The organism is Xanthomonas citri pv. mangiferaeindicae, assembly GCA_002240395.1.
GTDB classification, from domain to species: domain Bacteria; phylum Pseudomonadota; class Gammaproteobacteria; order Xanthomonadales; family Xanthomonadaceae; genus Luteimonas; species Luteimonas citri_A.
This window is the reverse complement of sequence record CP016836.1, coordinates 962,672-1,018,322: the sequence shown is the minus strand read 5'-3', so window position 1 is coordinate 1,018,322 and position 55,651 is coordinate 962,672. Positions and strand designations below refer to the sequence as shown.

Below are 55,651 nucleotides of genomic sequence, written 5' to 3'. Positions count from 1 at the left end.
GCCTGCCTCACGACGCCGGGCGGCGACGTGCGTCGGGCACCCGCGACCGCCCGGCACGCGATGCGCGCGGACGCCAGCGGGCTCAGGCGGCGATCGGGGGACGCAGCAGGCGTTCGTGCCGGCGGGTCGGGGCGTCGCCGGGGTGCGGATAGGCGGGCCGGACCAGGACCAGTGGCGCCAGTGCCGGCAGCACCGGCGGCAGCGCCGGGGTGTGCGCGCCGCAGCCGGCGCAGTGGGCGACCGCATGCAGCAGGTCGCCATCGTCGGCGTGCGCATGCGCCGTCGCGTCGTGCTCGGCGGCAGTCTCGCCGCGAACGAGTTCGTAGGTGTTGCCCATCGCCACCAGCACCGGCGCGATCGCCAGGCCCAGTACCAGCAGCGCCAGCAGCAGCTGGCGCGACCAGGACAGGCGGGTGGGGGAGACGTGCATCCGCGCAGCCTAGAGGCAAGGCGCGGCGTTACACAATTCCAGACTCAGCGCGCCCCGCGCAGCCGTTCGAGCACGCCGTCGAGCGCTTCGAGGTTACCGTAGTGGATCACCAGCCGGCCCTTGTTGCCGCGACCATTGGCGATCGAGACCCGCGTGCCCAGGGTCTCCGACAGTTCGTTTTCCAGCGAGACGATGTCGGCCTGCGGGCGGACCTTGCTGCGCGCGGCGCTGCGGCCGTTGCCGCCTGGCACCCGGCCGGCCGCGAACTGTTGCGCGCGGTGTTCGACCTCGCGCACCGACCAGCCGTGCTCGACCGCGTCGCTGGCGAGCTTGCTGGCCAGCTCGGGCGAGAGTGTGAGCAGCGCGCGCGCATGCCCCATCTCCAGTTGCTTGGACTCGACCAGGATGCGGATCGCCGGCGGCAGTTCGAGCAGACGCAGCAGATTGGACACTGCCGCACGCGAGCGGCCCACGGCCTCGGCGGCCTGGGCGTGGGTGAGGTCGAACTCGTCGATCAGCCGCTGCAGCGCCTGGGCTTCCTCCAGCGGGTTGAGGTCCTCGCGCTGGATGTTCTCGATCAGCGCCATCGCCACGACCGTGCGGTCTTCGACGTTGCGCACGACCACCGGCACGTCGGCCAGGCCAGCCTGCTTGGAGGCGCGCCAGCGGCGTTCGCCGGCGATGATCTCGTAGGTGCGGTCGGGCAACTCGCGCACGACGATGGGCTGGATCACGCCCTGGGCGCGGATCGACTCGGCCAGCTCGGTGAGCTTGTCGGGGTCCCAATGCTTGCGCGGCTGGTAGCGGCCCGCGGTCAGCGCATCGATCGGCAGCGTGCGCAGGGTGTCGGCCTCGGTGGCCTCCAGGCTCGGCGCCTCGGCGGCGGCCTTGGGGCCGAGCAGTGCTTCGAGGCCGCGTCCCAGGCCGCGCTTCTTGGCGGGCGTCTTGGCCGTACTCATGCCGGGGTCTCCGTGGCGGTGGCGTCCTGGTGGGGCGGTGTCCGCGCGCGCTCGCGGCGGAGGATCTCGCTGGCCAGGCCCAGGTAGGCGACGGCGCCGCGCGAGGCGCGGTCGTAGCCGACGATGCTCTGGCCGTGGCTGGGGGCCTCGGCGACGCGCACGTTGCGCGGCACGATGGTCCGAAACACCTGGTCGCCGAAGTGGGCGGTCAGTTCGGCCGAGACCGCATTGGCCAGGTTGTTGCGCACGTCGAACATGGTGCGCAGCACGCCTTCGATCTCGAGCGCGGGGTTGAGGTTCTGCTTGAGGGCGTCGATCGTCTGCAGCAGCGCCGACAGGCCCTCGAGCGCGTAGTACTCGCATTGCATCGGCACCAGCACCGAGTCGGCGGCGGTGAGCGCGTTGAGCGTGAGCAGCGACAACGCCGGCGGGCAGTCGATGATGATGAAGTCGTAGCGGTCGCGCAGCGGCGCGAGCGCGCGCTTGAGGCGCTGCTCGCGGTCCTCGGCGTTCATCAGCTCGACCTCGGCCGCCGTCAGGTCGGTGTTGCCGGGAATCAGGTCGACCTCTTCCTCGGTCTGCACGATCGCGTCCATCGCCTCGACCTCGGCCAGCAGCACGTCGCAGGTCGAGACCGGCACGATCGACTTGTCGATGCCGCAGCCCATCGTCGCGTTGCCCTGCGAATCGAGGTCGACCAGCAGCACGCGCTTGGGCGTACGCGCCAGCGCCGCGGCCAGATTGACCGCTGTGGTCGTCTTTCCGACGCCGCCTTTCTGGTTGGCGATGGCGATGATGCGGGCCATGGGCTCCGGGCGCGGTTGAGGACGGGAGCCGGGCGCCATGCGGCGTCCGGAGGGGGATTATGCCCTAAGGCGGGCAGGGGTTCGGGCGCACCGGCCGGCGCCGATGCGGTTCAGGCGCCGTCGCCGTCCGATGCGCGCGCGATGACGACCAGATGGCGGTCGGCCTCCAGGCCCGGCACCCGCAGCGGGTGCACCGCCTCCAGCCGCCAGGCGTCCGGCAACGCGGCGATCTCGTCGTCGGGCCGCTGGCCCTTCATCGCCAGCAGCCGGCCGTCATCGGCCAGCAGGTGGCCGCCGGCGACGAGGATGTCGGGCAGGGTGGCGAGCGCGCGCGCGGTGATCGCGGCGAACGCGCCGGGCCGGTCGACCGCCTCGATCCGGGACTCGGCCACTTCGGCGTTGCGAAGGCGCAACTGGCGTACAGCCTCGCGCAGGAAGCGTGCCTTCTTGCCGTTGGACTCGACCAGGGTCACCCGCAGCTCAGGCAGCGCGATCGCCAGCGGAATGCCGGGCAGCCCGGGACCGGTGCCCAGATCGGCGAGCGTTGCCAGCCCGGCCGCATGGGGCGTCATCGCCAGCGAGTCGAGCAGGTGGCGCACGACCATCTCGCGCGGCTCGCGGATCGCGGTGAGGTTATAGGTGCGGTTCCAGCGCGCGAGCAGCGCGAGGTAGTCGAGCAGCGGCGCGGCCAGGGCCGGGTCGAGGGCGAGGGCGCGCAGGCCAGCGTCGAGGTCGGCGCGCAGCGCGGGGTCGTGGGGGTCGGTCATGGCGGGCATTGTAGAAGCCGCGGCCGCCAGGCCAGCGTCGCTAGGTAGCCGGGCAGCGGCGAGAACGCCTCGATGCGCCAGTCCTCGGGGCGGCCGAGTGCGGGATCGCAGGCCACCAGCGACCAGTGCGCGTCCCGGGCGGCGAAGGTCAGCCGCTCCAGACCGAACGACAGCCCGTGGCCGTGGGCCTTGAGCACCGCTTCCTTGGCGCACCACAGCTGGACGAACGCGGTCTCGGCCTCGGCTGCCGGCAGCCGGGCAAGCGCGTCGGCCTCCTCGGGGGCGAAGAACCGCCGCGCCAGCGCCATCGCCTGCGGCCGTGGACGCAGCCATTCGATGTCGATGCCGACATCGACGCCGTCGCCGAGCGCGACCGCCAGTGCCTCGCCGCTGTGGCTCCAGTTGATGTCGAAGCGGGTCGGGGCCTCGCCAGGCGCCTCGGCAGCGAGGCGCAGCCGCGGCCGGCCGCGGGCATCGCGGGCCAGGTCGATCCGGGCATCGTCGGTCGCCAGCTCGGCGGCCAGCCAGGGGCGGATCAGGGTTTCGGCCGACTGGCCACGTCGGTAGTCGCGCCAGGCGCAGCGGACCGGGCCTGTACGCAGGCTGCTATATGGGCTGAACATCCGCACTTGGCATGCCGCGGGGCGTCCAGCGTAAGCTAAAACGTCGGATACGCGATGCCGCCGGGGCGCGCGGGCCAGGTCACGAGGAGCGCAGTGCGGATGTCGGCAGTCGTGTGGGAACAGGGGGGCGTGGGGGAAGCGCAAGATGCCGGGCGGCTGCCGCTGGCCGCGGGCGAAGGCGCGCGCGCGGTCGCGTTCGGTGCGCAGGGCCCGGTGCCACTGGCGACGTTCCTGGCGCATGTGCGCGGTGTGGCCGCGATGCTGCCCGACGCGCCATGCGCGCTGAACCTGTGCGAGGACCGCTACCGCTTCCTGGTCGCGTTCTGCGCGGTTGCGCTGCGCGGGCAGACGACGCTGCTGCCGCCCTCGCGGACGCGCGGGGCGATCGACGACGTGCGGGCGCGCCACCCCGACAGTTACTGCGTCGGCGATCGCGGCGACTGCGGCTGCGAGGCCGGGGCCCCCGCATCGGGTGCGATGCCGCCGCATTATCTGCGCCTGCCCGAGGTCCTGCCCCTGGCGTTCGCCGACGATATGCCCACGCTTGCCGCCGATGCGGTGGTCGCGATCGGCTTCACCTCCGGCAGCACCGGCGTGCCGACCGCCAACGCCAAGACCTGGGGCAGCTTCCACGCCAGCACTGCGCAGAACCTGGCGGCGCTGGCCGATCTGCACGCTGGGGCGACGTTGCCGGTGGTGGCGACGGTGCCGCCGCAGCACATGTACGGCATGGAGATGTCGGTCCTGCTGCCTTTGCTGGGCAACGTGGCGGTGCATGACGCGCGACCGTTCTTCCCCGAAGACATCGCCGCGGCGCTGCGCGACGCAGCGGCGCCGGCCCTGCTGGTGACCACACCGGTGCACCTGCGCACGCTGGTCGAATCAGGCGTGGCACTGCCGCCGCTGGCCGCGATCGCGACCGCGACCGCGCCGCTGCCGCAGACGCTGGCCGCGCAGGCCGAGGCGCGCTTTGGGTGCGAGGTGCGCGAGCTGTTCGGCTCGACCGAGACCTGCATCTTTGCCCGCCGCCGGACCGCCTGCGAGACCGCCTGGACGCCGTTCGCGGGCGTGCGCCTGCAGCCTGTGCCCGACGGTACGCTGGTGACTGCGCCGCACCTGCCCGAGCCGCGGATGCTGGCCGACATCGTCGAGCTCGACGCCGACGGGCATTTCGTACTGCGCGGTCGCCAGGCCGACATGATCGAGATTGCGGGCAAGCGTGCGTCGCTGGCCGACCTCACCCGCCGGCTGTTGGCGATCGAGGGCGTGCGCGATGGCGTGATCTGCCAGGCGACGACCGCCGATGCCTACGGGGTGCGGCGGATCGCGGCCGTCGTGGTCGCCGATCCTGCGCTCGACGACGCGACGCTGCTGGCCGCGCTGCGCGAGAGCACCGATCCGGTGTTCCTGCCGCGGCGGCTGCGCCGGGTGGACGCGCTGCCGCGCAACGAGACCGGCAAGCTGCCGCGCGCCGCGCTGGACGCTCTGCTCGGCGACGCGGTGGTCTGAGCGCGTCGTCTGTGTGCTGACGGCCGCCGGCGTGCCCGGCGGTTCCTTTTCGCAGTTGGAGGTGGGCGGGTATGGAACCGACGTCGTTCTGGTCCTGGGTGTTCTATCTGTTCGTCGGCGGCATCGCCGGCTGGTTGGCGAGCCTGCTGATGCGCAGCCGCGGCCAGGGCATCGTGCTCAATATCGTGATCGGCGTCGTCGGCGGCTTCATCGGCGGCTGGCTGTTGCCCAGGATCGGGCTGAGCGTGGGCGGCGGTTGGCTCGGCTTCCTGGTCACTGCCTTCCTGGGCGCGGTCATCCTGCTGGCGATCGTCAACCTGTTCCGCCGCTGACCCCAAAACCGGGGTCAGAGTCGATTTTTAAAACCGGGGTCAGAGTGCAATTTTTGCGAGGCGAAATTGCACTCTGACCCCGGTTTTTGGAGCCGTGTCGGTGCGGCGCGTGTGTCTGCGTGTTCGCGCGGCTACCGGTCCAGCCGCAGTTCGACCCAGGCCGGTGCGTGGTCGCTGGGCCGGTCCCAGGTGCGCGGCTCGCGGTCGATGCCCGAAGCCAGCGCGCGGTCGCGCAGGGCATCGGAGACCAGGGTCAGATCGATGCGCAGGCCGAGGTCGCGGCGGAACGCGGCCTGTCGGTAGTCCCACCAGCTGAACATTCCGCCCTGCTCGTGGTGCAGACGGAACGCGTCGTGCAGGCCCAGTGCCTGCAGCCGGCGCAGCGCGTCGCGCTCGGCGCTCGAGGTGAGGATGTGGCTGTCGTTCCAGACCTCGGGGTCGTGCACGTCGCGCGCATCGGGCGCGATGTTGAAGTCGCCCAGCACCACCAGCTGCGGATGAGCCGCCAGTTCGCGCGCGACCCAGTCGTGCACCGCCTCGAGCCAGCGCAGCTTGTAGGCGTACTTCTCGGTGCCCACGTCCTGGCCGTTGACGACGTACAGGTCGATCACGCGCACGCCGTCGATCGTCGCCGCGATCACGCGCTTCTGGTCATCCTCGAAGCCGGGAATGCCGATCTGCACATCGGCGATCGCGCGCTCGCGCGCGAGCAACGCGACGCCGTTGTAGGTCTTCTGGCCGGAGAACACGCTGCGGTAGCCGAGTGCGGCAAGCGCCGAGTCGGGGAACTTCGCATCCTCGAGCTTGGTTTCCTGCAATCCGACGATGTCCGGCTGCGCTTCCCGCAGCCACTGCTCGAGGTGCGGCAGGCGCACATTGAGCGAATTGACGTTCCAACTGGCGATCTTCATTCAGTGGGTCACTTGTTGATGTCTTGGAGAGGCCGGGGGGCGGTCGGGTGTACCGACGCACGTGGTGGCCCTTACAGCCACGATCGCGGTGCTCGAGGCCGCAACGGTGCGCATTTCATCACACGCGTCCAGGCCGGCCTTCGTACGGCCTCGCGGCGTGCGGGCAATCAGCCGCATTCTATGCGGCAGAGACGATAAGTACCGGTGATCGGAATTGGCTAATAAATGGGAAATATGTGCTGACTCCGATATGGCATCGACTTGTCCAATAGCGTTGACAACGCAGTGCTAATGCCTGCGCCTGCGCCTGCGCCTGCTCCGTCGCCGCGGCCTGCCGGCGCCCACGCGCAGATCGCGACCGTAGAACAGACCAAGGCGCTGATCGTCCAGCGCTGCATCCGTCAGTCCGGGCCGGCGAGCGGCGCTTGTGCTGCGGCAGGTCTGAAGACCTGAGGGGGCGCGACGCGCCGCACTAGGCTGCGCGCATGCCGTTCAACGCGCGCTGCCGGATGCGTGCATGCGCAGCGTGGCGGTGGTGCCGCCGCCCGGCGCCGATTCGATCTCCAGCGCCCAGCCCAGGTGTTCGCAGACGCGCGCGATCAGTTCCAGGCCGATGCCGTCGCCCACAGGGGCCGCGCTGCGCGCCATGCGCGAGTAGATCGTGCTGATCTGCTCGGGCGACATGCCGTGGCCAGGGTCGCGGATGACGACGGTCGCGTCGGCATGCAGGGCGATCTCGATCCGGCCGTCGTCGCTGTGTTCGATCGCGTTGCGCAGCAGGTTGCCCACCGTCGCGCGGACCACGCCGGGCGGGGCGAGGATCGTGCACGGTTGCGGTGCGTGCAGGACGATCTCCAGCGCCTTGTCGCGGGTGAGGTGGCGGTGGTCGTCGATGATCGCCGGCAGCAACGCCGACAGTTCGATCGGGTGGCCGGCCTGCAGCAGACGCGCCGGATCCTTGGCCAGTGCCAGCAGCAGTGCGATCAGGCGGTCCATGTCGTTGGCGGTGTGGCGGATGCGCCGCAACTGGTGCGCGGTCGTGGCCGGCACGTCCGGGGTGGCGAGTGCGAGCTCGGCGGCGCCCGACATCACCGCCACCGGTGTGCGCAGTTCGTGGCTGGCAGTGCGGATGAACGCCCGCTCGCGTTCGACGAAGCGCTCGTTGCGTTGCAGGTAGTCGTTGAGCGCCGCGGCGATGACCTCCAGTTCCGAGCTGGCCTGCGGCCCGGGCACGACGCGTTGCCCGGCGCGGTCGGGCGAGAGCGCGGCGATGTCGCGCGCCAGCGTCGTCAGCGGACGCAGGGCGCGTCCAAGGCCCACCGCCATCACCGCACCCATCAGCAGCACCAGCAGGATCGACGAGCCGAGGATGAACAGCGTCAGCCGGTCTTCCTCGCGTTCCATCTCGGTGATGTCCAACGTCAGCACGTGGCGCAGGCCATCGACATGCGCCACCAGCACCAGCAGCTCGGTGCCGTCGGCCAGTTCGACCTCGTCGTGGATGCCGTCCGGCAGGCGGCGGGTCTCAGGTGGCGCGCCGGCCTGCCCGACGTACAGGCGCAGACTGTCCGAATCGCTCCAGCAGTACTGCGGGTCGCTGGCGCGCCGCTCGAGGTGGCGGGCGAACTCGGTGCGGAGCATCGAATCCCACAACCTGCGTTCGGCGTACTCGTTGACCAGGAAGCCGTGCAGTGACACGGCGGTCGTCAGCAGCAGCGCGTAGGCTGCCAGCCAGTAAAGGATGCGGGTGCGCAGACTGCGGGTCCGACTCATTCGGGCGGGCACGCGTCCGGGGGCGCAACGAGCCGGTAGCCGTAGCGCGGAAGGGTGCGGATCAGCTTGACCGCGAACGGGCCGTCGACGCTGCGGCGCAGGTCGTAGACATGCGAGCGGAGCATGTCGCCATCGGGCGGGGCGTCGCCCCACAGCGCGTGTTCGAGCTGCCGGCGTTCGACCGCAGCGGGGCTGGCTTGCATCAGCGTCTCGAGCAGTTTGCGCCCGGCCGGGTACAGGTGCAGGACCTGGCCGGCACGCGTGGCTTCCAGCGTGTCCAGATCCAGGCGCAGATCGTGGATCTGCAGCGCGCGCGGACTGCGCCGGCCGCGCGCGCGCGCGAGCACCGCATCGAGCCGGACCTCGAGCTCGGGCAGGGCGAAGGGTTTGGTCAGGTAGTCGTCGGCACCGGCGCGGAAGCCGACGAGCTTGTCGTGCAGGTCGTCGCGCGCGGTGAGCATGATCACCGGCGTATCGATCGCATGCTCGCGCAGCCGTTGCAGCAGCGTGCAGCCGTCCAGCCGCGGCAGCATCCAGTCCAGGATGATCGCGTCGTAGCGCTGGGTCACCGCCAGATGCAGGCCGACGATGCCGTCCGGCGCGGCGTCCATCTCATGGCCACGCGGTTCGAAGTATTCGAACAGGTTGCCGACAAGGTTGCGGTTGTCCTCGACCACGAGCAGTCGCATCGGTCCTTCCCACAGGGTCGTGCCCGGTATCTGCGTCCGATGATACGGGCGGCGGTCGCGGCGTTACGACAGATTTCCGACATCTTTCCCATGCGCTTCCGACAGGCCGCTGGCGATCCTGTCGCCACCGCCCCCTGCCGGCGGATGGAATCGGCGATGACCAGGCTGCACGGGACGCTCGCCCGGCTCCGCCCTGTACTGGGGATCTGCGCGCTTGGCCTGCTGCTGCTGAGCCTCTCGCGGCTGGGCCTGGCGGCCTGGCACCACACCCGGGTCACCGCAGTCGACGGCTGGGCGCAGGTGCTGTTGCAGGGCCTGCGGGTGGACATCGCCAGCGTCTGCCTGCTGTTCGGCCCGCTCGCCGCGCTCCTGATACTGCTGCCCGCGCGCGTGCTCGCCTGGCGCGCGGTGCGCGGCGCGGTGATCGCGTGGTTGGTCGCAGGCGCCACGCTGCTGGCCGGCCTGGAGCTCGCCACCCCTGGCTTCATGCAGGAGTACGGGTTGCGTCCCAACCGCCTGTTCGTCGAGTACCTGGCCTATCCGCGCGAAGTGCTGTCGATGCTGGCCGGCGGCCGCCTGTTGGAATGCGTCGTGGTGCTGGGGCTCACCGGTGTCGTGATCTGGGGCAGCGCCCGCCTCGTGCGCCGTTGGTGGCCGCGGGACGATGTGCCCCTGCCTGGATTGCCGGTGCGCGCGGCGCTGGCGCTGCTGGTGCTCGCGCTGGCGGCGCTAGGGGTGCGCTCGACCCTGGGGCATCGGCCGATGAACCCCGCGATGCTGGCCTTCAGCAGCGACCCCACAGTCAACACGTTGCCGTTGAACTCGTTCTACTCGCTGGGCGACGCCGTGCGTGGGTGGCTGCGCCACGAGGACAGCGCGCAGGCGCTGTACGGCGAGTTGCCCGATGCGGAGGTGCTCGCGACGGTGCGCCGCGACACCGGCCTGCCGGCGGCCGCGTTCGCCGATCCGGCGATCCCCACGCTCGCTGCGCGCACGCCCAGTTGGCAGGGGCGGCCGAAGAACCTGGTCATCGTGCTCGAGGAGAGCCTCGGGGCGCAGTTCATCGGCAGCCTGGGCGGGCGCCCGCTGTCGCCGCACTACGATGCACTTTCGCGCCAGGGCTGGGCGTTCACCCGCCTCTATGCGACCGGCACGCGTTCGGTGCGGGGCATCGAGGCAGTCGTCGCCGGGTTCGCGCCGACCCCGGCGCAGGCTGTGGTCAAGCGGCAGGGCAGCCAGCATGGCTTCTTCACGCTGGCCGAAGTGCTGCGCCGGCGCGGTTACGACACCACGTTCTACTACGGCGGCGAGAGTCACTTCGACAACATGCGCGGGTTCTTCCTGGGCAATGGCTTCGGTCGCGTGATCGAGCAGCGCGACTACCGCAACCCGACCTTCGTCGGCGCCTGGGGCGTGTCGGACGAGGATCTGTTCGCGCGCGCCGACAGCGAGTTCGCGCGCCTGCACGCCGAGGGCAAGCCGTTCTTCGGCTTTGTGTTCACTTCCAGCAATCACGACCCCTTCGAGTTCCCGGAAGGGCGCATCGCACCCTACGAGCAGCCGCTGCACACGCGCGACAACGCCGCCAAGTACGCCGACCATGCGCTGGGCGGGTTCTTCGCGCGCGCGATGGCCAGCGACTACTGGCAGGACACCGTCTTCCTGGTCGTGGCCGACCACGACTCGCGGGTGTTCGGCCGCGACCTGGTGCCGATCGACAACTTCCACATTCCGGGCCTGATCCTCGGCCAGGGCATCGCGCCGCGCCGCGACGACCGCATCGCCAGCCAGATCGATCTCGGACCGACGCTGCTGTCGCTGATCGGCATCGGTGATGCCACGCCGATGACCGGTCGCGATCTCTCCGATCCGCACATCAGCCTGCCGGGACGGGCGCTGATGCAGTACGACCGCAACTTCGCGTGGCTGCAGGGCGAGGACGTGGTCGTGTTCCAGCCGGACAAGCCGCCGAGCCAGTACCGCTACACGCCCGGGACCGGGGTGCTGCGCCCGGCCGCGCTGTCGCCGACGCTGGCCCGGCAGGCGCATGCCCAGGCACTGTGGGGCTCGCTCGCCTACGACCGCGGCTGGTACCGGCTGCCGTCCGCGCGCTGAGTCCTCGCGCAGGCGCCGGTCCCGGCGCAGGAGCGGATCGCAGCGCCGCGGCCTCTGCGCGAGGGGGCAAAGCCGTGCCCGGGCAGGCATACTCGCGCGATGAACCTGCGCCCTTATCGCAACATCGCTCCGCAGCTCGGCGCCCGCGTCTATGTCGATCCGGCCGCGACCGTGATCGGCGACGTGCATCTGGGCGACGACGTCTCGGTCTGGCCCGGCACGGTGATCCGCGGCGACGTCAACCACGTGCGCATCGGCGCGCGTACCAGCGTGCAGGACGGCACGGTGATCCACGTCAGCCACGCCGGCCCGCATGCCAAGCTCGGCGGCTTTGCGACGATCGTCGGCAGCGACGTCACGGTCGGCCACAAGGCGATCCTGCATGCCTGCACGATCGGCGACGCGGTGCTGGTGGGCATGGGCGCGATCGTGCTCGACGGCGTCGTGGTCGGCCGTCACGCGATGATTGGCGCCGGCGCGGTGGTGCCGCCGGGCCGGGAGATCGGCGAGGGCGAGCTGTGGGTCGGCAATCCGGCGCGCTGCGTGCGCCGGCTCACCGAGGCGCAGATCGAGGGGCTGCGCTACAGCGCGGCACACTACGTCCGGCTCAAGGACGAGTATCTGGCCGCAATGGCGGCCTGAGCGGGACGACGTACGACGCATGAGCGATACGGAGCAGGGGCGCAGGGAGGCCGCGACCGCAGCGCGCACGCAGGCGCCCATGGCCCTGCTCGACACCGTGCGCGAGGTGCACACGCCCGAGGGCGTGGCGCTGCAACTGCCGGCGGCCGGCCCGGTGCCGCGCGCGGTCGCCTGGCTGATCGACCTGGGCATCCGCGGCGTCCTGCTGCTGGCCGCGGCGATCGTGCTCGGTCTGCTGGGCCGGGTCGGCTCGGGCGTCTACATGGTCACGCTATTCGTGATCTTCTGGGGCTACCCGGTGCTGTTCGAGGCCCTGGCCGGCGGCCGGACTCCGGGAAAGCGCGCGTTGTCATTGCGCGTGGTCTCGGCCGACGGCGCACCGATCGGCTGGATGGCCAGCTTCGTGCGCAACCTGATGCGGACCGTCGACATGCTGCCGATGGGCTACGGCGCGGGTCTGGTGGCCTGCCTGGCCGATCCCTGGAGTCGGCGGCTGGGCGACATGGTCGCCGGCACACTGGTGATCCATGCCCCCGCGACCGGACCTTGCCGACCGCGCTGGAGCTGCAGCCGCAGGCCCCGGCCGTGCCGCTGCAGGCGCATGAGCAGATCGCGGTGATCGCGTTCGCCGAACGCGCGGGCACGCTCACGCCCGGACGGCAGCAGGAACTGGCCGACGTGGTCGCGCCGGTGACCGGCGCGCGTGGCGAGATGGGCGTGCTGCGCCTGCTGGGCATCGCGAACTGGCTGCTGGGGCGCCGCGCATGAGGCAGGACAGCTTCGTCGCTCGGCACGCGGCCGAATGGGATGCCTTCGAGCGCTGGCTCGATGCCCGCGCGGCCAGCCCTTGGCGCGCACGCCGCCACCGCAGCGACTGGGACGGCCTGAGCGACGAGGAGATCCCGTCGCGCTACCGCCGGCTGTGTCAGCAACAGGCGCTCGCGCGCCGGCGCGGCTACAGCCCGCAGCTCACCGCCCGGCTGCAGGCGCTGATGCAGCGCGGCCACGCGGTGATGTACCGCCCGCCGCCGCCGCCCTGGCGGCGCGCGTTGCTGTTCCTGCTGGCCGAGTTCCCGCGCCTGGTGCGTGCCCAGCGTGGTTGTCTGTGGGCGTCGCTGGCCTTGTTCGCGTTGCCGATGGCGCTGTTGTTCGCGCTGGTGCTGCGATGGCCGGAGCTGGCCTATACGGTGCTCTCGCCGTCGCAGCTGGCGCAGATGGAATCGATGTACGACCCGGCGGGGGCGGACATGGCCTTCCAGCGTTCGGGCCAGACCGATGTGCAGATGTTCGGCTTTTACATCTGGAACAACGTCAGCATCGGATTCCGCACCTTCGCCAGTGGGCTGCTGGCGGGCGTCGGCACGATATTCGTGCTGCTGTTCAACGGCGTGTTCTTCGGCGTGGTCGCCGGCCATTTGCAGGCGATCGGTCACGGCGGCCCGTTCTGGCGCTTCGTGGCCGGCCACTCGGCGCCCGAGCTCACCGCGATCGTGATCGCCGGTGCCGGCGGCCTGCGGTTGGGCCTGGCGCTGGTCGCGCCGGGCCCGTTGCGGCGGCTCGATGCGCTGGTGCAGGCCGGACGCGATGGCGGCCGGTTGTGCATCGGCATCCTGGTGATGCTGGTGTTCGCGGCGTTCGTCGAGGCGTTCTGGTCGTCGACCGGGGCGATTCCCGATCCCGTGCGCTTCGGCGTCGGCGGCGGGCTGTGGCTGCTGGTGTTGCTGTGGCTGTGGCGCGGCGGACGTGGGGGCGTGGATGCGCGTTGAGTCGGTCCAGGTCGAGCTGCGCCCGCGCACCGGCTGGGAAGCAATGGAGCTGGGCAACGCGCTGGTGCGCCGGCATGCGGCTGCGATCTGGGGGCCGTGGCTGGCGTGCGCGCTGCCGCTGTTTGTCGCGGTCAACGCCGCGGCCTGGGCGATCGACCGCCTGTGGCTGGCGACGCTGGCGCTGTGGTGGCTGGCGCCGCTGCTCGACCGGATTCCGTTGTTCGTGCTTTCGCGCGCGGTGTTCGGCGCCGCGCCGCGGCCGCGGCAGACGCTCGCCGCGCAGCTGCGCTGGGGCTGGCGTCCGATCCTCGCCTACCTGACTTGGCGGCGGTTCAGTCCGTGGCGGACGGTGGCGCTGCCGGTCGCACTGCTCGAAGGCCTGACCGGGCCGGCGCTGGCGCAGCGCCGGCGGCTGCTGATCGACGGCGTTGGCGGGCATGCGCTGCTGCTGGCCATCGTCGGTCAGCTGTTCGTCGGCGTGCTGGTGCTGTCGCTGGTCTCGCTGGTGCTGCTGTTCGTGCCCGCCGAGCTGCTGTCGGAGTCGGCGCGCGCGATGTGGGCGCTGATCACCCAGCAGCCCCCACGCTGGGCGCAGGTGCTGGGCAATCTGGCGCTGTGGCTGGCGATCGGCCTGGTCGCGCCGTTCCAGGTCGGCGCCGGGTTCGGGCTGTACCTCAACCGGCGCACGCAGCTGGAGGCCTGGGATCTGGAGATCGCGTTCCGGCGGCTGCGCGCGCGGATCGCGCCGACGGCCTCGACCTTCACGGTCGCGCTGTTGGCGGGTCTGCTGCTGGCCGCCGGCCCGTCGCAGGCGCAACAGGCCCCGGCCGACGACCCGCTGGCGCCGACCAAGACCTGGACGCCCGAGGACCGGGATCGGGACCGAAACCGGGACCACGAGACGGACGCGGCGGCGGTCTCGTTGCAGGACGTGTTCGACGACCAGCTCGCGCAGGATGCGGATTTCGGCCAGTCCGTCGAGCGCGCGTATACCGATCCCCTGCTCGACAACCGGCGGATCGAACGGCGTTGGCAGCCCAAAACGCGCGAGGACAAGGCGCGCAATCGCAGCAGCACGCTCGATCCGGGGGTGTTCGCGGCGATTGCACAGGTGCTCGCGCTGATCGCCGAGTACGGGCTGTGGATCGTGTTCGGCCTGATCGTGCTGGCCTTGGTGCTGACCGCACGCCGCTGGTGGCCGTGGATGCGCGACGGGCTCGCCGCAACGGACGCGCCCAGCGAAATCGTCGTCGATGCGGCGCCACCGCTGCCCGAGGCCTTGCCCGACGATCTGGTGACGACTGCGCGGACGCTGTGGCGTGAGGGCCAGCGGCGGCGCGCACTTGCGCTGCTCTACCGCGGCAGCGTCGAGGCGATGGCCGAACGGGCCGGGGTGACCCTGGTCCCGGGCGCGACCGAGGCGCAGTGCCTGCGGGCGTCGCGGCGTCTGCCCGAGGCCAGCGACCGTGATGCGTTTGCGGGCATGGTGCGGGTCTGGCAGCGCGCCGCGTACGGTGGGCGGCTGCCCGACGACGAGGGCTTCGAGGCGCTCGTTGCCGCGTTGGCGCCGCGTTTCGGGTGGGCGTCCTGATGGGCTGGCCGACGCGCATCGGACTGGGGGTGCTGGCGGCGCTCGTGCTCGCGTTGAGCGTGGCGTGGTTCCTGCACACCCACGAGCGCGTGGACGAGGAGCGCACGCTGCCGCCGCGCGGCGAGGCGGCCTACAACCCGCTGTACGCGTTGCGCCAGACGCTGCGTGAGGCCGGGGTGCCGGCGCAGTCGCGCCAGCGCCTGCGCCTGGACACGATCGCGCTGGGGCCGCGCGACACGCTGCTGATCTACGGCGATCCGGGGACAATGACGCCGGCTGAGATCGCGACCGTGGTCGACTGGGTCGACGGCGGCGGTCATCTGGTGGTGCGCACGCCGCCGCCGCGGCTGCGCGACGGGGCGACGCGGCCGCGGACCTTGCTCGGCGAACTGGGCGTGCGGCTGATCGACGGCGCCGGGGTCTGCGAACACCTGCGCATCGAAGGCCAGCCGCCGCATACCGAGTTCTGCGGGGGCGCCGCTTCGAGCTCGACGGGGGCGAGCCGTGGCTGGCCTGGGGCGACCCGGACGGCCATCTGGCCTATGCCCGTTTTGCCCACGGCGAGGGCTGGGTCGATGTACTCGCCGACATGGATTTCCTCGCCAACGATGCGCTGCGCGAGGGCCCGCACTGGATGCTCGCGCGCCAAGTGCTGGCGCCGAACTGGGGCGAGGGGACGGTCCACCTCGTCTACGCGGCCAGCGTGCCGCCGCTGTGGTACCTGCTGCTGACGCGCGGCTGGATGGCCTGGGGGCCGCTGCTGCTGGCACTGGCCGCCTGGCTGTGGATGCGCACGCAGCGGTTGGGCCCGTTGCGGCCGTCTCCGCCGGCCGCACGGCGCGCGCTGCTCGAACACGTGCGCGCCAGTGGCGAGCACCTGGTGCGCTACGGCCGTGCGCCGTTGCTTTACGAGGCAGTCCGCGAGGCGTTCCTGGCGCGCCTGCGCCGGCGTGACCCACTGGCCGCCTCGCTCGAGGGCGAGGCCCGCGACCAGGCCATTGCCGCGCGCACCGGCCTGTCCCCGCGCGAGGTCCGCCAGGCCCTGCTCGCGCCCCGTCCCGACGATGCGAAGGCGTTGCGCCAGCGCATCGCCCGCCTGATCCAGATGCGATCGAACCTCACGAGACTCCGACCATGAGCGAACTGCCTGTGTCCCCGCCCGCGCCGATCACCGGCGATGCCCTCGCCGAACGCGTCGCCGCCGTCCGCGACGAGGTCGCCAAGGCCTTCATCGGCCAGCCCGAGGTGCTCGACCAGATCCTGGTCGCCCTGCTGGCCGGCGGCCACGTGCTGCTCGAAGGCGTGCCGGGCCTGGGCAAGACGCTGCTGGTGCGTGCGCTGGCGACCGCGCTGGGCTGCAACTTCGCGCGTGTGCAGTTCACGCCCGACCTGATGCCCAGCGATGTCAGCGGCCATGCCGTGTGGGACACCAAGAGCGAGACCTTCGTCGTGCGCCGCGGGCCGATCTTCACCAACCTGCTGCTGGCCGACGAGATCAACCGTGCACCGGCCAAGACCCAGTCTGCGCTGCTGGAGGCGATGCAGGAACAGCAGGTCACGATCGAAGGCCACAGCTTCGAACTGCCGCCGCCGTTCATGACCCTGGCCACGCAGAACCCTGTGGAGCAGGAAGGCACGTACCCGTTGCCCGAGGCGCAGCTCGATCGCTTCCTGCTCAAGGTGCTGATCGACTACCCCGAGCACGAGGACGAGGTCGCGATGGTGACCGCGATCAGCGGCGGCAAGGTCGCGGCCGATTTCGACCTGTCGCAGCTGGCGACGGTGCTGGCGCCGGGCGAGATCGTCGCGCTGCAGCAGGGCACCGCGGCGACCGTCGTCGATGCCGCGGTCGTCGACTACGCCGTGCGTATCGCCGGCGCGACCCGCCGTTGGCCGGGCATCGCGCTGGGCGCCGGTCCCCGTGGCAGCTTGGCGCTGATCCGCACCGGGCGCGCGCAGGCGGTGCTGGCCGGACGCGATTTCGTGACCCCCGACGACATCCGCGAGATCGCCACGCCCGCGCTGCGCCATCGCATCGCGCTTGCGCCGGAACTGCAGATCGAAGGTCAGGATGCCGACCAGGTGCTGCAGGCGGTGCTGGCCAAGGTCGACGCGCCGCGCCGATGACCTCGGGCGTTCGCCAACGCGGAATGCAGACATGAGGCCGGCGCCGGTCCTGATCGGGCTGCTCGTGGTCTGGGGCCTGGCCGGGGTGGCGGCCTCGCTGTGGCCGCCTGCGGTGCTGCCATGGCAGGCGATCGGTGCGCTCTTGCTGGCGCTGTCGATCGGTGACCTCGCATTGCTGGCGCGCCGACCCACGCCGGATGTCGTGCGCACGGTACCCGAGGCTTGGCCGATCGGTGTGACCCGCCCGGCGGTGCTGCAGATCGAGGGCGGCGCACGCGTGCAGCATCTGGATGTGCACGACCTGCATCCGCCGGACTGGGAGGTCACGGGCCTGCCGCGGCGGCTGCGACTCGCGCCGGGCACCGTCGCCCGGGTCGAATACCGGCTGCGCCCGATCCGGCGCGGCGAGGCCGCATTCGACGGCGTGCAACTGCGTCTGCGCTCGCCGCTGGGCCTGTGGCGGCAGCGGCGCGATGCCGGTACGCGGCAGCGCGTGCGCGTGTTCCCGAACTTCGCCCCGTTGACCCGGCTTGCGCTGCTCAGCGCCGACCAGGCCTCGCGGCTGGTCGGCGCGCACATCAAGCGGCGACGCGGCGAAGGCACCGATTTCCACCAGATGCGCGAGTATCGCATCGGCGACAGCCTGCGCCAGATCGATTGGAAGGCCAGTTCGCGCGCACGCAAGCTGATCTCGCGCGAGTATCAGGACGAGAAGAACCAGCAACTGATCGTCGTGCTCGACACCGGGCGACGGATGCTCGCCCAGGACGGTGCGCTGTCGCACTTCGACCACGCACTCGATGCTGCGCTCGTCGTGTCCTATCTCGCGTTGCGCCAGGGCGATGCGGTCGGCCTGCTGGCAACCGGCGGCGACGCGCGCTGGATGGCGCCGCAGCGCGGCATGGGCGCGGTCGACACGCTGCTGCGGGTGAGCTACGACCTGCAACCGCAGGCGGTGGCGACCGACTACCTGGCCGCGGCGACCGAGCTGTCGCTGCGTCAGCGTCGGCGCGGCCTGCTGATGCTGGTGACCAACCTGCGCGACGAGGACATCGAGGATGTGCTGGCAGCCGTGCGCATGTTGCAGAAGCGGCACCTGGTCGTCGTCGCCTCGCTGCGCGAGCGCGCGCTCGACGAGGTGCTCGATGCCGAAGTGCGCGATCACGACGACGCCGTGCGCGCCGGTGCCACCGCGCGCTATCTGGCCCAGCGCAAGGCCGCGCACGATGCGTTGCGCAACCATCGCGTGACCGTGCTCGACGTCACCGGCGAGCAGCTGCCGTCCGCGCTCGTCGAACGCTATCTGGCGATCAAGCGCGACGGCATGTTGTGAGGCGGGCGGTTAGTTCACGCGATGCGCATGCGACCGCGCTAGGCTGCCCACGCGCGCCAGGACGCCGCGCAGGGGGAGGGTCCGGCCGCGATGCCCGCCATCGGAGGAATCGCCATGCTTACCGTTTGTCCCCAAATCCCATCCGCGGCCGATCGCCGTGTGTGCGCGCTGCGTCTTGTCGTGGCCACTGCACTGCTCGCCCTGCTGTCGGCCTGCGCGGCCACGGTGCAGCGGCCGGCCGGCGTGCCGGAGGAACCGGTCGTGTTCGGGGGCGATGTGCGTCAGGTTGTGCTGGTGGTCGAGGGCAGCGATACCGCACGTGCGTCCGACGACTGGTCGCAGTTCCGTGCGCTGTGGGACGAGGCGATCCGCAATGCGACGTCGGCCGCCGGGATGCAGGGCAGCGTGCGCGACAGCCGGCCGGCCACGCTTGATCCGCCCGGGGTCGTGGTGGTGCTGCGCGTGGACAGCTACCGCTATGTGTCGACCGGCGCCCGCATCGGCCTGGGCGTGATGACCGGCAACGCGCATATCAAGGCCAGCGCGCAATTCGTGAAGCAACCCGGGGGACAGGTCGTCGCCACGCGCAGCTACGACACGACGTCGAGCGCCTGGCAGGGCATCTTCGCGCCGATGACCACCAAGCAGGTGCAGGCGATCGCCGACCGCATCGTGGCCGAGGTCCGCGCCGGCAGTTGATCGGCCGGCGTGGTGCCCAGTCGGGTCAGCCGCCGAGGTGGAAGTAGGGCTCGACCGTGCCCTTGAGCTTGACCGTCAGCGGCTGGCCGCGGCGGTCGAGTGCACGGCCGGCCGCGACCCGGATCCAGCCTTCGCTGACGCAGTATTCCTCGACGTCGCGGCGCTCGTTGCCGTTGAACCGGATGCCGATACCGCGGTTCATCGCGTCCGCATCGTAGTACGGGCTGCGCGGGTCGTTGGACAGGCGGTCGGGTGGGGTGTCGGTCATGATGGTCGAAAATCGTGATCGGAAAGGGCGGAAGGATACCGCCGCCGAACGTCGGCTTCATCCGTGGCGCTGCGCTCAGGGCGCCAGGCCGCGTCCCTGGCGCCGCGCGTTGTCGATCACCGCGCGGACCAGCGCACGGTCATTGTGGCGCGAGATCGGCATCGCCCCCAGCGCGATCGCGCGGTCGCGCAATGCGGCGGTGACGTCGTAGTGCGCACCGCTGGTGCGGTTCTGGAACGCGCGGCGCGGGATACCGAGCTGCGCGGCGAAGGCATGCAGCTCGTCGAGCGTGTCCGCCAGCAGGTGCGCCCAGCGTTCGCCGCGCCACAGGTGCACGGCATCGTCGACGTAGACGGTCATGCGAGATCTGCACATCGGCATCATTGCCGGTTGTCCATGATAGCGCCCGGATGCGGCCGCGCACCTGGGACGGCCGTGTGTTTCCTGGCATCGAATGGCCTGCGGCGCGCGCGTGTCGCATATCGTGTCCTGGCTGAAAACCCCGGGTTTTTCCCTGCGTTTTTTGCGTATTCGCATTCCGCCGGATTTGGGCTTGGCGCTGCGAATCGTTAAAATGGCCGATTCGTGTCGATTCATCGAGTGCTTCGAGGAGGGCAGACCTGTTGTGATGATGCGTGGTTCCAGATGGTTGTTATGTGGTGTCCTGGCAGGCGCAATGCCTGTCGTGTCGGCAGATGACGGTGCCGATGCCGGACGCAGTCTCGATCTTGGCGGCGCGGTCCGCTTCAACTACGGATGGCTCGACTATGGGCCGACCAGCGGCCTGCAGACCGAACTGGTCCGGGTCGACGCCAAAGGCCATGTTGGCCCTGCCTTCTTCTCCCTGCAGTACCGCTGGTACGACGGCTTCGACGCCATCCATCACGCCTACGCGGGTTGGCGCCTGGAGGACGGCCGCGATGGCGGCCCAGTGTCCGATATCCGCGCCGGTGTCCAGCAGGTGCCGTTCGGCCTGTTGCCGACGGCCTCGCACAGTTTCTGGTTCGGCTCCGGCTATTACCTGGGCATCGAGGACGACTACGACCTGGGCGTGGTCTGGCAGCGCCAGCACGGCGCGCATCAGTGGCATGCGGGTGTGTTCTCTGGCGATGAGTACGGCACCGGCGCCAATTTCGACCGTTATTCCTTCGATGTCGCGACGACCGAGGACCTGCCTTATCGCGAGCGCGAACGCGCGATCGTGCGCTACGAGCGCAGCGGCACGAGCGGCGGCTGGGAGACGGCCTATGGCGTGTCGGCATTCGCTGGCCGCATCGAGAATCGTATCGACGGTCGCAAGCACGATCACACTGGCGCCGCGCTGCATGGGCAATGGACCCGCGGTCCATTGACGCTGCAGGCGCAATGGGCGCGCTACCGCTACGACAACCCCGAGTCGCGAATCGCGATGTCGGCCTTCATGTTTCCGTTCGAGATCGCCTCGCAGGCCGATGTGCCGACGTTCAACGTCGCCTGGGACGTGCAGCGCACCGGCTGGTTCGACAGCATCACCTGCTACAACAATGCCAGCGCGACGCTGCCGGTGGGCGGCGATCCGGGCCTGCGCGACTCGATCCAGAACGTCACCGGCTGCAGCTTCGGCAAGGGCGTGATGCTGACCTACGTCGACTGGATCGCCGGCAAGAACATGTGGTTCGCCGGCGGCCCGGGTATCGGCGTGCGCGATCCGGCCAACGACGGCTGGCACTCCCGGCTCAACGTCAACATCGGCTTCTACTTCTGATCGCAGGCCGGGCGCTGCCCGGCCCACGCTCCGGTGGCGGCCTTGCCGCCGCTTTCACCTGGACACGGCGGCGCCTGGCACAGGCTGCAGCCCGACGCCGTGCCCCGCATGAGGACTTTCCATGAACGACTCTCCCGCGCATCCGGCCCCTGAGCCGGCCGCACCGCCGGAACGCTGGCACTCGCGCATTCTCGGCCCGGTCTTCTACCCGTCGGCGTTGATTGTGCTGGCCCTGGTGGTGCTTTCGTTCGTCGTGCCCGAAGCGACCGAAACCGCGTTCGGCCATGCCAAGACCTGGGTCGCCAATGACGCGGGCTGGTTCACCGTGCTCGCGGTGGCGGGCTTTCTGGTGTTCATCATCGGCATCGCGGTCAGCGGTTTTGGCCGGATCAAACTCGGGCCCGATCACAGCCGGCCCGACTACAACTACGTCACTTGGTTCGCGATGCTGTTCGCGGCGGGTATGGGCATCGGTCTGATGTTTTTCGGCGTGGCCGAACCGATCATGCATTACGCCGAGCCGCCGATCGGCGATGCGCAGACGATCGCCGCCGCGCGCCAGGCCATGCGCATCACCTTCTTCCACTGGGGCATCCATGCCTGGGCGATCTATGCAGTGGTGGCGCTGTCGCTGGCCTACTTCGCCTATCGCCACGGGCTCCCACTGCGGATCCGCTCGTCGCTGTACCCGATCATCGGCGAGCGCATCCACGGCCCGATCGGCCACGCGGTCGACACCTTCGCGGTTCTGGGCACGATCTTCGGTCTGGCGACCTCGCTGGGTCTGGGCGTGATCCAGATCAACGCCGGCCTGAACTATCTGTTCGACATCGCAGTGGGGACGACGACGCAGATCGTGTTGATCACGGTGATCACGCTGATCGCGACCGGTTCGGTGGTCAGCGGCCTGGATCGTGGCGTGCGCCGGCTGTCGGAGCTCAACATGATCATGGCAGTCGCGCTGCTGGCGTTCGTGCTGATCGCCGGGCCGACGGTCTACCTGATGCAGACCTTCGTGCAGAACACCGGCATGTACGTGTCGAACCTGTTCTCGATGACCTTCAACCTCTACGCCTACGAGCCGACCAGCTGGCTGGGTGGCTGGACGTTGTTCTACTGGGGCTGGTGGATCGCCTGGTCGCCGTTCGTGGGCATGTTCATCGCGCGCATCTCGCGCGGCCGTACGATCCGCGAGTTTGTCGTCGGCGTGCTGCTCGTGCCGCTCGGCTTCACGTTCCTGTGGATGACCATCTACGGCAACACGGCCTTGCACATGGTCATGGTCGACGGCGTGACCCAACTGGTGGATGCGGTGGCCGCCGACAGCTCGGTGGCGATCTTCCAGTTCCTGGAAAACCTGCCGTTCTCGACGCTGACCTCGGGTCTGGCGACGGCGCTGGTGGTGATCTTCTTCGTGACCTCGTCGGATTCGGGCTCGCTGGTCATCGACATGCTCACCACCAAGGGCGAGGAGGAATCGCCGGTGTGGCAGCGCATCTTCTGGGCGCTGGCCGAAGGTGCGGTCGCGATCGCGTTGCTGCTGGCCGGTGGTCTGGCGGCGCTGCAGGCCGCGACGATCGCCTCGGCGTTGCCGTTCACCGTGGTCATGATCCTGATGTGCTGGGGCATGGTGCGCGCGATGCGTCTGGAGGTGGTCAAGCAGGTGAGCACCCGAGAGGCACGGTTGGCGCCGACGGGCCTGGGCGGTGGCGGCGACTGGAAGGTGCGCCTGCGCGCGCTCGCCCATCACCCGCTGCAGAAGGAGGTGCTGGCGTACCTGCAGTCGCAGGTCCGGCCTGCGTTCGAAGATGTGGCCGCCGAACTGCGCAAGCAGGCCCTCGAAGTGCAGGTCGACAGCGGCGAGGACGGCCGGGTCTGGCTGCAGGTCGGCCATGGCGAGGAGATGGACTTCTACTATTCCGTGCGGCCGATCCCGTATGAGCCGCCGAGCTTCATGCTCGACGACCCGCGCCGGCGCAGGAAGGATTCCGATCGCTACTATCGCGCCGAGGTGCATCTGCGCGAGGGCGGGCAGGATTACGATGTGATGGGCTGGCGTCGCGACGAGCTGATCCACGACGTGCTCGACCAGTACCAGCGCCACATCCACTTCCTCAACGTGGTGCGCTAGCACCCCGCAGGAGCGTCACGCAAAAGGCCGCGCAGATGCGCGGCCTTTTGTTGTCGGGCGCTTCCCCCGAGCCCCGTATGCCCGGGGGGCCTTCAACGCTGGACGAGCGCCGGCCGCAGTTCGCGCCGCAGCCAGTCGTCGATGAGTTGCTTCTCGTAACGCAAGGCGTCGCTGCTCATGGTGCTGCCGGCGCGCTGCAGGAAGCCCATGTCGCGCAGTTCGCGCGGCCCTTCGGCGACGATCGTGCCGGACGCGTCGCGCAGCACGAAGTCCAGATCGATCCGCGGCGGGTAGTGGTCCTTGACGATGCGGACATGGTCGAGCTGCGGGCCACGCCAGGGCTCGTACATGCCGGCGCGGCGGATGTCGTTGATCGTGACCTCGAGCGTGCTGCCGGGCGGCAACTCGCGCTCGGCGCGTCGGCGGATGTGCTCGGCGATCTGCACGACCCAGTTGCCGCGACGCGCCTCCCAGCGATTGCCGCTCTGGCGGATGTCGGAGAACGCGTCCGGGTCGCCCCATTGCACCGACACCGGACTGTCTCCGGGCAGCGCCCTCGGGATCTCGGGGTCGGTCACGTCGCTGCGTGCCAGCACCGGCGCGGCGATCGCGGTCAGCGCGGCGGCAAGCAGCAGGGGCAGGGAACGGCGGTTCATGGCGGTGACTCCCTCGCGTGCGGTGTCCGCACGGCGCATCGGACAGGAATTGGAGCATGCGCCGGGTGGGCTTAACCCGCAATCAAGGAGTGTCGGTTCAGTCGAGCAGGAAGGCATGCGACCGCGCCTGTGTGCACCTCAGTAACGGACGCGTGGCGGCTAGGTAGGCCCAGGCAGCCTGCCGCTCCAGGCGACCGCGTGCGGCGTCACTGCCAGGCCGATCTTCAGCACCTGGAAGCGTTCCTCCCTGAGTTGGGCCTAAGCCGAGCAAGCAGCCGCGCCCGGCGGCGCGTTGCATCGGTTCATTCGTAGGCGCGGCGCTCGCGGCACGGCCGGCAGAAAGAAGGCCGCCCTCGCGGGGCGGCCTTGCCTAAGAGGGCGGCTCAGCCCTTCACGCACACCACCTGGCGCAGGGTGTGTACGATCTCCACCAGGTCCGACTGCGCCGCCATGACTGCTTCGATGTCCTTGTAGGCGGCGGGACTTTCGTCGATGACCGCCGCGTCCTTGCGGCATTCGACGTGCGCGGTCGCCTCGCGGTGCTGCGCCAGCGTGATCTGCTGCCGAGCGGCCGTGCGGCTCATCACACGGCCGGCGCCGTGGCTGCAGCTGTGGAAGCTGTCGCCGTTGCCCAGCCCACGCACGATGAAGCTCTTCGCGCCCATGCTGCCCGGGATGATCCCGAGTTCGCCGGTCCGCGCGCTCACCGCGCCCTTGCGGGTTACGTACACCTCCTGCCCCGCGTGCGATTCCTTCTGCACGTAGTTGTGGTGGCAGTTCACCGCCAGCGTCTCGAGCTGGAACTTCGGCAGCCGGTGGCGCAGCTCGGCCAGGACCCGCGCCATCATCGCCTCGCGGTTCTCGCGGGCGTAGTCCTGCGCCCACGACACCGCCTCCACGTAGTCCTCGAACAGCGGCTCGCCCTCCATGAAGAACGCGAGGTCGCGGTCGGGCAGATGGAAGCCCAGCACGCGGTGTTCGAGCTGTTTGCGTGCCTGCTCGATGAAGTAGGTGCCGATCAGGTTGCCGGTCCCGCGCGAGCCCGAATGCAGCATCACCCACACGGCATCGGATTCGTCGAGACACAGCTCGATGAAGTGATTGCCGCCGCCGAGCGTGCCGATCTGGCAGTCCAGCTTGTCGGTACGGATCCCGCGATGCTTCTGCTTGATCACGTCCAGGCGCTCGACCAAGCCGGACTGCGCGACGCGCGTGCCAATACTGTCGGGCAGCTTCCGGTGTTCGCCGCCGCGGCCGTTGCCGACCGGCACCGCGCGCTCGATGCCCGAGCGGATCTGGGCCAAGCTGTCGGGCAGGTCCTTCGCGCGCAGCGTGGTGCGCACCGCGGCCATGCCGCAGCCGATATCCACGCCGACCGCGGCCGGAATGATCGCGCCGCGGGTCGGGATCACCGAACCAACGGTCGCGCCCTTGCCCAGATGCACGTCCGGCATCACCGCCACGCACGGCCCGACGAACGGGATCGCGGCGATGTTGCGCAGCTGCGCGTGGGCCTGGTCATCCAGCGGCACACCGCGCACCCAGCCCTTGATCGGCGTGGCGCTGCCTTCGGCATGCAGGAATTCGAATTGCGATGGGGGACTCATGTCTTTCTTTCCTTCGATGGTCCCGCACGCTGCATCCTTGCACCGTGCGGGGAATGGCTACTTCAATGTCACCAGTTGCTTCAGCACGCCGTCCAGGCCGCCGAACACGGTGAGCGTGTCGATCTTCTCGGTCACCTTTTCCAGCGCCTCCAGTTCCTTGAGACGCATCAGCACCGGCGAGTCCTCGATCAGCTTCGCGGTGTTGAGCAGCGAACGCGTGGCGTTGGCTTCCTCGCGCCTGCGGATCACGTTGGCCTGGGCCGCCTTCTCCGCCTGCACCACCTCGTTGAGGATCGTTTTCATCTCGCCGGGCAGGATCACGTCCTTGACGCCGACGCCGAGCACTTCGACGCCCAGGCCGGCCACCTGGCCGCGCACATACGCGAAGATGTCCGCGTCCAGCGAGGCCTTGTCGCCCAGCAGTTCGTCGAGGGTGCGCGCGGCGACCACTTTGCGCAGGCCGTACTGCAGCTCGCGGTACAGGTGATCGCCGGACTTCGCGACCTTGGTCCGTGCGACGACCGGGTCGGTCACGCGTACGCTGGCCGCGAGGTTCACCCGCAGCGACACGCGGTCGCGGGTCAGCAGCTCCTGGCCCGACACCTCGACCGGCTGTACGCGGAGGTCTACCACCTCGGCGACCACGTTTTTCTGGAAGTTCCAGAACGCGTAGGCGCCGGGGCCGAGCGTTCCCAGCAACGAACCGTCGATGAAGACCAGGCCGACCGCTTCCGCCGGTACGTCGACGACCACGGCGACCTTCGACAGCACGCCGAGCTGACGCAGGCGACGCAGCACGTCCGGGCGCACGGCGAGGCCGTCGGCGAGCGATACGCGCTCGACGGCGATATCGACCAGTCCGCGCCAGTACAGCCTGCGCGCGCCGGGCGCCAGCACGTCCTCGAGCTTGCCGTGCCGGAACACGAGGCCCACTTCCTCGGCGCCGATGTCGGCGTGCACGAACACCTCGTCCAGCTGTTCGCCGAGGCGCGCGATCAGCGTGTCGGCATCGTGGCCAGCATAGAGCGGTGCGGAAATGTCGTAGGTGCGCACCTCGACCCGGTGAAACGGGTCGAACATGCGATGCACGCCGGGCGCGAGGATGCGCTCGAACTGACGGTTGCGATACACCAGGCCGCGCTCGCCGTCTCCGATCACGACCCGCCTGGTCCAGAACATGTTGTAGACATGCACGGCACTCTCTCCTTGGTTGTTGGCACTGGTGGTCCGATCCGGATGTCGATGTCGCCGCGATGGATCGGTTTGCGCGGCGGCGGTACGTCGCATCGCGGTGGTGTGCGATGCGGTGCGGGCGGACCCGCGACTAAGGTGGACGCGGCCCTGGCATCGCCGTCGCGGAGCGCGGCGTGCGCGCGGCGCGGAGACAGCGCCCAGGCATGAACGTCGCGACGGGGCGCGGCGGTGCGCAGGCGGTCCGCGCGCCTCGGGGACGCTGGCCCGGTGACGGATCCGCTGCGACGGTTCGCGGCATCGACAGGCCGGATTCTGCTGCGCGCGACACGCCGCGCGGGCCGTGTCCTGGTGTGGAACTTGCGTTCCGGTGTCATGACGTGACAGGTCATGCTTGGAGCGGGAGTCGAACCCGCGACAGTCGGATTAACAGTCCGATGCTCTACCCATCTGAGCTATCCAAAGGTGGACGAACCGGACTCGAACCGGTGGCCGGCGGTGGTTCCGCTGCTCTGCCTCTGAGCTATCGTCCGCTCGTCGCACCATCGCCTTGCACGCGCCGGCATACGCTACGGCAGTGCCGCGCGCACCGGACGGGATCGCAACCCGTACCGCAAGCCCGTGTTCGTCGATGGTCCGATCGGCACCTTCCGGCGCCGATCCATTCTGCAGGCTGCACCCGCCCGTCGCCCGTGCCCGGCATCAGGGCACAGCGTTGCCGCCACTCAATGGCGAACGCCTCGCGACATAATCGCCCGATAATCAGGAAACCGGTTTTCCCGGATGCCTCGGGTCGAATGCAGAACCTGCGGATCTGTTGCACACGCGTATTCGAACGCACAAACAAAACGCCCCCGGATGTGGCATCCGAGGGCGTTCGCGTGCCTCGGAGATCGGGGTGCCGATCTCCTTGGAATCGAGGAGATCAGTCGAAGATGTGGCCGGACAGGTCGCGCCGCGCTGCCAGCTGCGCGCATGGCGCCGCTTCGCGCTGGACGCGCGGCAGACGGGGCATGTCGACAGGTGAAAAGGCGGTTTTCATGGCGTCGCGAATGTCGTGAAAATTTCGGGCTGGCCGGATGGGCGCGAACATTACACGGACTTAATCATCCGCGCAAGCGGGTCGGCAGATTTTTTTTTGGGCAATGCGCGGTCGATTATCCCGGCAGTTGAGAGGAGCGCCGCGATCACGGGGCGCGTCACGTAGAGCGCATATGCTCGGTCCATGCGTAGATGGATCCAATGGATGTGCTGCACGATCGGACTGCTGGCCGGCGGCCTCGTCCATGGCGACGATCGCGTCGACAGGCTGACCGCGTTGGCGCCGGGACTGGATCGCGGCGTGCTTGCGCTCGCGCTTCAGGCGCGTGATTGCGCCGCGCGAACGCGCGATGTCGGGCAGCGGCTGGCGGTGATCGATTACTCGCGTCCGTCGACCGAGGTCCGCCTGTGGGTGTTCGATCTGGCGCAGGCGCGGTTGCTGCATGCAGAGCACGTTGCGCACGGACGCGGCAGCGGCGGTAACCGGCCGACCGTGTTCTCCGATGTCGAGGGCAGCTACCAGTCCAGCCTGGGTCTGTTCGCGACGGCCGAGACCTACACCGGCCAGAACGGCTACTCGCTGCGCCTGGACGGCCTGGAGCCGGGCATCAACGGCCGCGCACGCGAGCGGTTGATCGTCATGCACGGTGCCGATTACGTCGACCCCGAGCAGGGCCGGCGGCAGGGGCGGCTCGGACGCAGTTGGGGCTGCCCGGCGGTGCGTGCGGCGGTGGCGCGCGCAGTGATCGACGACCTCAAGGAGGGCCAACTGCTGTTCGCCTATGCCGACGATCCCGGCTGGCGACAGGGCTCGGCCTTGCTGCACTGTCCGGCCCGCTGAACGCGCGGCGCAGGCTTCACATGGCGGGCGCATCCGACGCGGAACCATGCCGGCATTCCATGCTGCAGGAGCCTTTCGATGACGCCATTCCGAGCCCGTCCCGTCCGCTGGATGACGGCCTGCCTGGGGCTGCTGCTGAGCTGCGCGTCGGCGATCGCCCAGGACCAAGCGCAGGCGGAGGCCGAGGTCGCACTGACGCCCGAGTCGGTCAATGCGGCGGCAGCCGACGCCGGCGACGCGGCGATGCTGCGCGCACAGGTGCTGCTCGACCGTGCGCAGTTCTCGCCGGGCGAGATCGACGCGCAGGGCGGGACCAACACCACGCGCGCGATTGCCGCCTTCCAGCGCTTCCACGGCCTGGAGGCGAGCGGCACGCTGGATGCGCGCACCTGGCAGGCGCTGACCACCGATGCCGTGCCGGCATTGACGACGCACACGCTGACCGCCGACGAGGTCGCCGGTCCCTTCGTCGCGTTGCCCGATGACATGATGGAAAAGGCCAAGCGCGAGGCGCTGGGCTTCGAGAGCCTGGCCGAAGCGCTGGGCGAGCGGTTCCATGCCGCGCCCGCGCTGCTGCGCCGGCTCAACCCCGGGGCCCGCTTCGAGGCCGGCACGCGCATCGTGTTCCCGAACACGGCCGATGCCCCCGCATTGGCGAAGCCCGAGCGGGTGGTGGTCAGCAAGTCCGATTCGGTGTTGCGGTTGGTCGATGGCGCCGGCAAGGTCTACGCGCAGTTCCCGGCGTCCACCGGCAGCGAACATGATCCGCTGCCCATCGGCGAGTGGAAGGTCGAGGGTGTGGCCGAGGACCCGACGTTCCATTACAACCCGGACCTGTTCTGGGACGCCGACCCCGGACATGCCAAGGCCACGCTGCCGCCGGGGCCCAACAATCCGGTCGGCACCGTCTGGATCGACCTGTCCAAGCCGCACTACGGCATCCACGGCACACCAGAACCGGCGAGCATCGGCAAGACCCAGTCGCACGGTTGCATTCGGATGACCAACTGGAGCGCGCGCCGGGTGGCGGGCGTCGTCGGGCCGGGCACCGTCGTGCTGCTGGAGGAGTAGGCCATGAGCCGTGCTGGCCTGTGGATCGCGCTCGCGGCGGTGCTCGCGCTGGCGAACGCGGCCGTGTTCCTGTGGCGCGGCGGCGCCGCGCACGACGCCGCGTCGCCCGTGGCCATCGAGGCCGCGCCGTCGCCGCCGGCCTCAGATCCGAGGCCGGCCGACACCTTCGCAGCGAGCGCTGCATCGGCGCCTGCTGCGCCCGTGCCGAACGTCGCGCCCGTGGCGGCGCCTGAAGCGACTGCGCCCGCCGCGGCTGCGGACGCGGCCCCTGCGCTGTTGCTGCCAGTGCAAGGCATCGCGCTTTCCGACGTGCGCGACACATTCGACGATGCGCGCGGCAGTGAGCGCCGCCACGAAGCGCTCGACATCATGGCGCCTGCCGGTACGCCGGTATTGGCGGCTGCCGACGGCACGATCGAAAAGCTGTTCACCAGCGACCGCGGCGGCCTGACGATCTACCAGTTCGAACCCACCGGGACCTGGTCGTACTACTACGCGCACCTGCAGGCCTATGCGCCCGGCATTGCCGAAGGCGCGCAGGTGCGGCGTGGCGATGTCATCGGCCGGGTCGGCAGCACAGGCAATGCCGATCCCGCCGCCCCGCATCTGCATTTCGCGGTGTTCCGGCTGACGCCCGAACGCCAGTGGTGGACCGGCGCGCCGGTCAACCCGTATCCGCTGCTCGAACGGCCCTGACTAGGGCGCGAGCAGCGGGCGCAGGGCCGGCCAGACGTGATCGAGGATCTTGGTCTGCGCCTCGGCGGTGGGATGCAGGTTGTCGTCCTGGAAGTTGGCGCGGTCGTCGGCGACCGGTTCGAGCAGGAACGGCAGCAGTGCGACGTCGAACGTGTCGGCGAGCAGCCGGTAGTTGGCCTCGAAGCCGCGGGTGTAGTCCGGGCCGAGATTCGGCGGCATGCGCATGCCCACCAGCAGCACGCGCGCGCCGACGTGTTGCGAGGCGCCGATCATCCGGGCCAGATTGCGCCGGGCCTCGGCCAGCGGCAGCCCGCGTAGCCCGTCGTTGGCCCCCAGCGCGATGACCACCACCTGCGGGCGCTCGCGCACGACCGCCTGCACGATCCGCGAGGCACCGCCGGCGGTGGTCTCGCCGGAGATGCTCGCATTGACCACCCGCCAGTCCGGCGCCTCGTGCTGCAGCCGCTGTGCGAGCAAACCGACCCAGCCTTGCGCGGCGGACATGCCGTAGCCCGCCGACAGTGAATCACCCATGACCAGCAGCGTCTTGGACGGCGGATCGGCGGACGGGCTGGCCGTGGTGGCCTGGGCCTGTGCTAGAACGGGCAGGGCCAGCAGACACGCCAGCATCCAGCGCGCCACGCGCGCTTGCATCGGGCGGCGCATGGCCGCAGTTCCCAGTGTCATCTCCCATGTCTCCGGTTGGTCGGCGATGTCGCGTTGCGACGGTGCGCCCGGCTGGCGCGAACAGCGAAGGATATCTATGCACGACGGTCCCCCCCTGCAAGATGAAGCCGCGCGCGCGGCGCACTGTGCGCTCGACGTCGACGGACTGGGCAAGCGCGTGGCGCTGCCGTCCGGCGACCTGACGATCCTGCAGGACGTCGGCTTCCGTATCGGGCATGGCGACACGGTGGCGATCGTCGGAGCCTCGGGCTCGGGCAAGAGCACGCTGCTGTCGCTGCTGGCCGGGCTCGACACACCGAGCGCGGGCCGCGTGCTGCTCGACGGCGCGCCGATCTCCACGCTCGACGAGGACGGCCGGGCGCGCGTGCGCGGCGAGAAGGTCGGCTTCGTGTTCCAGAGTTTCCAACTGCTGCCGTCGCTGACCGCCCTGGAGAACGTGATGCTGCCGCTGGAGCTGCGCGGCGACCGCGATGTCGAGGCGCCGGCGCGCGAGGTGCTGCAGCGCGTCGGTCTGGGCGAGCGCCTGGGCCACTATCCACGCCAGCTCTCGGGCGGCGAGCAGCAGCGCGTGGCGCTGGCGCGCGCGTTCGTGACCCGGCCCTCGCTGCTGTTCGCCGACGAACCGACCGGCAACCTGGACACCGCCACCGGCCAGGCGATCGTCGACCTGCTGTTCGCGCTCAATGCCGATGCCGGCACCACGCTGGTGCTGGTCACCCACGACGACCGTCTGGCCGCGCGTTGCGCGCGGCGCTTGCGCATCGACAGCGGCCGGCTCGTCGCCGACGAGGCGCTGGCCGCATGAGGACCGCGGGCCTCGCCTGGCGGCAGCTGCGCCGCGACTTCAAGGCTGGCGACATCCGCATTCTGTTCGCCGCCCTGGTGCTCGCGGTCGTCGCGGTCACCGCGGTGGGCTTCGTCACCGACCGCGCCGAGCGCGCATTGGCGATCGAGGCCAACCGCTTGCTCGGCGGCGACGCGGTGGTGCGCGGCGATGCACCGATCGAAGGTGCGATCCGCGCCGCCGCCGATGCGCCGGGGCTGCGCGCGGTCGAGACTGTCGAGCTCGACAGCATGATCCGCGTCGGCGAGGGCGATGCGGCCAATCTGCGCCTGGGCGATGTCCGCGCGCTCGGCGACGGCTTCCCGCTGCGCGGCAGCTTCCGGATCGACCGCGGCGATGGTGTCGAGCGCGATGCGCAGACGGTGCCCGAACCCGGGACCGCATGGATGAGCCGGGCCGGGGCGGATACGCTCGGCGCGGCGGTCGGCGACACCGTGCATCTGGGCGAACGCAGCTTCCGTCTCGCCGCGCTGGTGCTGCAGGAGCCCGATGCGTCGATCGATTACTTCAACGTCGCGCCGAAGGTGTTCCTGCACCTGTCCGATCTCGCAGGCACCGGGCTGATCCAGCCGGGCAGCCGCATCGGGTATCGCCTGGTCGTCGCTGGCGACGCCAACGCAGTCGACGGCTTCACCCGCCTCGCGCGTGCGCAGCTGGGCCGTGGCCAGCGCGTGGAGACGATCGGTGACGCGCGCCCCGAAGTGCGCTCCTCGCTCGATCGCGCCGGCCGATTCTTGGGGCTGGCGGCGCTGGTGTCGGTGATCCTGGCGGCGGTCGCGGTGGCAATGGCCGCGCGCCAGCATTCGGCCCGGCATCTGTCGTCGGTCGCGGTGATGCGCTGCATGGGCGCGCAGCAGCGCACGCTGGTCGGCATCCACGTCGGCGAGCTGCTGCTGCTCGGGCTGGTCGCCTGCACCTTGGGCGTTGCGATCGCGTTCGGGCTGCAATGGGCGGTCGGCCGTTGGCTCGCGTCGCTGCTGGGCTTGTCGATCCCGGCCGCCGGCGTGTTGCCTGCGCTGCAGGGCTACGGCGTCGGCCTGGTGGTGCTGCTGGCCTTCGGCGCGCCGCCGGTGCTGGCGCTGCGTCGGGTGCCCGCTCTGCGGGTACTCCGCCGCGACCTGGGCGGCTTCGAGCCCAGCGCCTGGCTGGTCGGGCTGGCCGGCTTCGGCGGGCTGGCCGCACTGTTGTGGTGGAAGGCCGGCTCGGCGGCGCTCGGTGGCGCGATGCTCGGCGGCATCGCGGCCACGTTTGCCGTGCTGGCGCTGCTCGCCTGGGGACTGATCGCGCTGGTGCGTGCGCTGCGCTCGAGGCTGCGCGGCGGCCTGCGCTACGGCTTGGCCAATGTGAGCCGGCGTGCGGGCACCAGCGTCGCGCAGATCAGCGCACTCGGCCTGGGCCTGATGGCGCTGTTGCTGCTGACCTTCGTGCGCACCGACCTGCTCGATCGCTGGCAACTGTCGATCGGCCAGGATGCGCCGAACCGCTTCATCATCAATGTGCAGCCCGACCAGCTCGACGCCGTGCGCGGTTTCATTGCCGAGCAGGCGGTCGAGCCGCCGGTGCTGTTCCCGATGGTGCGTGCGCGCCTGCTGGCGCGCAATGGCGAGGCGGTGCGCGGCGACGATTACCTGGGGCGCAGCGGTGACGAGGCGCAGGACCGCCAGGCCCAGCGCCGGGCCGAGCGCGAGTTCAACCTGTCGATGCAGGGTGCGCTGCGTGATGACAACCAGATCACCGCGGGTACGTACTGGGGCGACACGGTGCCGGCGACGCCGGAACTGTCGGTCGAAGAGGGCTTCGCCAAGGACCTGGGCTGGCAGATCGGCGACCGCATCGCGTTCGATATCGCAGGCCAGCGCTTCGAGGCGCCGATCACCAGTCTGCGCAGCATCGAGTGGGAGAGCTTCCGGCCGAACTTCTTCGTCGTCGCCTCACCCGGTGCGCTCGACGGCTACCCGGCCAGCCACATCACCGCGGTGCGCGTGCCGCCCGAGCGGCCGCGCTTCACTGCCGATCTGGTGCAACGCTTCCCGAACCTGTCGGTCGTCGACATCGACGCGGTGCTGACCCAGGTGCGCAGCACAGCCGATCAGGTCTCGACCGTGGTGCAGGTGGTGTTCTGGTTCTCGCTCGCTGCCGGCGTGCTGGTGCTGCTGGCGGCGGTCAGCGCCAGCCAGGACGAGCGCCTGCTCGAAGGCGGCGTGATGCGCGTGCTCGGCGGGCGGCGCGCGCAGTTGCGGCTGGCGCAGGCCTCGGAGTTCGCAGCGATCGGCCTGCTGTCGGGCGTGGTCGCCGCTCTGGCCGCATCGGTGCTGGCCGGCGTCGTCGCGGTGCAGGTGTTCGACCTGCCGTGGCGGCCGAACTGGGCGCTGGCCGCGGCCGGCGGCGGCATCGGCGTCGGCATGACGCTGATCGCCGGCCTGTGGGCGACCCGCCGCGTGCTCGACGCGCCGCCTTCGGTGACGCTGCGCGAACTGCAGGACTGAGACGGCCGGGCAACGCGTGGGCGCTGCCCGGCCCAAGGGTCATTCGATCACATCTTCGGCCGCGTCGAAGCGGCGGGCGTATTCGCGTTCCGTGCTGACCCGAAGCACCTCCTCGCCGGGCAGTTCGGGCGCGCCGTAGACGGCGTAGGCGACTCCGTCCGCCCTACGGCCGACCAGATGCAGGCGGTAGCGCGACTGACCGCTGCCGGTCTCCGGCGGGTAGTGCTTCGGCGGTTCCGTGCCGTCGAGGTCGAGCTCGTTGTTGTCGATGACGCCGCCGACGAACAGTGCACGGATGGGCATCGCGGTCTCCTTTGGGTGGGGAAGGCCCGGTCATCGTGCCGGCGTGGATGTTCGCGATGCATCAACATCGCGTTGGAATCGCGATGGGCTGCGCATCGGGCTTGCAGGCACCCGGCAGGCCTGGGCCGGCGGTCCCGGTCAAGCGGTCCCGGTAGAATCGCCGGCTGTTTCCCTGGACCCCTCGCGATGGCCGACCCCGCGCTCGATGCGCTGTTCCTCCCGTTCGAGCAGCGGCTGCTGCCGTGGCCGCAGGCCGGTGCGCTGTTCCTGCGGGCGCGGCCGGGCGTGGCGACGACCGGTGGCCGGTGGCCTGGCCTGCTGTGCGAGCAGACCCTGGCGCCCCTGCACACGGCGCTGCAGCGCGCGGGCCTGGAGACGCTGCCGCAGACCGACGATGGCGAGGACCCGGCGCTGCCGGAACGCCCACTTGTGCTGGCACTGCCGCCGCGCCAGCGCGACGAGGCGCGGGCGTTGCTGGCACGCGCGCTGGCGGCGGTCGTGCCCGGCGGCTGGGTCGTTGCCAGCGTCGCCAACGACGAGGGCGCGAAGTCCGCGCAGGCCGACCTGGCCGCGCTCGCCGGCAACATCGGCGCGCTGTCCAAGCACAAGTGCCGGGTGTTCTGGGCGCAGCGCGATGCGCGCGGCGACCAGGCATTGCGCGCGCGTTGGGCGGCGCTGGACGCGCCGCGCCCGATCCTCGGTGGCCGGTTTGTCAGCCGGCCCGGCGTGTTCGCCTGGGACCGGATCGACCCGGCATCGGCGCTGCTGGCCGCGCACCTGCCCACGACGCTGGCCGGGCACGGCGCCGATCTCGGCGCAGGCTACGGTTTTCTGGCGGCCGAGGTGCTGCAGCGCTGCCCGGGCGTGCGCGCGCTCGACGTGATCGAGGCCGAGGGCCGCGCGCTGGCGCTGGCTCGACGCAATCTGACCGGGCTGCGCGACGATGCGGCGCTGGATTTCCAGTGGCGCGATGTCACCGCGGGCCTGACGCGGCGCTACGACTTCATCGTCAGCAACCCGCCGTTCCATGCCCACGGGCGCGAGGAGCGGCCCGAGTTGGGACGTGCGTTCATTGCCGCGGCTGCCGACGCGCTGACGCCGGGCGGCAGCCTGTGGCTGGTCGCCAACCGGCACCTGCCTTATGAGGACGTGCTCGGCGCACGCTTCGGCCAGGTGCGCGAGGTCGCCGCGCAAGGCGGCTTCAAGATCGTGCATGCGGAGCAGGCGCGATGAAGCTGGTCAAGCTGCTCGCCAACCTTGGCTACGGCAGCCGCAAGCAGGTGGCATGGATGTTCCGGGAAGGCCGCATCACCGATGCCGACGGCGAGGTGCTCTATGCCGACGACCGTGTGGCACACGCGGCCATTCGCGTCGACGGCGAACCGCTCGATCCGCCGCAGGGCCTGACGCTGCTGCTGCACAAGCCGACCGGCTACACCTGCTCGACCAAGGACACTGGCCGGCTGGTCTACGACCTGTTGCCACCGCGCTTTCGGCTGCGCGCGCCCGCGCTGTCGACGGTCGGGCGCCTGGACCGCGAGACCAGTGGCCTGCTGCTGTTCACCGATGATGGCCAACTGCTGCATCGGATCATCTCGCCGAAAGCGGCGTTGCCCAAGGTCTACGACGCGACCTTGGCGCAGCCGCTGCGCGGGGACGAGGCCGCGCTGTTCGCCAGCGGCGCACTCATGCTCGAGTCCGAGACCACGCCGCTGCTGCCCGCCGCGCTCGAGGTCGTCGACCCCACGCATGCGCAGCTGACCATCGTCGAAGGTCGCTACCACCAGGTCCGACGCATGTTCGCGGCCGTCGGCAATCATGTCGTCGCCCTCCACCGCAGCCGCATCGGCGGCCTGTCGCTGGGCGACCTGCCCGAAGGGCAATGGCGGCCCCTCGACGCCACCGACCTGAGCACCCTCTTCGGTTAACCCGAAACCGGGGTCAGAGTCGAATTTCCCCGATCGCCACCAGGCGAGGGACATCCTGTTAGAAATTCGACTCTGACCCCGGTTTTTGGTTTCGGGCCCTGGTTTCGTCAGGTGTCCCAGCGGCGCAGGGCGAGGCTGGCGTTGGTGCCGCCGAAGCCGAAGCTGTTTGACAGCACGGTGCGCAGTTGCGCGGGGCGGCTTTCGCGGACCAGTGGCAGGCCTTCGGCTTCGGGGTCGAGGGTGTCGACGTTGATCGAGCCGGCAATGAAGCCGCGCTCGAGCATCAGCAGGCAGAAGATCGCTTCGTGCACGCTGGTCGCGCCAAGCGAGTGGCCGGTCAGCGATTTGGTCGACGAGAACGGCGGCATCGCCTCACCGAACACCGTGCGCATCGCACGCAGTTCGCTGACGTCGCCGACCGGCGTCGAGGTGCCGTGGGTGTTGATGTAGTCGATGTCGCCGTCGAGGCCTTCGATCGCCATGCGCATGCAGGCGATCGCGCCGTCGCCGGAGGGCGCGACCATGTCGACGCCGTCGGAGCTGGCGCCAAAGCCGACCAGTTCGCCGAGGATGGTCGCGCCGCGTGCCTGCGCGTGCTCCAGGCTCTCGAGCACCAGCGCGCCACCGCCGCCAGCGATCACGAAGCCGTCGCGGTCGGCGTCGTACGGCCGCGAGGCGCGCGTGGGCGTGTCGTTGTAGCGGCTCGAAAGCGCACCCATACCGTCGAACAGCATCGCCATGCCCCAGTGCGCTTCCTCACCGCCGCCGGCGAAGACCACGTCCTGCAAGCCGGCCTGGATCTGCTGCGCGGCCACGCCGATGCAATGCGCCGACGTCGCGCAGGCCGAGGAGATCGAGTAGTTGAGTCCCTTGATGCCGAACGCGGTGGCCAGGCACGCCGAGACCGTCGAGTTCATCGTGCGGGTGACCTGGTAGGGGCCGATCCGACGCACGCCCTTGTCGCGCAGCACGTCGGCCGAGCCGATCAGGTTTTCCGGCGAGCCGCCGCCCGAGCCCATGATCAGGCCGGTGCGCGGGCCGGAGATCGCGTCGTCGGAGAGGCCCGATTGTGCGATCGCATCGCGCAGCGCCAGATAGGCGTAGCCCGCGGCATCGCCCATGAAGCGGCGCAGCTTGCGGTCGATCAGCGCGTCGAGGTCGACCTCGGGCATGCCCGAGATCTGGCTGCGCAGGCCCTTGTCGGCATGGCCGGCGTCGAAGGCGATGCCCGAGCGGCCCTCGCGCAGCGAAGCGGCGACGGTGTCGAGATCATTGCCGATGCACGAGACGATGCCTGCGCCGGTGATCACGACGCGGCGTGCGGTCGGATTCAGGCTCATGCGGCCTCATCGCGCATGAACAGCCCCACGCGCAGGTCGTTGGCGGTGTAGATCTCGCGGCCGTCGACGAGCATGCGCGCATCGCCGATGCCCAGGATCAGGCGTCGCTTGATCACGCGCTTGATATCGATCTCGTAGCGCACCAGCTTCGCATCCGGGCCGACTTCGCCGGTGAACTTGACCTCGCCCACCCCCAGCGCGCGACCGCGCCCGGGCAGTTGCTGCCAGGTCAGGTAGAAGCCCACCAGCTGCCACATCGCATCCAGGCCCAGACAGCCGGGCATCACCGGATCGCCCTGGAAATGGCACTGGAAGAACCACAGGTCCGGGCGCACATCGAGTTCGGCGTGGATCTGGCCCAGCCCATGCGCACCGCCGTCGTCGTCGATGTGGGTAATGCGGTCGAACATCAGCATCGGCGGCAGCGGCAGGCGGCCGCTGCCCGGCGCGAACAGCCGGCCCTCGCCCGAGGCGATCAGTTGTTCGTAGCTGAAAGAATCCTTCATCGACGCATGGACCGGGGTAGTGGGGCGGACGGCGATTATTGCGGAATGCGTGCGGTATTGCCCGTACGCACGGGTACGCTGAATGGGCCTTCGCGTCGATGCGGGGTAGAATCGAATACGTGTCCACGCCCTCGATGTCCGCCACCGTTCCACCGTCTCCGCAGGGGTTCACCTTGCCGTCGCTGCCTGCCGGGGTGGTGTTCGACATGGACGGCCTGATGCTCGAAAGCGAGCGCGAAATCCTCGATTGCATGCGTCTGGCGGCCGCCGAGCAGGCGCAGGACATCGAGCCGGAGTATTGGCGCGCGATGATCGGCCACAGCGACAGTATCTGCCGCGCACGTCTGGTCGAACGCATCGGCGAGCTGGCCGCGGATGCGCTGTTTGGTCGCAGTCAGGCCTTGTACCTGGCGCGGGCCGAGGCCGGCATCGCGCATCGTCCGGGCATCGTCGCGTTGCTGGACCTGCTGGCCGAGCGTGGCATCCCGCGCGCGGTCGCGACCTCCACGCGGGCGCCGCTGGCGCAACGCAAGCTCGCCGCCGCCGGTCTGTTGCAGTATTTCGATGCGGTGTGCACCAGCAACGATGTCGCCCATCCCAAGCCGGCGCCGGATGTCTATCTGCTCGCGGCCGAGCGGCTGAGCGTGTCGCCGACGCGGTGCCTGGCGCTGGAGGATTCGCCGACCGGGGTGCGCGCCGCGCTCGCAGCCGGCATGACCACGATCCAGGTGCCTGACCTGCTGCTGCCCGACGAGACGGTGCGGGCACTCGGCCATCACATCGTCGATTCGCTCGACCAGGTCCGCGCGCTGATCGAGGCCGCGCGCTAGCATCGCGGCCACTGCGGCGTTACGGCACGTCGTGCCAGGTCACATCCATCTGACGCGCTGTGCGTACCGCCAGGTCGCGACCGGCGAGCCGCGCGACCAGGTGCAGGCTCATGTCGATACCGGCGGCGATGCCGGCAGACGTGACGACGGCGCCTTCGTCGATCCAGCGCACACCCTCGCGCACGTCGACGTCGCGGTGGCGCGCGCGCAGTGCGTCGAGGTCTTCCCAATGCGTCGTCGCGGCGCGGCCCGACAGCAGGCCGGCCTCGGCCAACAGGAACGCGCCGGTGCACACTGAGGCCACGATCTGCGCATCGCCGGCGCGCTCGGCGATCCAGTCGATCGTGCGCGCGTCGGCGAGTTCGGCATCGACCACGCCGCCGGGCACCAGCAGCACATCGATGGGCGGGCAGTCGGAGAAGCCATGGTCGGGCAGCACTTGCAGCCCGGCGCGAGCACGGACCGGCGCGGCCTCGCGCGCGACGGTACGCACCGCGAACGGCGGCGGCGCCGTTGGTCGCAGGCGCGAAGCGACACGGCTCGCGGTCGCGAACACTTCGAAAGGGCCGGCGAAGTCGAGCACCTCGACCTCGGGATAGACGTAGATCGTGACGGTGTGCATCTGCGCAGGCCTCAGCGATGGGGCTCGTCGTCGTCCGCCGGCTCATCGGCATGGGCGAGCATGTCGACCAGCATGTCGCGCACGTGTGCATCGGCAGTCGCATAGAACACCTGGCGCTGGCGCCGCTCGCCGCGGACCAGCCGGGCGCCGCGCAGCAGGCGCAGGTGATGGCTGACCAACGGTTGCGAGGCGCCGATACGTCGGGCGATCTCGCCGACAGGCACCGGGTTGCCGAGGCAGGTCAGCAGCACGCGCAGCCGGGTCGGGTCGCCGAGCAGACGGAAGGTGCCGGCGAGGATCTCGACATGCTCTGAATCGGGGGCGGTCTCGATTTCAGGCGCAGACGGGCTCAATTCGGGCCTCCTGGCTTCGATGCGCCCGGGATGCGATCGGCGGCATCCGCGTGGCCGTGGCCGTGGTCGTGCGGATGCGCGTGCGCTTGGTCATGCGATGCGCGATTGCCGGACTCCAGCGCGCAGGCATGGTGCGGGGCGTGCACGACCTCGACCGTTGTGTGGCCGATCGAGAACCGGTCGGCCAGCGCGCGCTTGACCGCCGGCACCACGCGCGACGCCGGTGTGTCCTTGTCGAGCGTCAGTTCAAGCGTCGCCAGCACCCGGCCCGAGGTGATCGACCACACATGCACGTGGTCGACGCCGGCCACGCCCGGGACCTGCTCGCGCAGGTGCGTGCGCAGGGCTTCGATGTCGATGTCCGGCGGTGTGGCCTCCATCAGGATGTCGAAGGCACCGCGCAGCAGCGCCCAGGCACTGCGCAGGATCAGCAGGCAGACCAGCACCGAGAGGATCGGGTCGATCGGCATCCAGCCGGTGAAGTGGATCACCAGCGCAGCCACGATCGCGGCGACCGAACCGAGCAGGTCGCCGAGCACGTGCAGCGTCGCGCCCTTGATGTTGACGTGCGACTGGTCGCCGCGATGCAGGATCCAGAACACCAGGCAGTTGACCAGCAGGCCGACGACCGCGACCGCCAGCATCGGCCCGGCGAGCACTTCCCCCGGATGCCGCAGCCGCTGCACCGCTTCCCAGGCGATCCACAGCACCAGCGCGAACAGCGTGATCGCATTGATCAGCCCGGCCAGCACCTCGATGCGCATGTAGCCGAAGGTACGCCGGGCATCCGAGGCCCGGCGGCCAATGCGGAAGCCCAGCCAGGCGAGCAGCAGCGCCGCAGCGTCGGTGAGCATGTGGCCGGCGTCGGCGATCAGCGCCAGCGAGCCCGACAGGACCCCGCCAACCATCTCGACGACCATGAAGCTGGCGGTCAACGCGAAGCCGGTCAGGACCGCGCGTTCGTTCGCGGCGGAGACCGACGGGGCGTGCGCGTGATCGTGCGCATGGGCGTGCGCCTTGTGCGCGGTGTGGTCGTGGGCGTGCGACATCGGGGAGTGGGGGCTTTGAAAGTGTCTACATATAAGCATGTATTTATAATTTGAGGAAGTGCCAGCGCACGCCTGCCGTCGAGCGGCGAGAATGGCGGCATGACCGTTGACTCCCCCTTTCCAGACGCGCCGCTGCCCGAGTCGCCGGTCGTGGGCATCGTCGGCAGTGCGGGCGCCTACGGCCGTTGGCTGCGCGGCTTCTTCGCCTCACGCATGGGGCTGCAGGTGCTCGGCCACGACCCGGCGGACCCGGCCAGCGATGCACCCGAGGCGCTGCTCGCAGCCGCGGACGTGCTGGTGTTCGCCGCGCCGATCCGCACCACCGCGGCCGTCGTCGCCGATTGGACCGCGCGTTCGGCCGGGCGTGAGCGTGGGCGGCTGTGGCTCGATGTGACCTCGCTCAAGCAGGCGCCGGTCGCGGCGATGCTGCGCGCGCAGGCCGAGGTCGTCGGACTGCATCCGATGACCGCGCCGCCCAAGTCGCCGACGCTACGAGGCCGCGTGGTCGTGGTCTGCGAGGCGCGTCTGTCGCGATGGCGGCCCTGGGTCGCGCGTCTGCTCGCGGCGCTCGAGGGCCAGGTGGTGCATGCCGAGGCCGAGCGCCACGACCGGATCATGGCGCTGGTGCAGGCCCTGGTGCACGCCGGGCATCTAGCCCAGGCCGGCGTGCTGCTCGACCAGGCGCCCGACGGCGGCGGATTGACGGACCTGCTGCCGTTCCGGTCGGCCTCGTTCGAGCTCGATGCGGCGATGATCGCGCGGATCCTGTCGATGAACCCGGCGATCTACGAGGACATCCAGTTCGACAATCCGCATGTGGTCGGCGTGCTCGCCGACCTTGCGGCGCGTACCGCGCAACTGCATGCCCTGGTGGCGCGTGGCGACGATGCCGCACGCGCGCAGTTCCGCGCCTTGCTCGAGGCCCAGCGCCAGGCGCTGGGCGCGGCGGCGCTCGAGCAGGGCAACTACGCGTTCGAGCGGGTCGGTTATCTGCTGGCCGATCTTGCCGGCGACCGGTTCGTCAGCGTGCATCTGCCGCTGGATCGGCCCGGCTCGCTGCGCGCGCTGTTGCACGTGTTCGAGCGGCACGGGGTAAATCTGGGTTCGATCCATTCCTCGCGCACGCCCGGCGGTGAACTGCACTTCCGCATCGGGCTGATGGCCGGCTGCGATGCCGATGCGCTCGCGGCTGCGGCCCGGGAGATCGACGCCAGTGGTCTGGGCCGGGTGATCGAACGCGGCTGAGGCTCAGGGGCGGCGCAAGGCGGCCCAGCCGTCTGGTCCGAGCCGCTCGAGCGTGGCGATGTTGCGCTCGACGATCGCGTCGGGGTCGGGATAGATCGTCACCGCGCGCTCGACGCTGTCCTCGCGCAGCAGATGCAAGGTGGGGTAGGGCGAGCGGTTGGTGCAGTGGCCGATGTCGTCGTCGGGGGCGTCGGCGAAGCGGTAGTCGGGGTGGAAGCTGGCGACCTGCAGCACGCCGTCGAGGTCGAGCGACTCGACCAGGGCATCGGCCGCGTCCAGGAAGTCGTTGTAATCGAGGAAGTCTTGCAGCACGTGCGGATGCACCAGCAGCGTGGTGTCGGTGGTCTGCGCCGGCGTGTCGCGCAGGTGGAGCAGTTCCTCGCCCAGCCGTTCGAGCAGGGCCTCGGGCGTGGTCGCCTCGCACAGCACCAGTCGCACCTGATCCTTGACGTACACGGCCTTGGCGAACGGACACAGGTTCAGCCCGATCACCGCGCGCTCGACCCAGCGGCGGGTGGCGGCCAGCGGGTCGTCGGGGGCGGGGCATCGGGGAGCTGGGCGGTCACGGGATCGGCGGCGCGGACGGGCGCGCAGTCTAGACCAGCCGGCATGCCGCAATTGGTATGTTATAATATAACTAGTTCAGCCGTTGCGATTTGCCATGCCCGTTTCCGCCCTTCCGCCTCGTCCGCGCCTGGTCCAGATCGATCTGCTGCGCGGCCTGGTCATGCTGTTGATGTTGCTCGACCACGTGCGTGAGACCTTCTTCCTGCATGTGCAGGTGGCCGATCCGGTCGACATCGACCAGGTCTCGCCGACGCTGTTCGGCTTCCGCCTGCTCGCGCATCTGTGCGCGCCGGTGTTCGTGTTCCTGACCGGGCTGTCGGCCTGGCTCTACGGCCAGCGCCAGGCGGACCGGCGTGCGGCGACCGCGGCGTTTCTGTTCAAGCGCGGGCTGTTCCTGGTGCTGCTGGAAGTGACGCTGGTCAATTTCGCCTGGACGTTCGCGTTCCCGCCGCAAACGGTATATCTGCAGGTGATCTGGGCGATCGGCCTGTCGATGCTCGCGCTCTCGGCGCTGCTGTGGTTGCCGCGTCCGGTGCTGGCCGCACTCGGCCTGGCGCTGGTGGCCGGGCACAACCTGCTCGACGGCCTGCGCGTGGACGGTGCCTGGTCCGGGGTGTGGGCGGTGCTGCACCAGCGCGCCTGGTTCGAGCCGATCGAAGGCTTGCGGGTGCGGACCTCGTACCCGGTGCTGCCGTGGATCGGGGTGATCGCGCTCGGCTATGCCGCCGGGCCGTGGTTCGCGGCCGGTTTCGATGCCGTGCGCCGCCAGCGGCGGCTGCTGGCCTGGGGTGTGGGCGCGCTGGCGGCGTTCGCCGTGCTGCGGCTGGTCAACGGTTATGGCGATGCGCCCTGGCGCCTCGGCGAGGACGGACTGCGCACGGCGATGAGCCTGGTCAACGTCACCAAGTACCCACCTTCGCTGCTGTTCCTGTGTCTGACCCTGGGCGTGGGCCTGTTGCTGCTGCGGCTGTTCGAGCGTCCGGCGCTGGCCCGGCGGCTGGCGCCGGTGGCGACCTACGGCGCGGCGCCGATGTTCTTCTATCTGCTGCACCTGTACGTGCTGAAGCTGCTGTACCTGGCCGCGGTCGCCGTATGGGGACTCAATCAGGGGGCGGTCTTCGGGTTCGGGGCCGCGGCGTGGTTGCTGCCGGCCGCGGCGGCGCTGGCGCTGGCGCTGTATCCGGCCGTGCGTGGGTTCGCCGCGCTCAAGGCGCGGCGCCGGGATTGGACGTGGTTGCGCTACTTCTAGAACGCGGCGCTCAGTCGCGGAAGTTGTCGAACTGCAGCGGCAGTTCGAACTCGGTGCCGCGCAGCAGCGCGATCGCTGCCTGCAGATCGTCGCGCTTCTTGCCGGTCACGCGCAGCTTGTCGCCATTGATCTGGCTGTCGACCTTGAGCTTGGCGGTCTTGAGCGTGGTCTGGATCTTCTTGGCCAGGTCGCGTTCGATGCCTTGCTTGACGGTGACCTTCTGCCGGGCGCCGGCGAGGTTGGTGTCGATGTCGCCGAACTCCAGGCAGCGCACATCGATCTTCCGCGCCGCCAGGCGCTGGCGCAGGATCTCGGTCATCTGCTGGAGCTGGAACTCGCTCGGGGCCGACTGGGTGATCACCGCATCCTCGCGCTCGAACGAGGCCTCCACACCCTTGAAGTCGAAGCGCGTGGTCAGTTCGCGGTTGGCCTGGTCGACCGCGTTGGTCAACTCGTGGGTGTCGACTTCGGAGACGACGTCGAAAGACGGCATGGGGCACCTGGCAGTGGGGAAACGGCCCGCAGGGTAACGCAGCCGGCGTGGAACGTTGCATCGCGCGCTCGCCCGGTCCCGGCCGCGGCCGACGCGCCACAATGGCGTCTCCCCCGCTGTCGCAGATCGCCGTCATGTTCGAGACCCCTGCCTACGCCGCCGCGGACGCCACCGCGCCGCTCGCGCCCACCACGATCCAGCGCCGCCCGCCCGGCCCGTCCGAGGTGCTGATCGACATCCTCTATTGCGGCGTCTGCCACTCCGACCTGCACCAGGTGCGTGACGAGTGGGGCGGGTCGATCTTCCCGATGGTGCCCGGCCACGAGATCGTCGGCCGCATCGCCCAGGTTGGCAGCGCGGTGACCGCGTTCGCGGTCGGCGATGCCGTCGGTGTCGGCTGCTTCGTCGACTCGTGCCGGACCTGCCCGCAATGCCGCGCCGGCGAGGAGCAGTTCTGCGAGGACGGCATGACTGCCACCTACAACGCGATGGCGCGCGACGGCAGCGGGCCGACCTATGGCGGCTACTCGACCCGGATCACGGTCGATGCGGCCTATGTGCTGCGGATCCCCGATGCGTTGCCGCTCGATGCCGCCGCGCCGCTGCTGTGCGCAGGCATCACCACCTATTCGCCGCTGCGCCATTTCGGCGTCGCGCCCGGCGACGAGGTCGCGGTCGTCGGTCTGGGTGGCCTGGGCCACATGGCGGTCAAGTTCGCCGTCGCGATGGGCGCGCGGGTGACGGTGCTGAGCAGTTCGGAATCCAAGCGCGCCGACGCGCTGGCGCTCGGTGCGCACGCGTTTGCGGCTACGCGCGACAAGGGCACGTTCAAGGCGCTGGCCAAGTCCTTCGATTTCATCGTCGACAGCGTGTCGGCCGAGCACGACTACAACGCGTACCTATCGCTGCTGCGCGTCGACGGCACGATGATCCTGCTCGGTATTCCCGAGGCGCCGGCGCCGGTCGCGGCCGGCGCGTTGATCCTGCAGCGCCGGCGGCTGGTCGGCTCGCTGATCGGCGGTATCCGCGAGACCCAGGAGATGCTCGAGTTCTGCGCCGAACACGGCATCGTGTCCGACATCGAGCGCATCGGCATCGCCGACATCGAGACCGCCTACGCGCGCATGCGCAAGGGCGATGTGCGCTACCGCTTCGTCATCGACATCGAGACGCTGCGGCGCTGAAGACCCGTGCGCGCCGGATGCCCGGCGCGCGCTTCCGTGCGAGGATGGACGCTCCCTGTTCATCCTTCGCGATCATGTCCCGTGCCGCTCCGCCGACCGATGCCCGCGCCGCCGTATGGTGGATGCTGTTGGCGGTACTCGCGTTCGCGGGCATGGACGCAGGCATGAAGTGGATCGCCGAGGATTATTCGGCGTTCCAGGTCGCCACGTTCCGCAGCCTGACCACGCTGCCGCTGATCGCGGCGTGGATCGTGGTGCGCGGTCGCGGCGGTACGTTGTGGCGGATCCATTGGCCGTTGCACCTGCTGCGCGGCGTGCTCGGCGTGGGCATGATCGCCGGCTTCGTGTACGGGCTGGCGCGCATGCCGCTGTCGACCGCGTACGCGATCGTGTTCGTCTCGCCACTGCTGGTCACCGCGCTGGCGGTGCCGCTGCTCGGCGAGCGGGTGGGTCCGCGCCGGTGGACGGCGATCGCGGTGGGCATCGTCGGCGTGCTGGTGGTGCTGCGCCCGACCGGTGAGGGCGTCGCCACGCTGGCCGGCCTGGCGGTGGTGCTGGGTGCGCTGTGCTACTCGGTCGCCTCGATCACCGTGCGCATCCTGGCGCAGCGCGACAGCCCCGAGTCGCTGGTGTTCTGGTTCCTGGTGCTGATGGCGGTCTTCGCCGGCCTGCTGGCCTGGCGCGACTGGCGGCCGCTGCAGACCGAGCATCTGGGCGTGCTGGCGCTGATCGGCGGGGCGGGCGCGCTGGGCCAGGTCGCGATGACCCATGCCTTCCGTTTGGGCGAGGCCAGTCAGGTCGCGCCGCTGGAGTACACCGCGCTGCTGTGGGTGATCGTGCTCGATCTCACGCTCTGGGGCGTGCTGCCTGACGCGCCGACCTGGCTGGGCGCAGCGATCATCGTTGCCAGCGGCTTGTACATGTTCCGCCGCGAGCGGGTGGTCGCCGACCCGCCGGTGCGCCACCCGGACGCGACGCCGCCGCCCTGAGGGCGACCGATCGGAGTCGCCGACGCCGCAGCCACGCGGCGTGCCGCACACTGCCGCCATGCCCATCGTCCTGTTGATCGTGTTCGTCCTGGCGCTGTGCGCGGCGATGCTGCTGCTGTGGCCACTGGCGCTGTGGAACCGCTATCGCGTCGGCACCTCGCGTCGGCGCCCGCCGCGCTGGCTGACCCGGCTCAATGCTTGGTTGCTGCCGGCCTCGGCGTTGCTGTTCCTGGGCGCGATGGCGATGACCAACCTGTTCGTTGCGCATGCCTTCGTCTATGCAGGATTGGGGCTGCTCGCCGGCCTGGCCGCAGGCGGCCTTGGTTGGGCCTTGACGCGGGTCGAGCACCGGCCCGGAGCGGTCTGGTACACACCCAATCGCTGGCTGGTGCTGGCACTGACCTTGGTCGTGGTTGCCCGCGTGATCGCGGGTATCTGGCAGGCCTGGGAGCGCTGGCAAGGCAACGTCGAGGTCCTGGCGGCCTGGGGGCCGCTTGGCGAGCCGGCCGGGCTGTTCGCGGTCGCCGGGCTGGTGCTCGGCTACCACGCCGCCTACGCAGTCCTGCTGCAGTGGCGTCTGGGACGCTGGCTCTGAGGCGGCATTCGGCCGAGACCGGGTAGAACCGGGGTCAGAGTGCGATTTTGCGAGGCGAAATTGCACTCTGACCCCGGTTCTAGGCGAAAAAAAACGGCCCCGCACAAGGCGGGGCCGCTGGGCACGTTTCTGGGAGAGAGAGGATCAGAAGCGTGCGCCGATACCCACACCCACGGTCCACGGATCGAGCTTGAGATCGCGCTGCACGGTCTCACCGGCCTGCTTGACGTCCGCGCGGCTGCGCAGGTAGCGCGCATCGGCACGGGCGAACCAGGTGGAATTGATGTTCATGTCGACACCAACCGTGCCGATGGCGCCCTTCGGCGTCGTCAGGCTGACGTGGTCGCCGCCGCCACCCAGGTCTTCGTTGCTGATGTTGGACTGGTGATAGCCCAGGCCGACGAACGGACGGAAGGTGTTGTCGACGTCACCGAAGTGGTACTGGCCACTCAGCGCGATCGGCTGCTGATCGACGGTACCGATCTTGCCGCCGTCCTGCTTGACACGGTGATCGAACGCGTCGAGCGCACCCCACAGCTCGGCGCTGATGTTGTCGGTGAAGTTGTACGAGACCGAGGCGGTCGGCGCCGGGCCGCCGTCGACCTTCAGCCCGTTGTTCCGCTCGCTGTCGTTGGTCGGCTGCAGCAGCGTTACGCCGCCGACCACCGAGAAGCGCTTGCCGGCCGCGGTATCGGCGTCCTGGGCGAAGGCCGCGGATGAGACCGCGAGCGAGGCCAGGGTGGCGAGGATCAGGCTGCGCTTGTTGAGGATGGACGCGTTCGGCTTCATGGGGTTCTCCTGTTTGTAGCCTTGGTGCCGGCAGCGCGGACGCGCCGGCGGGATTCTCGCGTTCGGGACCGGAAGTCCTTTGGCGACCTTCCTCTTCGGGAAGGCGCGGCCATGCTGGCGCGGACAAGCTGAATCCGCGATTTGCGCTGTCTGAAGCGTTCCTAACGCTTCACAGCAGCTTCGGAAATCTGCGCAGCGCGTTCATCGCAAGCCGCGTTGCCATGCGGGTTGGTATGGCAGTGCCCGGCAAGACTGCGGCTGTACCGCAGACGAACGCCTTGGATGCGACGCAATGTTCCGCGACCGATCGCGGCACGCGATGCGGCATCACAGCAGTTGGCGCGGGACCTGCGGGGCGCCACAATAGTGGGTCACGAGATGCCCGGAGGGCCGCATGGCCGACCTGAAAGAAGCGCGCGTTCCCGACATTGGCGGGTATGACGATGTCCCGGTGATCGAGGTGCTGGTTGCCGTCGGCGATACGGTGTCGGTCGACCAGGGCCTGGTTACGCTGGAATCGGACAAGGCCACGATGGAGGTCCCCTCGACCGTGGCCGGTGTGGTCCGGGAACTGAAGGTCAAGGTCGGCGACAGCCTGTCGGAAGGCAGCGTGGTCGCGCTCATCGAAGCCCAGGATGCCGCGGCTGATGCACCTCCCCCGCAAGCGGGGGAGGTCGACGCGCGCAGCGCGTCGGGTGGGGGTGAAGCGCCCGCGCCGCAGGAAGCGCCGGCGAAGGCCGCCGACAAGCCGGTGGCCGAGAAGGCCGCGCCCGCTGCGAAGACCGAGGCGCCCAAGGCGCCGGCCGGCGGCGGTGGCGCGCAGGAATCGAAGGTGCCCGACATCGGCGGCTACGACGACGTGCCGGTGATCGAGGTGCTGGTGGCGGTCGGCGACACGGTGGCCAAGGACCAGGGCCTGGTCACGCTGGAATCGGACAAGGCCACGATGGAAGTGCCGGCCGCAGTCGCCGGCGTGATCAAGGAACTGAAGGTCAAGGTCGGCGACACCCTGTCGGAAGGCAGCGTGGTCGCGATCATCGAGGCCGAGGGCGCCTCGGCCGACGCACCTCCCCGCAAGCGGGGAGGTCGACGCGCGCAGCGCGTCGGGTGGGGGCGCCGCGCCCGCCAAGTCCAAGGACGACAGCGCGGTCGAGCCGGTCGCCCCGCAGGCCAAGGCCGATCCGATCGCGCAGGCCTCGATGGAGCACCGGCCGGCCGGCAGCGGCCAGCCGCCGGTCCGTTTCGATGCCGAGGCGATCCTGCCGGGCAATGTGCCCTACGCCAGCCCCGCGGTGCGCCTGTTCGCGCGCGAGCTCGGCGTCGATCTGGCCCAGGTGCGCGGGACCGCGCGCGCCGGGCGCATCACGCGCGAAGACGTGCAACAGTTCGTCAAGGGCGTGCTGGCGGGCGGTGGCGCGTCGAAGGCCGGTGCCCCGGCCGCGGCCGGCGGCGGTCTGAATCTGCTGCCGTGGCCGAAGGTCGACTTCGCCAAGTTCGGCGAGATCGAGGTCCAGGAACTGGGCCGGATCCAGAAGATCTCGGCCGCCAACCTCGCGCGTAACTGGGCGATGATCCCGCACGTCACGCAGCACGACGATGCCGACATCACCGATCTCGAGGCGCTGCGTGTGCAGCTCAACAAGGAAAACGAGAAGTCCGGCATCAAGCTGACCATGCTCGCGTTCCTGATCAAGGCGTCTGTCGCGGTGCTCAAGCAGTACCCGCGCTTCAACAGTTCGCTCGACGCGGCCGGCGAGACGCTGACGCTCAAGAAGTACTTCCACATCGGCTTCGCTGCCGACACGCCCAACGGTCTGGTGGTGCCGGTGATCCGCGATGCCGACAAGAAGGGCGTGCTGGAGATCTCCCAGGAGATGTCGGCGCTGGCCAAGAAGGCACGCGACGGCAAGCTCGGCCCGGCGGACATGCAGGGCGGGTGTTTTTCGATCAGCTCGCTGGGCGGCATCGGCGGCACCAGCTTCACGCCGATCGTCAATGCGCCGGAAGTGGCGATCCTGGGCGTGTCGAAGTCGGCGATCAAGCCGGTCTGGGACGGCAAGGCCTTCCAGCCGCGCCGGATCCTGCCGCTGTCGCTGTCTTACGATCACCGGGTCATCGACGGCGCTGCGGCCGCGCGCTTCACTGCGACGCTGGCGCAGTTGCTCGGCGATATGCGCCGGGTGCTGCTGTAAGAACCCGCTCAATGTCCTGCTGCGCTTGCCATCTGACGCGCGTGCGGTGCTCGGAATGCTCACGTACCACACGTACGCTGCGCTTCCTCCGCGCCGCCACGCGTCACCTGGCTGCGCTCGCGACGGACCTTGAACGGGTTCAAGGCAAGAGCTGGGCGTCGGCATGAGCGATCCGTCCACGCGCGAGCGGGCGCGATTGACGTTGCGCCATGCCGGCATCGCCGATATTCCGGCGATCGTCGCACTGAGCGAGCGCGTCTACGGACGCGACAATGGCTACACGGCCGAGATGCTCAACGGCCAGATCGCGCAGTTTCCGCAGGGCGTGTTCGTGGCGTTCTACGACGGCGTTGCGGTCGGCTATTGCGGCACGTTCCGCATCGACGAGCGCACCGCGATGGCGCCACATCGCTGGCTGGAGATCTCCGGCGGCGGTTACGCCTCGCGGCATCTGTCGACCGGGGACTGGCTCTACGGCATGGAGGTCTGCGTCGATCCCGATCACCGCGGGCTGCGCATCGGCCGTCGGCTCTACGAGCTGCGCAAGCGGCTGTGCCAGGAGCTGCGGCTCAAGGGCATCGTATTCGGCGGGCGCCTGCCGGGCTTCTCGCGCCGCGCCCGTGCCTATCGCGGCGACGTGCGCGCGTATGTCGCCGACGTGTGCGCCGGGCGCATCCGCGATCGCGCGCTGAGCTTCCAACTGCGTAACGGCTTCGAGCTGATCGGCGTGCTGCCCGGCTATCTGCCGCAGGACACCGAATCGGCCGGCTACGCCGCGCACCTGGTCTGGCGCAATCCCAAGATCGACCCGGACGCCGACCCGCGCGGCACCGCGCGCCCGTTGCCCGATTCGGTCCGCGTGGCGACGGTGCAGTATCAGCAGCGCCGCGTGGCGTCGTTCGAAGAGTTCGCCACCCAGGTCGAGTACTTCGTCGACATCGCCGCCGACTACCGCGCCGACTTCGTGGTCTTCCCCGAGCTGTTCACGCTGCAACTGCTGTCGGTGGAGAACAAGCCGCTGTCGCCGGTCGACTCGCTGCTGGCGCTCACCGGTTACACCGAGCGTTTCGCCCAGCTGCTGTGCGAACTGGCGGTCCGCCACAACATCAACATCATCGGCGGCTCGCATCCGACCCGGACCAGCGACGACGACGACGGCAAGGTGCGCAACATCTGCTACGTCGCGCTGCGCGACGGCTCGCTGCATACCCGAGACAAGCTCCATCCCACGCCCAACGAGCGCACCTGGTGGGGGATCGGCGGTGGCGACAGCGCCCAGGCGATCATGACCGACTGCGGGCCGATCGGGGTGATGATCTGCTACGACAGCGAGTTCCCCGAGCTCGGCCGGCACCTGGTCGACCAGGGCGCGATGATCCTGTTCGTGCCGTTCTGCACCGACACCCGCGAGGGCTATCTGCGGGTGCGCTACTGCTCGCAGGCCCGCGCGGTGGAAAACCAGTGCTACGTGGTGCTGTCGGGCAACGTCGGCAACCTGCCGGGCGTGAACAATTTCGACATCCAGTACGCGCAGAGCTGCATCCTCACGCCCTGCGATTTCCCGTTCGCGCGCGACGGTGTCGCTGCCGACACCACGCCCAATGTCGAGCAGGTGGCCTTCGCCGACCTGCGCCTCAACGATCTGACGGTCGCGCGCAACGACGGCACCGTGCAGAACCTCAATGACCGCCGCCACGACCTGTATACGCTGAGCTGGGCCCGGCGCCCGGCGTCGCGCGTGGCGGTGCCAGAACAGACGCAACCCCCGGAGAACGCGTGATGGCCAAGACCCTCGAAGTGACAGTCCCCGACATCGGCGGCTACGACGACGTGCCGGTGATCGAGGTGCTGGTCGCCGTCGGCGACACGGTCGCCAAGGACCAGGGCCTGGTCACGCTGGAGTCCGACAAGGCGACGATGGAAGTGCCGTCCTCGCACGCGGGCGTGATCAAGGCATTGAAGGTCAAGGTCGGCGACACCCTGTCGGAAGGCAGCGTGGTCGCGGTGATCGAAGCCGAGGATGACGCCGACGGCGACGCCGACGGCGACGCCAAGCCGGCTGCGGGATCTGCCGACAAGGCGCCCCCAGCCCAGCCCTCCCCGCGAACGGAGGAGGGAACAAGCGCGAGGCGCCGGGCAGCAACCCGCCGGTCGCGCGCTCGCATCGCGCGCCGGCCGAGCCTGAAGCAGTGAAGGCCGCCCCGTCGTCGGGCCGCAAGGCCGACGTGGAATGCCGCATCGTCGTGCTCGGCTCCGGCCCCGGCGGCTACACCGCCGCGTTCCGCGCGGCCGATCTCGAGCTCGACACCGTGCTGATCGAGCGCTATGACACGCTCGGCGGTGTCTGCCTCAACGTCGGCTGCATCCCCTCGAAGGCCCTGCTGCACGCGGCCGACGTCATCGACCAGGCGCAGCACGCCAGCGACTACGGCGTGGCGTTCGGTGCCCCGACGATCTCGCTCGACAAGCTGCGCAGCTACAAGGACAAGGTCGTCGGCCAGTTGACCAAGGGCCTGGCCGGGATGGCCAAGCAGCGCAAGGTACGGGTGGTCGCCGGCACCGGCACGTTCGTGTCGCCGAACGAAATCGAGGTGGTCGCCCAGGACGGCAAAACCACGCTGGTGCGGTTCGAGCAGTGCATCATCGCCGCCGGCTCGCAGGCGCTCAAACTCCCGGGCTTCCCGTGGGACGATCCGCGCGTGATGGATTCGACCGACGCGCTGGAACTGGCCGAGGTGCCCAAGCAACTGCTGGTCGTGGGCGGCGGCATCATCGGTCTGGAGATGGCCACCGTGTACCGCGCTCTGGGCGCGCAGGTCACCGTGGTCGAGCTCGCCGACCAGCTGATGCCCGGTGCCGACAAGGATCTGGTCAAGCCGTTGGCCGACCGGCTCAAGAAGCAGGGCGTATCGGTGCACTTGAAGACCAAGGTCGTCGAGGCCAAGCCGGAGAAAGCCGGCATCGTCGTCGCGTTCGACGGCGAGAGCATTCCGGACACGACGCTGTATGACCGCGTGCTGGTCGCCGTCGGACGTTCGCCCAACGGCGCCAAGATCGGCGCCGACAAGGCCGGCGTGCGGGTGGGCGAGCGTGGTTTCATCCAGGTCGATGCGCAGATGCGCACCAACGTGCCGCACATCTTCGCGATCGGCGATCTGGTCGGCCAACCGATGCTGGCCCACAAGGCCACGCACGAGGGCAAGCTGGCGGCCGAGGTCGCGGCCGGCGAGAAGAAGGAATGGGTCGCGCGGGTGATTCCGTCGGTGGCCTACACCGATCCGGAGATCGCCTGGGTCGGCATCACCGAGACCGAAGCCAAGGCCAAGGGCCTGAAGGTGGGCGTGGGCAAGTTCCCGTGGGCGGCCAGCGGCCGCGCGATCGGCCTGGGCCGGACCGAGGGCTTCACCAAGCTGGTGTTCGACGAGGCCACCCATCGGATCGTCGGTGCCGGCATCGTCGGCGTGCATGCCGGCGATCTGATCGCCGAAGCTGCGCTGGCGATCGAGATGGGAGCCGAGGTCGCCGACATCGGCCACACGATCCATCCCCATCCCACGCTCAGCGAATCGGTGGCGATGGCGGCCGAGGTCTACGACGGCACGATCACCGATCTCTACCTGCCCAAGCGCAAGTAATCGTCCAGCGCGGCGGATGCCGCGCATGCCGGCCCGTGTTGATGGGCCGGCACACGACAGCGCCGTCGAACGGCGGTGCATCCAGCAAAAGCGCAACATCCTGCACGGCCTGCGCGCAGCCACTGTCGCTTGACGCGAGCGCGCGGATAGCGCGCTCAAGTTCGACGTGCCGGCGAGTGCCTGATAGCTCCAGCGGCGTGGCGCTCACGCGCGTGGCAGGACGCGAACGGCTCAAGCCGCCGTGCGATCAGCCGCTGCCCAGGATCGACAAGCCCGGCAGCCCGGGAAGCCGCGCGCGCAGCGGCCGCACACGGACACCGAGGACGCACAGTGTCCCGCTTTGTTGCAGTGCATGGTGACAAAGCCGGCTGGTCGCTATACATCTGGCGCCGAAATGGTAGCGCTATCAGTCTCGCTGCCTTTCGCGATATGCGGGTGCGCTGGGAGGCAGCGTGCCGGGCCGGGGGGCCAGGTGCGGTGCGGGGAGTGACGAAGAGCGTTTCGCCAGGATCGTTTGCACACCAGGGCAAACGGACGCGACCGGTTCGGGGCGTCCGTTCCGCTGGGAAGCGGGCGCTTCGTCGCGTCCAAGCGCGCGTGTGAGGTACGGAAGTCGGTAGTGCCGCATCCGCCACTTGCGGAGATGGATCGTGACGTACGCCGGGAGCAGCCAGCTCGCGGTTGTTCCCATTCCGATGCTGAGGACCCGTCAATGAGCATGAAGTTCAGGCGTTTGAAGTCGACCGCAATGTTCACCTTCGTGGGGGGGCGCTGATCATCAACCCCGCGTTCGCGCAGCAATCGCCGCCGTCGCCCAACCCGAATGCGGACACGCGTGCCGCCGCCGAACCGCAGGACGCCACGACGCTCGATGCGGTCATGGTCAGCGGTATCCGCAACAGCCTCAGCCAGGCGATGGACACCAAGCGCGAGGCGGCGGGCGTGATCGATGTGATCAGCGCCGAGGACATCGGCAAGTTCCCCGACACCAATCTCGCCGAGTCGCTGCAGCGCATCACCGGCATTTCGATCGAGCGCCGTGATGGCGAGGGCGCGCAGGTCACGGCCCGCGGCTTCGGGCCGCAGTTCAACATGGTCACCCTCAACGGTCGCCAGGTGCCCGGCGCGGACGCCTTCGGTGCCGCTGGTCAGGTGGCCATCGGTGGCGTGGACGGCGGGACGCGCGCCTTCAACTTCGCGCAGCTGGCGGCTGAATCGATCAGTGGCATCGAGGTCTACAAGACCAGCCAGGCGCACGTGCCGAGCGGCGGCATGGGCGCGACCATCAACATCCTCACCGACAGGCCCTTCAACCACACGGGTATCGTCGCCAGCGCCGGCGCCAAGGCGGTGTCGGATCGCAGCCAGCTGTTCGACGACGACTTGACCCCCGAACTGTCGGGCATCTTCAGTTACACCAACGCCGATCGGACCTTCGGCGTGGGCT

At 69.8% G+C, this 55,651-nt stretch carries 50 protein-coding genes, 2 tRNA genes and 4 pseudogenes (1 of these 56 only partly in view); 31 read left to right on the top strand and 25 right to left on the bottom strand.

Annotation, left to right across the window (positions count from 1 at the left end):
• Positions 1-82: 82 nt before the first annotated feature.
• The 5 genes from BEN78_04405 to BEN78_04385 form a co-directional block, all read right to left on the bottom strand.
• A complete protein-coding gene (locus tag BEN78_04405; protein ID ASR42740.1) occupies positions 83-430 on the bottom strand; it encodes a hypothetical protein in 348 nt (115 codons plus the stop codon).
• A gap of 44 nt (positions 431-474) precedes the next feature.
• The gene (locus BEN78_04400) at positions 475-1,389 is read right to left on the bottom strand and encodes a chromosome partitioning protein ParB (protein ASR42739.1); all 915 of its coding nucleotides are present in this window, start codon (positions 1,387-1,389) and stop codon (positions 475-477) included.
• Entirely contained in the window at positions 1,386-2,195 is an 810-nt protein-coding gene (locus BEN78_04395) for a chromosome partitioning protein (GenBank protein ASR42738.1), read from the bottom strand. Before BEN78_04395 ends, BEN78_04400 begins: the two co-directional genes overlap by 4 nt.
• 110 nt (positions 2,196-2,305) lie before the next feature.
• Positions 2,306-2,962 (bottom strand): 16S rRNA (guanine(527)-N(7))-methyltransferase, encoded by a 657-nt coding sequence (locus BEN78_04390; GenBank protein ID ASR44903.1) that lies wholly within the window; start codon positions 2,960-2,962, stop codon positions 2,306-2,308.
• Positions 2,959-3,585 carry a hypothetical protein gene (locus BEN78_04385; GenBank protein ID ASR42737.1) on the bottom strand — a complete coding sequence of 209 codons (627 nt, stop codon included), beginning with the start codon at positions 3,583-3,585 and terminating at the stop codon, positions 2,959-2,961. The genes BEN78_04390 and BEN78_04385 overlap by 4 nt, the downstream gene beginning before the upstream one ends.
• A gap of 162 nt (positions 3,586-3,747) precedes the next feature.
• Between BEN78_04385 and BEN78_04380 the strand changes: the two genes are divergently transcribed.
• Both BEN78_04380 and BEN78_04375 read left to right on the top strand, forming a co-directional pair.
• Positions 3,748-5,094, top strand: a complete 1,347-nt coding sequence (locus BEN78_04380; GenBank protein ID ASR44902.1) for an AMP-ligase — start codon at positions 3,748-3,750, stop codon at positions 5,092-5,094.
• A gap of 71 nt (positions 5,095-5,165) precedes the next feature.
• Complete coding sequence (locus tag BEN78_04375; GenBank protein ID ASR42736.1) at positions 5,166-5,426, top strand: hypothetical protein; 261 nt, start codon at positions 5,166-5,168, stop codon at positions 5,424-5,426.
• A 131-nt stretch (positions 5,427-5,557) separates the two neighbouring features.
• Here BEN78_04375 and BEN78_04370 read toward each other — a convergent pair whose 3' ends face one another.
• From BEN78_04370 to BEN78_04360, 3 genes are all read right to left on the bottom strand, one after another.
• Complete coding sequence (locus BEN78_04370) at positions 5,558-6,337, bottom strand: exodeoxyribonuclease III (GenBank protein ID ASR42735.1); 780 nt, start codon at positions 6,335-6,337, stop codon at positions 5,558-5,560.
• 492 nt (positions 6,338-6,829) lie between these two features.
• The gene (locus BEN78_04365) at positions 6,830-8,110 is read right to left on the bottom strand and encodes a hypothetical protein (protein ASR42734.1); all 1,281 of its coding nucleotides are present in this window, start codon (positions 8,108-8,110) and stop codon (positions 6,830-6,832) included.
• A complete protein-coding gene (locus BEN78_04360) occupies positions 8,107-8,799 on the bottom strand; it encodes a two-component system response regulator (protein ID ASR42733.1) in 693 nt (230 codons plus the stop codon). Before BEN78_04360 ends, BEN78_04365 begins: the two co-directional genes overlap by 4 nt.
• 144 nt (positions 8,800-8,943) lie before the next feature.
• Here BEN78_04360 and BEN78_04355 point away from each other — a divergent pair, with 144 nt between their 5' ends.
• From BEN78_04355 to BEN78_04315, 9 genes and pseudogenes are all read left to right on the top strand, one after another.
• The gene (locus BEN78_04355; protein ID ASR42732.1) at positions 8,944-10,914 is read left to right on the top strand and encodes a sulfatase; all 1,971 of its coding nucleotides are present in this window, start codon (positions 8,944-8,946) and stop codon (positions 10,912-10,914) included.
• Between the two features lie 99 nt (positions 10,915-11,013).
• On the top strand, positions 11,014-11,556 hold the full coding sequence (locus tag BEN78_04350; GenBank protein ID ASR42731.1) for a gamma carbonic anhydrase family protein: 543 nt from the start codon (positions 11,014-11,016) through the stop codon (positions 11,554-11,556).
• A gap of 79 nt (positions 11,557-11,635) precedes the next feature.
• A pseudogene (locus BEN78_04345) lies at positions 11,636-12,324 on the top strand (hypothetical protein).
• A complete protein-coding gene (locus BEN78_04340) occupies positions 12,321-13,322 on the top strand; it encodes a hypothetical protein (protein ASR42730.1) in 1,002 nt (333 codons plus the stop codon). Before BEN78_04345 ends, BEN78_04340 begins: the two are co-directional and overlap by 4 nt.
• On the top strand, positions 13,312-14,913 hold the full coding sequence (locus BEN78_04335) for a hypothetical protein (GenBank protein ID ASR42729.1): 1,602 nt from the start codon (positions 13,312-13,314) through the stop codon (positions 14,911-14,913). The genes BEN78_04340 and BEN78_04335 overlap by 11 nt, the downstream gene beginning before the upstream one ends.
• A pseudogene (locus BEN78_04330) lies at positions 14,913-16,051 on the top strand (hypothetical protein). Before BEN78_04335 ends, BEN78_04330 begins: the two are co-directional and overlap by 1 nt.
• Complete coding sequence (locus BEN78_04325; protein ASR42728.1) at positions 16,048-17,040, top strand: AAA family ATPase; 993 nt, start codon at positions 16,048-16,050, stop codon at positions 17,038-17,040. The pseudogene BEN78_04330 and the gene BEN78_04325 overlap by 4 nt, the downstream one beginning before the upstream one ends.
• 31 nt (positions 17,041-17,071) lie before the next feature.
• Positions 17,072-18,373: a hypothetical protein gene (locus BEN78_04320; GenBank protein ID ASR42727.1), complete on the top strand. Its 1,302-nt coding sequence runs from the start codon at positions 17,072-17,074 to the stop codon at positions 18,371-18,373.
• 159 nt (positions 18,374-18,532) lie between these two features.
• A complete protein-coding gene (locus BEN78_04315; GenBank protein ASR42726.1) occupies positions 18,533-19,072 on the top strand; it encodes a hypothetical protein in 540 nt (179 codons plus the stop codon).
• 25 nt (positions 19,073-19,097) lie between these two features.
• Here BEN78_04315 and BEN78_04310 read toward each other — a convergent pair whose 3' ends face one another.
• Positions 19,098-19,340, bottom strand: coding sequence for a glutathione peroxidase (locus BEN78_04310; protein ID ASR42725.1), 243 nt, complete (start codon positions 19,338-19,340; stop codon positions 19,098-19,100).
• Positions 19,341-19,415: 75 nt separating this feature from the next.
• Positions 19,416-19,700: a hypothetical protein gene (locus tag BEN78_04305; GenBank protein ID ASR42724.1), complete on the bottom strand. Its 285-nt coding sequence runs from the start codon at positions 19,698-19,700 to the stop codon at positions 19,416-19,418.
• A gap of 271 nt (positions 19,701-19,971) precedes the next feature.
• On the opposite strand from BEN78_04305, the gene BEN78_04300 reads away from it, so the two are divergent.
• Both BEN78_04300 and BEN78_04295 read left to right on the top strand, forming a co-directional pair.
• A complete protein-coding gene (locus BEN78_04300; protein ASR44901.1) occupies positions 19,972-21,084 on the top strand; it encodes a hypothetical protein in 1,113 nt (370 codons plus the stop codon).
• Positions 21,085-21,205: 121 nt separating this feature from the next.
• Positions 21,206-23,215, top strand: a complete 2,010-nt coding sequence (locus tag BEN78_04295; protein ASR42723.1) for a choline transporter — start codon at positions 21,206-21,208, stop codon at positions 23,213-23,215.
• 92 nt (positions 23,216-23,307) lie between these two features.
• On the opposite strand, the gene BEN78_04290 is transcribed toward BEN78_04295, so the two are convergent.
• The 5 genes from BEN78_04290 to BEN78_04270 all read right to left on the bottom strand — a co-directional run bounded on the left by BEN78_04290 (position 23,308) and on the right by BEN78_04270 (position 27,202).
• Positions 23,308-23,871, bottom strand: a complete 564-nt coding sequence (locus BEN78_04290; protein ASR44900.1) for a hypothetical protein — start codon at positions 23,869-23,871, stop codon at positions 23,308-23,310.
• A 383-nt stretch (positions 23,872-24,254) separates the two neighbouring features.
• A complete protein-coding gene (locus BEN78_04285; GenBank protein ID ASR42722.1) occupies positions 24,255-25,478 on the bottom strand; it encodes an RNA-splicing ligase RtcB in 1,224 nt (407 codons plus the stop codon).
• Positions 25,479-25,535: 57 nt separating this feature from the next.
• Positions 25,536-26,657 carry a stomatin/prohibitin-family membrane protease subunit gene (locus tag BEN78_04280; protein ASR44899.1) on the bottom strand — a complete coding sequence of 374 codons (1,122 nt, stop codon included), beginning with the start codon at positions 26,655-26,657 and terminating at the stop codon, positions 25,536-25,538.
• 403 nt (positions 26,658-27,060) lie between these two features.
• Positions 27,061-27,134 (bottom strand) — tRNA-Asn (locus BEN78_04275).
• Positions 27,135-27,202: transfer RNA gene (locus BEN78_04270), tRNA-OTHER, on the bottom strand. It lies immediately after the preceding tRNA gene.
• Positions 27,203-27,915: 713 nt separating this feature from the next.
• Between BEN78_04270 and BEN78_04265 the strand changes: the two genes are divergently transcribed.
• From BEN78_04265 to BEN78_04255, 3 genes are all read left to right on the top strand, one after another.
• Positions 27,916-28,551, top strand: coding sequence for a hypothetical protein (locus tag BEN78_04265; GenBank protein ASR42721.1), 636 nt, complete (start codon positions 27,916-27,918; stop codon positions 28,549-28,551).
• 78 nt (positions 28,552-28,629) lie between these two features.
• Positions 28,630-29,622: a peptidoglycan-binding protein gene (locus tag BEN78_04260; protein ASR42720.1), complete on the top strand. Its 993-nt coding sequence runs from the start codon at positions 28,630-28,632 to the stop codon at positions 29,620-29,622.
• 3 nt (positions 29,623-29,625) lie between these two features.
• On the top strand, positions 29,626-30,318 hold the full coding sequence (locus tag BEN78_04255) for a hypothetical protein (protein ASR42719.1): 693 nt from the start codon (positions 29,626-29,628) through the stop codon (positions 30,316-30,318).
• On the opposite strand, the gene BEN78_04250 is transcribed toward BEN78_04255, so the two are convergent.
• Positions 30,319-30,948, bottom strand: a complete 630-nt coding sequence (locus tag BEN78_04250) for an arylesterase (protein ASR44898.1) — start codon at positions 30,946-30,948, stop codon at positions 30,319-30,321. It abuts the gene before it with no gap.
• A gap of 133 nt (positions 30,949-31,081) precedes the next feature.
• Here BEN78_04250 and BEN78_04245 point away from each other — a divergent pair, with 133 nt between their 5' ends.
• Together BEN78_04245 and BEN78_04240 are read left to right on the top strand one after the other, a co-directional pair.
• Positions 31,082-31,810 (top strand): ABC transporter, encoded by a 729-nt coding sequence (locus tag BEN78_04245; GenBank protein ASR42718.1) that lies wholly within the window; start codon positions 31,082-31,084, stop codon positions 31,808-31,810.
• The gene (locus BEN78_04240) at positions 31,807-34,335 is read left to right on the top strand and encodes a permease (GenBank protein ASR42717.1); all 2,529 of its coding nucleotides are present in this window, start codon (positions 31,807-31,809) and stop codon (positions 34,333-34,335) included. The genes BEN78_04245 and BEN78_04240 overlap by 4 nt, the downstream gene beginning before the upstream one ends.
• Before the next feature lie 39 nt (positions 34,336-34,374).
• Here BEN78_04240 and BEN78_04235 read toward each other — a convergent pair whose 3' ends face one another.
• Positions 34,375-34,632 carry a hypothetical protein gene (locus BEN78_04235; protein ASR44897.1) on the bottom strand — a complete coding sequence of 86 codons (258 nt, stop codon included), beginning with the start codon at positions 34,630-34,632 and terminating at the stop codon, positions 34,375-34,377.
• Positions 34,633-34,824: 192 nt separating this feature from the next.
• Between BEN78_04235 and BEN78_04230 the strand changes: the two genes are divergently transcribed.
• Both BEN78_04230 and BEN78_04225 read left to right on the top strand, forming a co-directional pair.
• Positions 34,825-35,871: a 16S rRNA methyltransferase gene (locus BEN78_04230; GenBank protein ASR42716.1), complete on the top strand. Its 1,047-nt coding sequence runs from the start codon at positions 34,825-34,827 to the stop codon at positions 35,869-35,871.
• Positions 35,868-36,566, top strand: a complete 699-nt coding sequence (locus tag BEN78_04225; GenBank protein ID ASR42715.1) for a 16S rRNA pseudouridine(516) synthase — start codon at positions 35,868-35,870, stop codon at positions 36,564-36,566. The genes BEN78_04230 and BEN78_04225 overlap by 4 nt, the downstream gene beginning before the upstream one ends.
• A 107-nt stretch (positions 36,567-36,673) precedes the next feature.
• Here BEN78_04225 and BEN78_04220 read toward each other — a convergent pair whose 3' ends face one another.
• Entirely contained in the window at positions 36,674-37,906 is a 1,233-nt protein-coding gene (locus tag BEN78_04220) for a beta-ketoacyl-[acyl-carrier-protein] synthase I (GenBank protein ASR42714.1), read from the bottom strand.
• Complete coding sequence (locus BEN78_04215) at positions 37,903-38,412, bottom strand: 3-hydroxyacyl-[acyl-carrier-protein] dehydratase FabA (protein ASR42713.1); 510 nt, start codon at positions 38,410-38,412, stop codon at positions 37,903-37,905. Before BEN78_04215 ends, BEN78_04220 begins: the two co-directional genes overlap by 4 nt.
• A 134-nt stretch (positions 38,413-38,546) precedes the next feature.
• Between BEN78_04215 and BEN78_04210 the strand changes: the two genes are divergently transcribed.
• Complete coding sequence (locus tag BEN78_04210; protein ASR42712.1) at positions 38,547-39,242, top strand: hydrolase; 696 nt, start codon at positions 38,547-38,549, stop codon at positions 39,240-39,242.
• A 19-nt stretch (positions 39,243-39,261) separates the two neighbouring features.
• On the opposite strand, the gene BEN78_04205 is transcribed toward BEN78_04210, so the two are convergent.
• The 3 genes from BEN78_04205 to BEN78_04195 are packed head-to-tail and all read right to left on the bottom strand — an operon-like array spanning position 39,262 to position 41,266.
• Positions 39,262-39,864, bottom strand: coding sequence for a thiamine biosynthesis protein ThiJ (locus BEN78_04205; protein ASR42711.1), 603 nt, complete (start codon positions 39,862-39,864; stop codon positions 39,262-39,264).
• 11 nt (positions 39,865-39,875) lie between these two features.
• Positions 39,876-40,196, bottom strand: coding sequence for a transcriptional regulator (locus BEN78_04200; GenBank protein ID ASR44896.1), 321 nt, complete (start codon positions 40,194-40,196; stop codon positions 39,876-39,878).
• Positions 40,197-40,213: 17 nt separating this feature from the next.
• On the bottom strand, positions 40,214-41,266 hold the full coding sequence (locus BEN78_04195) for a zinc transporter ZitB (protein ASR42710.1): 1,053 nt from the start codon (positions 41,264-41,266) through the stop codon (positions 40,214-40,216).
• A 99-nt stretch (positions 41,267-41,365) separates the two neighbouring features.
• Between BEN78_04195 and BEN78_04190 the strand changes: the two genes are divergently transcribed.
• Positions 41,366-42,511 carry a prephenate dehydrogenase gene (locus BEN78_04190; GenBank protein ID ASR42709.1) on the top strand — a complete coding sequence of 382 codons (1,146 nt, stop codon included), beginning with the start codon at positions 41,366-41,368 and terminating at the stop codon, positions 42,509-42,511.
• A 3-nt stretch (positions 42,512-42,514) separates the two neighbouring features.
• On the opposite strand, the gene BEN78_04185 is transcribed toward BEN78_04190, so the two are convergent.
• The gene (locus tag BEN78_04185; GenBank protein ASR44895.1) at positions 42,515-43,105 is read right to left on the bottom strand and encodes a hypothetical protein; all 591 of its coding nucleotides are present in this window, start codon (positions 43,103-43,105) and stop codon (positions 42,515-42,517) included.
• Positions 43,106-43,172: 67 nt separating this feature from the next.
• On the opposite strand from BEN78_04185, the gene BEN78_04180 reads away from it, so the two are divergent.
• On the top strand, positions 43,173-44,327 hold the full coding sequence (locus tag BEN78_04180; protein ID ASR42708.1) for a hypothetical protein: 1,155 nt from the start codon (positions 43,173-43,175) through the stop codon (positions 44,325-44,327).
• Between the two features lie 10 nt (positions 44,328-44,337).
• On the opposite strand, the gene BEN78_04175 is transcribed toward BEN78_04180, so the two are convergent.
• On the bottom strand, positions 44,338-44,820 hold the full coding sequence (locus BEN78_04175; GenBank protein ASR42707.1) for a YajQ family cyclic di-GMP-binding protein: 483 nt from the start codon (positions 44,818-44,820) through the stop codon (positions 44,338-44,340).
• A 134-nt stretch (positions 44,821-44,954) separates the two neighbouring features.
• On the opposite strand from BEN78_04175, the gene BEN78_04170 reads away from it, so the two are divergent.
• The 3 genes from BEN78_04170 to BEN78_04160 all read left to right on the top strand — a co-directional run bounded on the left by BEN78_04170 (position 44,955) and on the right by BEN78_04160 (position 47,588).
• The gene (locus tag BEN78_04170; GenBank protein ASR44894.1) at positions 44,955-46,004 is read left to right on the top strand and encodes a hydroxyacid dehydrogenase; all 1,050 of its coding nucleotides are present in this window, start codon (positions 44,955-44,957) and stop codon (positions 46,002-46,004) included.
• A gap of 74 nt (positions 46,005-46,078) precedes the next feature.
• Positions 46,079-46,993, top strand: a complete 915-nt coding sequence (locus BEN78_04165) for a hypothetical protein (protein ID ASR42706.1) — start codon at positions 46,079-46,081, stop codon at positions 46,991-46,993.
• Positions 46,994-47,051: 58 nt separating this feature from the next.
• Positions 47,052-47,588 (top strand): hypothetical protein, encoded by a 537-nt coding sequence (locus BEN78_04160; protein ID ASR42705.1) that lies wholly within the window; start codon positions 47,052-47,054, stop codon positions 47,586-47,588.
• A 144-nt stretch (positions 47,589-47,732) separates the two neighbouring features.
• Here BEN78_04160 and BEN78_04155 read toward each other — a convergent pair whose 3' ends face one another.
• Positions 47,733-48,377: a hypothetical protein gene (locus BEN78_04155; protein ASR42704.1), complete on the bottom strand. Its 645-nt coding sequence runs from the start codon at positions 48,375-48,377 to the stop codon at positions 47,733-47,735.
• Positions 48,378-48,771: 394 nt separating this feature from the next.
• Between BEN78_04155 and BEN78_04150 the strand changes: the two are divergent.
• The 5 genes and pseudogenes from BEN78_04150 to BEN78_04130 form a co-directional block, all read left to right on the top strand.
• Positions 48,772-50,569, top strand: a pseudogene (locus BEN78_04150) (dihydrolipoyllysine-residue acetyltransferase).
• A 163-nt stretch (positions 50,570-50,732) separates the two neighbouring features.
• Complete coding sequence (locus BEN78_04145) at positions 50,733-52,349, top strand: carbon-nitrogen hydrolase (GenBank protein ID ASR42703.1); 1,617 nt, start codon at positions 50,733-50,735, stop codon at positions 52,347-52,349.
• Positions 52,349-52,762, top strand: coding sequence for a hypothetical protein (locus BEN78_04140; GenBank protein ID ASR42702.1), 414 nt, complete (start codon positions 52,349-52,351; stop codon positions 52,760-52,762). The genes BEN78_04145 and BEN78_04140 overlap by 1 nt, the downstream gene beginning before the upstream one ends.
• A gap of 44 nt (positions 52,763-52,806) precedes the next feature.
• A complete protein-coding gene (locus BEN78_04135) occupies positions 52,807-54,204 on the top strand; it encodes a dihydrolipoyl dehydrogenase (protein ASR44893.1) in 1,398 nt (465 codons plus the stop codon).
• Between the two features lie 712 nt (positions 54,205-54,916).
• Positions 54,917-55,651, top strand: a pseudogene (locus BEN78_04130) (TonB-dependent receptor) (it continues 2,407 nt past the right edge of the window).

Excerpts from the sequence above, each read along its gene's own strand:
- BEN78_04215 (ASR42713.1), bottom strand. The coding sequence starts at position 38,412 with ATGAAGGATTCTTTCAGCTACGAACAACTGATCGCCTCGGGCGAGGGC.
- BEN78_04325 (ASR42728.1), top strand. The coding sequence starts at position 16,048 with ATGAGCGAACTGCCTGTGTCCCCGCCCGCGCCGATCACCGGCGATGCC.
- BEN78_04310 (ASR42725.1), bottom strand. The coding sequence starts at position 19,340 with ATGACCGACACCCCACCCGACCGCCTGTCCAACGACCCGCGCAGCCCG.
- BEN78_04355 (ASR42732.1), top strand. The coding sequence starts at position 8,944 with ATGGAATCGGCGATGACCAGGCTGCACGGGACGCTCGCCCGGCTCCGC.
- BEN78_04290 (ASR44900.1), bottom strand. The coding sequence starts at position 23,871 with ATGAACCGCCGTTCCCTGCCCCTGCTGCTTGCCGCCGCGCTGACCGCG.
- BEN78_04170 (ASR44894.1), top strand. The coding sequence starts at position 44,955 with ATGTTCGAGACCCCTGCCTACGCCGCCGCGGACGCCACCGCGCCGCTC.
- BEN78_04250 (ASR44898.1), bottom strand. The coding sequence starts at position 30,948 with ATGCTGGCGTGTCTGCTGGCCCTGCCCGTTCTAGCACAGGCCCAGGCC.
- BEN78_04265 (ASR42721.1), top strand. The coding sequence starts at position 27,916 with ATGTGCTGCACGATCGGACTGCTGGCCGGCGGCCTCGTCCATGGCGAC.
- BEN78_04340 (ASR42730.1), top strand. The coding sequence starts at position 12,321 with ATGAGGCAGGACAGCTTCGTCGCTCGGCACGCGGCCGAATGGGATGCC.
- BEN78_04285 (ASR42722.1), bottom strand. The coding sequence starts at position 25,478 with ATGAGTCCCCCATCGCAATTCGAATTCCTGCATGCCGAAGGCAGCGCC.
- BEN78_04365 (ASR42734.1), bottom strand. The coding sequence starts at position 8,110 with ATGAGTCGGACCCGCAGTCTGCGCACCCGCATCCTTTACTGGCTGGCA.
- BEN78_04245 (ASR42718.1), top strand. The coding sequence starts at position 31,082 with ATGCACGACGGTCCCCCCCTGCAAGATGAAGCCGCGCGCGCGGCGCAC.
- BEN78_04140 (ASR42702.1), top strand. The coding sequence starts at position 52,349 with ATGGCCAAGACCCTCGAAGTGACAGTCCCCGACATCGGCGGCTACGAC.
- BEN78_04210 (ASR42712.1), top strand. The coding sequence starts at position 38,547 with ATGTCCGCCACCGTTCCACCGTCTCCGCAGGGGTTCACCTTGCCGTCG.
- BEN78_04180 (ASR42708.1), top strand. The coding sequence starts at position 43,173 with ATGCCCGTTTCCGCCCTTCCGCCTCGTCCGCGCCTGGTCCAGATCGAT.
- BEN78_04375 (ASR42736.1), top strand. The coding sequence starts at position 5,166 with ATGGAACCGACGTCGTTCTGGTCCTGGGTGTTCTATCTGTTCGTCGGC.
- BEN78_04350 (ASR42731.1), top strand. The coding sequence starts at position 11,014 with ATGAACCTGCGCCCTTATCGCAACATCGCTCCGCAGCTCGGCGCCCGC.
- BEN78_04405 (ASR42740.1), bottom strand. The coding sequence starts at position 430 with ATGCACGTCTCCCCCACCCGCCTGTCCTGGTCGCGCCAGCTGCTGCTG.
- BEN78_04240 (ASR42717.1), top strand. The coding sequence starts at position 31,807 with ATGAGGACCGCGGGCCTCGCCTGGCGGCAGCTGCGCCGCGACTTCAAG.
- BEN78_04155 (ASR42704.1), bottom strand. The coding sequence starts at position 48,377 with ATGAAGCCGAACGCGTCCATCCTCAACAAGCGCAGCCTGATCCTCGCC.
- BEN78_04305 (ASR42724.1), bottom strand. The coding sequence starts at position 19,700 with ATGACCGTCTACGTCGACGATGCCGTGCACCTGTGGCGCGGCGAACGC.
- BEN78_04255 (ASR42719.1), top strand. The coding sequence starts at position 29,626 with ATGAGCCGTGCTGGCCTGTGGATCGCGCTCGCGGCGGTGCTCGCGCTG.
- BEN78_04280 (ASR44899.1), bottom strand. The coding sequence starts at position 26,657 with ATGTTCTGGACCAGGCGGGTCGTGATCGGAGACGGCGAGCGCGGCCTG.
- BEN78_04370 (ASR42735.1), bottom strand. The coding sequence starts at position 6,337 with ATGAAGATCGCCAGTTGGAACGTCAATTCGCTCAATGTGCGCCTGCCG.
- BEN78_04295 (ASR42723.1), top strand. The coding sequence starts at position 21,206 with ATGAACGACTCTCCCGCGCATCCGGCCCCTGAGCCGGCCGCACCGCCG.
- BEN78_04260 (ASR42720.1), top strand. The coding sequence starts at position 28,630 with ATGACGCCATTCCGAGCCCGTCCCGTCCGCTGGATGACGGCCTGCCTG.
- BEN78_04160 (ASR42705.1), top strand. The coding sequence starts at position 47,052 with ATGCCCATCGTCCTGTTGATCGTGTTCGTCCTGGCGCTGTGCGCGGCG.
- BEN78_04300 (ASR44901.1), top strand. The coding sequence starts at position 19,972 with ATGCGTGGTTCCAGATGGTTGTTATGTGGTGTCCTGGCAGGCGCAATG.
- BEN78_04320 (ASR42727.1), top strand. The coding sequence starts at position 17,072 with ATGAGGCCGGCGCCGGTCCTGATCGGGCTGCTCGTGGTCTGGGGCCTG.
- BEN78_04205 (ASR42711.1), bottom strand. The coding sequence starts at position 39,864 with ATGCACACCGTCACGATCTACGTCTATCCCGAGGTCGAGGTGCTCGAC.
- BEN78_04190 (ASR42709.1), top strand. The coding sequence starts at position 41,366 with ATGACCGTTGACTCCCCCTTTCCAGACGCGCCGCTGCCCGAGTCGCCG.
- BEN78_04195 (ASR42710.1), bottom strand. The coding sequence starts at position 41,266 with ATGTCGCACGCCCACGACCACACCGCGCACAAGGCGCACGCCCATGCG.
- BEN78_04165 (ASR42706.1), top strand. The coding sequence starts at position 46,079 with ATGTCCCGTGCCGCTCCGCCGACCGATGCCCGCGCCGCCGTATGGTGG.
- BEN78_04335 (ASR42729.1), top strand. The coding sequence starts at position 13,312 with ATGCGCGTTGAGTCGGTCCAGGTCGAGCTGCGCCCGCGCACCGGCTGG.
- BEN78_04230 (ASR42716.1), top strand. The coding sequence starts at position 34,825 with ATGGCCGACCCCGCGCTCGATGCGCTGTTCCTCCCGTTCGAGCAGCGG.
- BEN78_04225 (ASR42715.1), top strand. The coding sequence starts at position 35,868 with ATGAAGCTGGTCAAGCTGCTCGCCAACCTTGGCTACGGCAGCCGCAAG.
- BEN78_04400 (ASR42739.1), bottom strand. The coding sequence starts at position 1,389 with ATGAGTACGGCCAAGACGCCCGCCAAGAAGCGCGGCCTGGGACGCGGC.
- BEN78_04395 (ASR42738.1), bottom strand. The coding sequence starts at position 2,195 with ATGGCCCGCATCATCGCCATCGCCAACCAGAAAGGCGGCGTCGGAAAG.
- BEN78_04175 (ASR42707.1), bottom strand. The coding sequence starts at position 44,820 with ATGCCGTCTTTCGACGTCGTCTCCGAAGTCGACACCCACGAGTTGACC.
- BEN78_04385 (ASR42737.1), bottom strand. The coding sequence starts at position 3,585 with ATGTTCAGCCCATATAGCAGCCTGCGTACAGGCCCGGTCCGCTGCGCC.
- BEN78_04145 (ASR42703.1), top strand. The coding sequence starts at position 50,733 with ATGAGCGATCCGTCCACGCGCGAGCGGGCGCGATTGACGTTGCGCCAT.
- BEN78_04390 (ASR44903.1), bottom strand. The coding sequence starts at position 2,962 with ATGACCGACCCCCACGACCCCGCGCTGCGCGCCGACCTCGACGCTGGC.
- BEN78_04220 (ASR42714.1), bottom strand. The coding sequence starts at position 37,906 with ATGAGCCTGAATCCGACCGCACGCCGCGTCGTGATCACCGGCGCAGGC.
- BEN78_04360 (ASR42733.1), bottom strand. The coding sequence starts at position 8,799 with ATGCGACTGCTCGTGGTCGAGGACAACCGCAACCTTGTCGGCAACCTG.